The sequence below is a fragment of the Actinokineospora baliensis genome (genome assembly GCF_016907695.1).
In the GTDB taxonomy this organism is placed as follows: domain Bacteria; phylum Actinomycetota; class Actinomycetes; order Mycobacteriales; family Pseudonocardiaceae; genus Actinokineospora; species Actinokineospora baliensis.
Window position 1 is genome coordinate 6,727,602 of sequence record NZ_JAFBCK010000001.1, and the last position, 56,518, is coordinate 6,784,119.

A 56,518-nucleotide genomic window follows, 5' to 3' on the forward strand; every position below is an offset into this window, starting at 1 on the left:
CCCTTGTCGTACAAGGACTTGAAGGCCCACATGACCGACTCCATGTAGTCCAGGTCGAGGGTCTTGTAGTCGTTGTCGAAGTCCACCCAGCGGGCCTGCCGGGTCACGTAGTCGCGCCACTGGTCGGTGTAGCGCAGCACCGAGGTGCGGCACACCTCGTTGAACTTCTCGATGCCGAAGGACTCGATGTCGCTCTTGGACGAGAACCCGAGCTGCTTCTCCGCCTCCACCTCGGCGGGCAGGCCGTGGGTGTCCCAGCCGAACCGGCGCTCGACGTGGCGGCCGCGCATGGTCTGGTACCGCGGCACCAGGTCCTTGACGTACCCGGTCAGCAGGTGCCCGTAGTGCGGCAGGCCGTTGGCGAACGGCGGGCCGTCGTAGAAGACGAACTCGTTGCCGCCGTTGTCACCCGCGGGGCGGGCGTCCACAGAGGCCTGGAAGGTCCGGTCGGCGGACCAGTGGTCCAGGACGGCGGTTTCCAGGTTCGGGAAGGACGGCTGGGCGGGCACGGTCGGCTCGCCGGTGAAAGCCCTGGGGTAACCCATGGGTGGTACTCCTCGTACGGATCGGTCGGACCCACACGGGGACGACTCCCGGCGACTCCCTGCCGCCACGGCCGCGGTACCACCCCGCTTGCCACCTGGAGAGGTGACCACTCGTTCGGTCGGCTGTGACGGGCCACCCGTCCGGTTCTACTGGGGCTCGCGCCCGTTCTTCCGGAGGCTCCCCGGTGATGGCCGGATCCGCGCCTGTGCGACCGAGTCTAGCCCCGGCTCGCCACCCGGTTGGCCGCCACCCGGATGAGCAGGTAGAGCACCACCGCGTTGAGCACGTGCCAGGCGAAGTGCGTCCCCAGCGGGAAGCCGCCGCACACCGACGGGTCGACCGTGCGCAACGCGAGCGATACCCCGAAGACGGCGGCGATACCGGCGAACCACAGTGCGTAGTCGCGCTCGCCCCGCACTGCCGTGATCACCGCAAGGGCCACCATCCCGAGCAACGCGGGCAGGTAGGCGCCACCGTTGACGACCAAGTTGACCAGGACGGCGAACGCGATGAACACCGGAGCACCCAGCCACGCCCAACGCCACCGCAGCCCTAAGAACAGCTTGGGGAACATGATGACGTAGGTGAGCATGAACGCCACGATCGGAGCGACGTCCAACGACGCGGCCCACCTCGTGGCCACAGTGTGGAAGGTGAAGCTACCGAGGCCGATCGCCACGAGGATCACTACGAGCGCGGTGACGCACCAAGGCATGCCCTTGCCGCGGATGTGCCTATAGGCGAAGAAGGCGGCGATCAGGAACGCCACGTTGGTCCAGGCGTTGACCGGCTCCGACCAGAACTCCGGCCCGGTGCGCTCGCAGTACCCGTCGACCGGCATCTTCGACCTCCGTCACGGCGCTGGCACGGCGAAAGCGGCGGGCCGGAACCCGCGCCAGACTACGGCGGTCAACACCACCATGGCCACGCCCGCCGCCCAGAACGGCGCGGTGATCCCGAACCCGCGCGCGATGAACCCGCCGACCAGCGAGCCGACCGCCGACCCGCCGATGATCAGCAGCGAGTACACCCCGCCGACCCGGCCGCGCAGGTGCTCGGGCACCGCCCGCTGCCGCACCGAGGTCAGCACCACCCCGAACACCGCGCCGTGCACGCCGAACAGGACGTTGATCGCCCCGGCCACCCAGGCGTCGGTGGTCAGCGCCAGCCCGAAGTGGGTCGCGGTCTCGATGAGCAACCCGATCCGCACCAGCGCGCTGTCGCCCACCCGCCGCTGCAGCCAGGGGGCGACCGCCGACCCGAGCAACCCGCCCGCGGCCAACGCGGCGAACAGCAGGCCGAACCCGACCTCGCCGAGGCCCAGCCGCTGCTCGGCGTAGAGCACGAGGATCGCGACCGTGGCCATCAGCGCGATGTTCATCAGGCACAGCGCCACCGCCATCGCCCGCAGCAGCGTGTGCGACCAGGCCCACCGCAGCCCCTCGGCGATCTCCTCACGCATCCGCGCCCGCTGAGCGACCGGGCGCGGCGGAGGGCGGAACCGCACGGTCGCCGCCACCACGGCACCGACGAGGAACAGCGCGGACTCCAAGCCGAACGGCAGGACCGCCGACACGACGAACAGGGCAGCGCCCAACGGCGGCGCGACGAACATGTTGCCGACGATGGCCACCGCCTGCTGGCGGGCGTTGGCCGTGGGCAGCGCGGTGACGGCGACGATGTCGGGCACGAGCGCGCTGGCGGCGGTGTCGACGAGGGTCTCACCGACCCCGATCAGGAAGAACGCGAGGTAGACCAACCAGACCGAGACGACGTCGGCCCACACGGCCGTCGCGAGGGCCCCCACCACGACCGCGCGGTAGAGGTTCACCGCGACGACCACCCGGCGGCGATCCCACCGGTCCACCAGGGCGCCGCTGACCAGTGAGAACAGCAGCCACGGCAGCTGGGCGACGAAGGCGACCGCGCCGATGGCCACCGGGTCGTCGGTCAACCGCGCGACCAGCAGCGGCCCGGCCGCGATCATGATCCCGTCGGCGACGTTGGTGGCCGCCGAAGTCGCCCACAAGCGGGTGAAATCGGGCCCGAGCCCCGGTGTGGTGGTGGTCACCACAACAGCGTGCCGAGGAGCACACCCGCGCAGGGGCGAACCACCGGTGACGACCGTCACTCGGAAGTCGGGGCACCCTCGCCGGGTCGGAGCCGACCCTCTCGGTACTGGGCCGCCAGCACGGCGTCCGGCGTGCAGTGCGCGCAGGGGGTGAACCCGAGCTGCCTGGCCTCGGCGACCGGCAGCGGGATCGACGACCGCGCGCCCAGCCAGCCGCAGCGGGCCAGGTGGTAGCGCGGGCGTTCGTCGAGCACCCGCACGTCGGCCCGCAGGTCCGAGACCACGAGCAGGTCCGCGGCGTCGGTCGACTCCTCGTCCGGCTCCCGGTCCTGGTCCACCTCGACCTGGCCGACGGCGCCCCCGACCGCCTGATCGGCGCTGGGGTACAGGTCGGCGGGCTCAGGTGGGGCCGAGTACGGCTCGAACCGGGCTTGCCCGGTGTCCAGCGGCTCGACCGGCGGTGCCGGGTCGATCCGCTCGATGTCAGGGGCTCCGATGGGCCCCGGTGGCGCGGTGTCCGCGGGAACGCGGCGCCTGCGGGCGCCGAGCCAGTCGACCAGCAGGATCGCGGCCGCCACCACGGAGATGACGACCGAGATCCACGCCCACACGGTGTTGGCCGTGGTGAGCGCGGCGACCAGCAGCCCGAAGGCACCGAGCACCAGCGCTAAGACGATGAACAGCACGATGAGCGTCCAGCCCGGCGGCGGCGGGCCTCAGGCCCGCCGCCTACCCGGATCTGGTCAGCCGGCCTCGGCGCGCGGGCCGAAGGAGTAGCCGCTCTGCTGTCCCGCGCCGCGCGCCTCCGTGGTCGGCGCCGCGGAACCGCGGTCGCCGAGCTCGCGCAGGCTGGACTCCAGGAACGTCTTGAGCCGGGTCCGGTACTCGCGCTCAAAGGTGCGCAGCTCGTCGATCTTCTTCTCCAGCGTGGTCCGCTCGGCCTGCACGGCACCGATGATCTCGGTGTGCTGGCGCTGGGCGTCGCGCTCGAGCGTGGTGGCCTTCTCACGGGCCTGCCGCTCCAGCGTCTCGGCCCGCGTCCGCGCGTCGTTGAGCATGGTCTCGGCCCGGGTGCGGGCCTCGTTGACCATGGTGTCGGACTTCGCCCTGGCCTCCGAGAGCAGCTGCTCGGACTTGGTGCGCGCCTCGGCGAGCATCCCGTCCGCCTCGGCCTTGGCCTCACCGGTGAGCCGGTCGGCCATCTCCTGCGCCAGGCCGAGCACCTTGGCCGCCTGCACGTGGTGATCGCCACCACCGCCGGGGCTGGTCTGCTCCAGCGAGCTCGGCGGCGGCACCGGCTGCAGCCGCCTGGGCTCCTCCACGGCGCGGACCGGGGCGACGGTGGCCCCGGCGGTGCGGGCGTCCTCCAGGTCGGCGCGGGTGGACTCCAGCTGCGCGTCGAGCTGCTCGACCTGCGCGCGCAGGTCGTTGTTCTCCTCGATCAGGCGGGACAGCTCCACCTCGACCAGGTCGAGGAACGCGTCCACCTCGTCCTCGTTGTAGCCCCGCTTGCCGATGGGAGGCTTGCTGAACGCGACGTTGTGCACGTCAGCGGGGGTCAACGACATCTGATCACCTCACGCACTCCAGGGCTGCGGCCATCCGAGGTGTCCCCGTCATCCCGGATACGCCAGTCGCATCAGAATGAATACGACCAACAGCAGCACCATAATCGATAGGTCCAGGCCCACGCCTCCGATCCGGATCGTCGGGATGAGCCGACGGACCAGACGTACCGGAGGATCGGTCACTGTGTAGATGGTCTCCAGCGTTACCGCAACCCCACCCGCGGGCCGCCAGTCCCTGGCGAACGTGCGGACGAGCTCCACCACGACTCGCGCGGTGAGCAGCAGCCAGAAGGCGAACAACACCCAGAAGGCGGCGAGCAGCAGTGGTTCCACGGGTCAACTGTGCCATCACTCAGGTTCGGGTGGCGAACCCACCCTCGGCCAACCGCCGCTTGTCCTCAGCGGTGGGGTCGGCGTTGGGTGGTGAGATCAAGAACACCTTGTTGGTGACCTTGTCCATCGAGCCGCGCATGGCGAACGCGAGGCCCGCCGCGAAGTCCACCAGGCGCTTGGCGTCCGCGTCGTCCATCTCGGTGAGGTTCATGATCACCGGTCGGCCGTCGCGGTAGTGCTCGCCGATCGTGCGCGCCTCGATGTAGCTGCGCGGGTGCAGCGTGATCACCCGACCGAGTGGATATCCGGCCGGTTCCGGCTGGCGCGGCCTGCTCGGCTGCTCGCGGCGCGGTTCCACCGCGAGCGCGCCGTGCGTCTGCGGGTCCGGCACGGTCGCGGGGGTCCACGCCGGGCGCGGCCGCCCCCGCTCCGCGGGCTCGTAGTCGTCCTCGACCTCGTCGCGGTAGCCACCGCGCTGGCCGCCGAACCACCGGCGCCGACCACCCGGGTAGTCCTCGAACTCGTCCTCGGCGTAGTCCGGGCGGTAGCCGCGCCGGTCGTACTCCTCGGCCTCGTAGTCGTCGAGCTCGTCCGCCGGGACCATGCCGAAGTAGGCCTTCAGCTTCTGCAGCGTGCTCATGCCGTTCCTCCGGTTCCCCGAGCGTGGTCGTGCGTGTGCTTGTCCGACTACCACGTCCCCGCAAGCCTCAACCCCGGGTGTGGCGATCTTGCCCGCCGGGGTCCGTTCTTGCTATGGGGAGGCTAGCCCGCGTCCCCCCAGCAGCGCGGTTCCGACACGCACGCACGTCGACCCGTAGTCGATCGCCCGCTCCAGGTCGTTACTCATGCCGCAGGACAGTTCCACGGCCGAGGGGAACTCGGCGCGCAGGCTGCCTGCCACACCCGCAAGACGTTCGAAGGCCGCCGAAGGTTCCATGCCCAACGGCGCCACGGCCATGATCCCGCGGAGGCGGAGATCACTCGATCGAATTACCCGCTCGGCCAACGCGGGCAAGCCGTCGAGGGGGCAGCCGCCGCGCTCGGGGTCGCCGTCGATGCTCGCCTGCAGCAGCACCTCCAGCGGCGCCGTGCGCTCCCCCTCGGCGAGCGCTGCGGTGGTGGCCTTGCCGAGCGCCTCGACGAGCCGCTCGGAGTCCGCGGACTGCACCTGGGCGGCCCACCGGACCACGGACCTGGCCTTGTTGCGCTGCAGCCTGCCCACCATGTGCCAGCGGGGCGCGGCGTCGGGGCGCAGCGCGGACATCGCCTCGGCCTTGGGACCCGCCTCCTGCTCCCGGTTCTCGGCCAGGTCGAGCACGCCGAGGTCGACCAGGACCGCAGCGTCCTCGACCGGGAAGGTCTTGGTGACCGCCAGCAGCCGCACCTCGGCGGGGTCGCGCCCGGCCGCGGCGCAGGCGGCGGCGATGCGGGCCCGGACCTCGGCCAGGTTCGCGGCGATCTCGGCGGCCCGGTCGGTCACGGCTGCACCCAGGTGACCGCGGCCAATCGCCCAGTGGTGCCTTCCCTGCGGTGACTGAACAGCGAGCGGTCCTCTGTGGTGCACCTCGGGTCGATGCCGATGCGGGCCACGCCCGCGTCCGCGAGCTGCCGCCACAGGCCTGCCCGCAGGTCGAGCCCCGGCGTGCCCTTGCGGGTGCGGCAGGCGCTGCCCGGCAGGTGCTTCTCCACGTCGGTCTGCATGTCCTGCGGGACCTCGTAGCACTCACCGCAGATGGACGGGCCGAGCAGGACCTCCACGCGGCGAACGTCGGCTCCGGCACCAGCCATGGCCTCGAGCGCGGCCGGGACAACGCCGACCCGCGCGCCTACGCGCCCGGCGTGCACCGCGCCGACGACCCCGGCCTCGGGGTCCGCCAGCAGCACGGGGACGCAGTCGGCGACGAGCACCACGAGGGCGAGCCCGGCCTCTGCGGTCACGACTGCGTCGGTCGCTTCGAGCTTGTCCTCGACCGGCCCGGAGACGACGCCCACGGTGCGGCCGTGCACCTGCTCCATCCACACCAGGCGGTCGGCGGGCAGACCCAGCTCGGCCGCCAACCGGTCGCGGTTGGCGGCCACCGCGGCCGGGGCGTCGCCGACGTGGTCGCCCAGGTTGAACGTGTCGTAGGGCGCCGTGGACGCCCCACCTTCGCGTGTTGTGACCACGCGTCGAATCCGCACACCGCACCCCACACCCGCTAGGAGTCCTTACCCGCCAAACCTAGCGTCCCCGGGGTGGCGGGTGGAGCTACCGCCGCATGAACGGCGGCACGTCCACCTCGTCGTCGGGGTCCTCGGTGACCGGGACGGCCCGGCCTGCCACGCCGCCCTGGCTGGCCCGCACACTGGGCATGGGCTGGGCGGCCACGCTGCCCTGGGTGTAGTCCTGCCGGTAGGTCGGCGCCTGCTGGTGCACGGGCTGCTGCTGGGCGGGCTGCTGGTGCACCGCCTGCTGGTGGACCGGCTGCTGGTGCACGGGCTGCTGGTGCTGGACCTGCTGCTGGTAACCCTGCTCCGGCAACGCCACCGGCGCCGGGGTCGGCTCGGGCTGCGGGACCGGCTGGTGCTGCTGGGTGGCGACCTGCCCGGACTGCGCGGACACCGTGTTCTGGGCGCTGCCCTTGGTGCCGAACGCCGTCGGGTCCAGCTTCTTGTGCGTCGGGCCGCCGCTGTCGAAGCCCGCAGCGATGACGGTCACCCTGACCTCGTCGCCGAGCGAGTCGTCGATCACCGTGCCGAAGATGATGTTGGCCTCCGGGTGGGCGGCCTCCTGCACCAGCGACGCGGACTCGTTGATCTCGAACAGGCCCAGGTCGGAGCCGCCCGCGATGGCCAGCAGCACGCCGTGCGCGCCGTCCATGGACGCCTCGAGCAGCGGCGAGTTGATCGCCTTCTCCGCCGCGGTCACCGCCCGGCCCTCGCCGCGCGCCGAGCCGATGCCCATCAGCGCGCTGCCCGCGCCGGACATGACGCTCTTGACGTCGGCGAAGTCCAGGTTGATCAGACCGGGGGTGGTGATCAGGTCGGTGATGCCCTGGACACCGGAGAGCAGCACCTCGTCCGCGGAGCGGAAGGCGTCCATCAGGCTCACGCCGACGTCGCCGAGCTGCAGCAGCCGGTCGTTGGGGATCACGATGAGCGTGTCGCACTCGTTGCGCAGCTCGGTGATGCCGTCCTCGGCCTGCCTGGCCCGCCGCTTGCCCTCGAAGGAGAACGGGCGGGTGACCACGCCGATGGTGAGCGCGCCGAGCTTGCGGGCGATCGAGGCCACGACGGGGGCGCCGCCGGTGCCGGTGCCGCCGCCCTCACCCGCGGTCACGAAGACCATGTCGGCCCCCTTGAGGACCTCCTCGATCTCCTCGCGGTGGTCCTCGGCGGCCTTGTGCCCGACCTCGGGGTTGGCGCCCGCGCCGAGGCCCCTGGTCAGTTCCCGGCCGATGTCGAGCTTGACGTCGGCGTCGGACATCAGCAGCGCCTGCGCGTCGGTGTTCACCGCGATGAACTCGACACCCTTGAGACCGACCTCGATCATCCGGTTGACGGCGTTCACGCCGCCGCCACCGATGCCGACGACCTTTATCACGGCGAGGTAGTTGTGCGGGGGCGTCATCGAAGCCGCCTTCCTTGTCGTCTTCAGCTGGTCGTCTTCACGGGTCGAGATCAGTGCGGGTGCCCGGCCCGGGAACCCTCGACCTCAACCAGAGAGTGAGAGTGATGTCAACCCCGGACCTGGCAAGGAAGGTAGGCATAGGACTGGCCGCGATCCAGCCGCCACGCCGTGCGGGCTCCCGGTTGTTGGTCACCGACCGTGCGGGCACCCGGTTCACTCGCCGGTGGCACCGTCGAGGAATTCGCGGATCACGTCGAGGTGGCCCGCGTGCCGACCGGTCTCCTCGATCATGTGGATGAGCACCCAGCGCAGGCTGAGCTGCTTGCCGTCGCGGAACGCCACCGTGTCGTCGAGCGCCAGGCCCGCGGTGACTTCCCGACTGCGTTCGCACTGCTGGGCGTAGTCGGCGAGCAACTCGGCCGTCGTGAGGTTCGCGGCGATCTCGAACTCCCCGTCGGGGCGCTCGGCGCTATAGGGCGCCCTGTTGGGTTGGCCGCTGAGAGCCACCTCGAACCAGTAGGCCTCCACCCAGCGGAGGTGAGAGAGGAGACCCGCGACAGTCATCAGCGGTGATGGCAGCACCGAGCGGTGAGTGTCCGCTTCGGACAATCCCTCGGACTTGAACGCGATCGTGGCGCGCAGGTAGTCCAAGAACGCGGACAACAGTTCACGTTCGTCGCCCTGGTACGGGGGCTCGACCCGGGGGTCGTTGACTGGGGTGTCGGTCATGTGCGCAGTGTGGTGGACCGCGGCACGCGCGCGCACGGCATTTGCGTCCCCTGTGGACAACTCAGGAGATTGTGGGGAAGTCCGGGGCGGCCACGTCGAAGGTCTTGCCCTTCTGGGTCAGCAGCGCGCCGAGCACGGCCGCTTTGTGCCCGACGTTGCCCGAGTCGCCCCACTTGACGACGCGCTGGTCGGCGAGGGTGAGCCGGACGTCGGTGGGGGTGCGGGCGGTGACCGACACCACCATCTCGCTCAGCTGCTTCGGGATCGCCGCGAGCACCGTGGTGGCCGCCTTGGTGGCGAACTCGCCGCTCGCGTCGAGGGTGGGCAGGCCGGGCGGGGCCGCCTTGATCGTCCCGTAGTCGACGCCGCTCGCGTCGAGCAGGTGCGCGCCATCGTCGCGGACGACCACCGCCACCGGCGTGCGCTCGGTGATAACGAGTTCGACGGTGGCCGGGAAGGACCGGCGCACGTCGACGGCTCCCACCCTGGGCAGCTGGCGAACCCGTTCGGCGATCCCGTCGGAGTCCAGGCGGGCCAGGGGGGTGCCGGGTTCGATGGCGGCGGCGGCGCGCACCTCGTCGGCTGTGAGGTCCTTGATGCCGGTGACCTCGACGCTGTTGGCGCCGAGCACCGGGGTGAAGAAGACGAGCACCACCAACCCGGTGATCCCGAGCATCGAGCCGAGCACCGTCCACCGGCGGACGAGGAAGCGGCGGTCCACGCGCCTGCGCGCGGGCCGCTTGGCACCCCTGGGCCTGCGCCTGGGGCGTCCGCCGGGGACGGTGCGGGTCATGACAGGCGCTCCAAGGCGACGAGCACCTCTGGTCCGAGCATGGTCACGTCGCCCGCGCCCATGGTCAGCACCAGGTCGCCCGCCTTGACCAGGCTCGCGACCAGATCCGGGACGCGGTCGAACGCGGGCTCGTAGTGCACCCGCTCCGGGGGAAGCGGGATCGCGTCCGCGACGAGGTGACCGCTGACGCCGGGCTTGGGCTCTTCGCGGGCGCCGAACACGTCGAGCACCACGACCTCGTCAGCCAGGCCAAGGGCCGCGCCGAACTCAGTCGCGAAGGTCTCGGTCCGCGAGTACATGTGTGGCTGGAACACCACCACTACCCGGCCGCCAGCCGCGGCGGGACGCACCGCTCGCAGCTGCGCGTCGACCTCGGTGGGGTGGTGGGCGTAGTCGTCATAGACGCGCACGCCCGCAGCGGTGCCCTTGTACTCGAAGCGCCTACGCACCCCACCGAAGGCGGCGATACCTTCGCCCAACTCCGCCAGCGGCGCACCCAGCTCTAGACCTGCTAGCAGGGCCGCGATGGCGTTACCGGCCATGTGCTCGCCAGGCACCGCGACCCCGAGCTGGATCTCTTGCCCGCCCAGGGTGAGGCTGGCGTGACCGCCACCGTCCGCTGGGCGGTAGTCGACGAGGGTGGCGTCCTCGGGCGCGGTCGCCAGTCGGCCGTATCGCCTTACGCGGATCCCCTTGGCCTGAGCGCGCTCGGCGAGCGCTGCGGCACCGGGGTCGTCCGCGCAGGCGATGAGCACGCCACCAGGGGTGATCCGGTCCAGGAAGGCGTCGAAGACCGCCACATAGGCCTCGACGGTTCCGTGGTGGTCCAGGTGGTCGGCCTCCACGTTGGTCACCACGGCCACCGACGGGGAGAAGACCAGGAACGACCCGTCGCTCTCGTCCGCCTCGGCGACGAAGCTGCCGCCGGTGCCGTGGTGGGCGTTGGCACCGGACTCATTGAGGTCGCCGCCGATGGCGAACGACGGGTCGAGCCTGCAGTGCTGCAGCGCCACGGTGAGCATCGACGTGGTCGAGGTCTTGCCGTGGGTTCCCGCGACGCACGCGACGCGGTGGCCCACCATCAGCTCCGCCAGGGCCTGCGAGCGGTGCAGCACGGTCAGCCCGCGCCGCCGGGCCTCGACCAACTCGGGGTTGGTGTCCTTGATCGCCGTGGACACGACGACCGCGGTGGGCCCACCGGGGAGCAGGTCGAGGTTCTCCGCGACCTGCCCCACCGCGATCCGCGCACCCTGGGCGCGCAAGGTCAGGAACGTGCGGGTCTCCTTGGCGTCGGATCCCGACACCGCGGCGCCCCTGGCCAGCAGGATGCGGGCGATCCCGCTCATCCCGGCCCCACCGATCCCGATCAGGTGCGCGCGTTCGAGCGGACCCGTCACGGAGCCGCTCACGACACGCCCTTGTGCGCCGCGTCGAGGACCATGCGGGCGAGCACGTCCGCGGCCTCGCGGTGCCCGGTGCCCTGGGCCGCCGTGCTCATGGAGGCCAGGCGGCGCGGGTCGGTCAGCATCGGGATGACCAGTTCCGCGACCTTGGCCGGGGTGAGGTCGGCGTCGTCGACGAGGAAGGCGCCCCCGTTGTTGACCACCGGGCGCGCGTTAAGAGCCTGCTCGCCGTTGCCGATGGGCAGCGGCACGTAAACGGCAGGAAGGCCTACTGCGGACACCTCGGCCACGGTCATGGCACCGCAACGGCACAGCGCCGCGTCGGCGGCCGCGTAGGCGAGGTCCATCCGCTCTAGGTACGGCACGGCGACGTAGGGCGGTGCTCCCGGCACCGACTGCACAGCGAGGGTGTTCTTGGGGCCGTGCGCGTGCAGGACCCCGATGCCCGCGTCGGCCAACTGCCTCGCGGCGCCGGACACGGCGTTGTTGATCGAGCGGGCGCCTTGAGAGCCACCGAACACAAGCAGGGTCGGGGCGTGCGGGTCGAGGCCGAAGAACTCGCGCGCCTTGGCCCGCAACGCGGCCCGGTCGAGGTTGATGATCGACTCGCGCAGCGGGATCCCGATGATCTCGGCGCTGGGCAGGCCGGAGTCGTCCACAGCGACCGCGACCCGCTCGGCGAAGCGCGCGCCGACCTTGTTGGCCAGGCCGACCTTGGCGTTGGAGTCGTGCACCACGATCGGCACGCGGCCGCGCGCGGCGAGGTACGCCGGGAGGGCGACATAGCCGCCGAAGCCGACGACCACATCTGCGCCCACCCGCTCGAGGACCTCGCGGGTGGTCTTGACCGCAGAGCGCACCTTGAGCGGCAGCTTCAGCAGGTCGACGTTGGGCTTACGGGGCATGGGGACCGGCGGGATCATCTCCAGCGGGTACCCGCGCGCGGGGACGATGGTCTTCTCCAAGCCGCGCTCGGTCCCCAGGGCGACGACACGGGCGTCCGGGCGCAGCCGCATGACCGCGTCGGCCAGCGCCAGCGCGGGCTCGATGTGCCCGGCAGTGCCACCCCCCGCGATCACCACGCACGGACCCGTGCGGGTGGGCTGACTGGCACCGGTGGGACCAACGGTCAACGACGTCCTCCTTTAGCGTTCCGCGGCGTACCGCGGCTTGTCTTCTGCCGGGCAAGGGCCGCACCGCCCGCCCGTGGGTATCCCTGTCGCTCCGGCGCGCGCTTACGCGGTTCCGCCTGCGGTACGCCCCGCCGCTGCGAGGTGCCTCTAGGCGGCGTGGTGGGCCGAGCGGGCTTGCGCTTCTTGGGCGGCTTGTACGGCTCGGGCGCGGTCAGCTTCATCAGCTTGCCGAACCTGCCGGGGCCCTGTGAGCGTAGTGCCGACACGGCTTCCGGCTCGTGGCGCGCGCAGTTGGCGAGGATGCCGAACACCAGCATGGTGACCACGACCGAGGTGCCACCCGAGGAGATCAGCGGCAACGTGATGCCGGTGACCGGGAGGATCCCGACGACGTAGCCGATGTTGATCGCTGCCTGGGCGACCAGCCACACGGTGAGCGTGGCGGCGACCATCCGGACCCAGGGGTCGATGTTGCGGGTCGCGATCCGCATGCCCACTACCGCGAGCATCGCGAAAAGGCCCAGCACCAGACCGCAGCCCAGGAAACCGAGCTCGTCGCCTATGAGCGCGAAGATGAAGTCGTTGTGCACGTTGGGCAGGTAGCTGTACTTGGACGACCCTTGGCCCAAGCCCCTGCCGAAGAACCCACCGTCAGCGAGCGCGAGCTTGGCCTGCAACGCCTGGTAGCTGGTGCCCTTGATGTCCTCTTCGGGGCTTAGGAAGCTCAGCACGCGCACAAGGCGGTAGTTGGTGCCCACTGCCAGGAGGGCAACACCAGCAAGGCCACCGAGGGCTAGGGCGCCGAAGAGCCGCATAGGTGCCCCGGCGAACCAGAGCAGCGCGATGAGGACTACGCCCAGGGTGATCGTGCCGCCCAGGTCGGGCTGCAGCATGACCAGCGCGAACATCAGCAACGCGACAGGTACGACAGGCACCAGCAAGTGGCGGTACCTGTGGAGAACCGCTCTCTTGAGGACCAGTACGTGCGCGCCCCACAGCGCCAACGCGACCTTGCACACCTCGACGGGCTGGAACGAGAAGGGGCCGAACTTGAACCAGCTCTGCGTGCCGTTGAGCGTGCTGCCCAACGGCGTAAGAACCGCGATCAGCAGCAAGATGCTGATCGCGAGCGCGGTGGGGCTGAGGGCCCGGATGCGCTCAAGGGGAACGCGTAGCCCTATCCAGAACAGCACCGCGCCGATGAGGACATAGAGCAGCTGCTTCTTGAAAACCGTGTAGAGCCCGGATCCGGGGGTGTTGAGCGAGACCACGGACGACGCCGACAGGACCATCACCAGGCCGAGCACCGTGAGCAGGCTGAACACGGCCAGCACGAGGTGGAACGACGCCAGCGGGCGGCCCAGCCACGCGGTGAGCGCGGACCGGACGGCGTGGACCCGCCCGGGGGCCCGTCGCGGCCGGGCGGCCGGACTGACGGCGGTGGTCGTCCCGGGGGCGGCCATCACCGCACCCCGGTAGCGCCGTCGTCCTCGCCGACCTGGGCGACCGCCGCCGCGAAGGCGTCGCCGCGGTGGGCGTAGTCGCGGAACATGTCCATGGAGGCGGCAGCGGGCGCGAGCAGCACGACGTCACCCGAACGTGCCATTGCACCCGCCGCGCGGACCGCTGCGATCATGGGCTCATGGTCTCCCGGGGCCACCCGCCGGACGGGGACATCCGGGGCGTGTCGCGCCAGCGAGGCCGCGAACACCTCGGCTTCGGCACCCAGCAGCACGACGCCGCGCAGCCGCCCGACAGCCGTCTCGACCAGCTGATCCACGGTCGCGCCTTTGAGCAGACCACCGGCGATCCACACCACGGACTCGAACGAGAGCAGTGAGCCCGCGGCCGCGTGTGGGTTCGTGGCCTTGGAGTCGTTGATGTAGGAGACGCCGTTGAACTCACCGAGGTGAACGGCTCTATGTGCACCCGGTTGGAACGCGCGTAGGCCAGCGCGAACGGCGTCAGGTGACACGCCGTGAGCGCGGGCGAGCGCGGCGGCCGCCAGGGCATTGGAGACGTTGTGCGAACCGAGCACGTTGAGGTCCGCGAGCTCAGCCAGTTCCTCCGCCTGAGCGGCCGGGTCCGCCACGAACGCCCGGTCCACCAAGAGGTCTTCGACCAAGCCAAGTTCACCTGGACGAGGCACGCCTAGGCCGAACCCGACCTGGGTGCCCCCGTGCTCGGCCGCCAACGCCGTCGACCACTCGTCGGCGACGTTGCGGACCACGACCTTGGCTCCCGTGTAGGCCCGGCCCTTGGCCTTGGCGTACTCCTCCATAGAGCCGTGCCAGTCGAGGTGGTCCTCTGCGAGGTTGAGCACGGCAGCGGCGTGCGCGCGCATAGAGCTCTGCCAGTGCAACTGGAAGCTTGAGAGCTCTACAGCGAGCACGGTGTGCCCAGCTCGGATGGCATCGATCACGGTAAGACCCACGTTGCCGCAGGCGATCGCGTTGTGCCCATCGGCGCGCAAGATCTCCGCGAGCATGCCCACGGTGGTGGTCTTGCCGTTGGTGCCGGTCACCACGAGCCACGTGGGCGGGTCCGGCAACCGCTCGGACATCCACCACGCCAGCTCGACCTCGCCGACGACGTCGATTCCCGCGGCCACCGCAGCCGCCAACAGCGGGCTCGTGGGCTTCCACCCAGGGCTGGTCACCACGAGGGAGGTCCCCTCAGGTGGCTCCACCAGCCCGGGCACCAGCGTGGCACCTGTGTCGGCCAGTTCGGCCAACCGTTCGGCGTTGCCGTCGGTGACCGTGACCTCCGCGCCCATCGCCACCAGCGCGCTCGCGACCGACCGCCCGGTGACCCCGGCGCCCGCCACCAGCACGCGGCCGGTGACCAGGCCCGCGAAGGTCCCGGTCACACCCCGCCACCGAGCGCGAGCCAGTCGGCGTAGAACAGGCCGAGGCCGAACATCGCGCACACCCCCGCGAGCAGCCAGAACCGGATGATGACCGTGGTCTCCGCCCAGCCAGCCAACTCGAAGTGGTGGTGGAAGGGCGCCATCCGGAACAACCGCCGCCTGGTCGTGCGGAAGATCGCGATCTGCAGCACCACCGAGACCATCTCGACCACGAACAGGCCGGAGATCACGATCATCAGCAACTCGGTGCGGGTGGCCATGGACAGGCCCGCGACCAGGCCGCCGAGCGCCAGCGAGCCGGTGTCGCCCATGAAGATCTTCGCCGGTGCGGCGTTCCACCACAGGAAGCCGATGCAGGCGCCCATCGCCGCCGCGGCCACGATCGCCAGGTCGAGCGGGTCGCGCACGTCGAAGCAGGCGGGCTCGGCGACCCGCGAGCAGTCGTGGCTGAACTGCCAGAACGAGATCACCACGTAGGTGCCCATGACCATCGCCGAGGACCCACCGGCGAGGCCGTCGAGGCCGTCGGTGAAGTTCACCGCGTTCGACCAGGCCGACACCGCCAGGTAGCAGAAGACGATGAAGCCGATCCCGCCGAAGGACACGATGGTGATGTCGCGGACGAACGAGAGGTTGTCCGAGGCCGGGGTCAGCTGCCGCTCGTCGGGGAAGCGCAGCGCCAGGATCGCGAACGCGATGGCCACGACCAACTGGCCGACCAGCTTGGCGGTCTTGTTCAGGCCGAGGTTGCGCTGCTTGCGGATCTTGATGAAGTCGTCGAGGAAGCCGACCAGGCCGAGCCCGGTGGCCAGCATCAGCACCAGCAGGCCGGAGGCGGTGGGCGAATCACCGCGCCCGGACCAGGCGTTGACGATGTGCGAGGTGCCGTACCCGGCCCACATGGCGATGATGATCGCCACGCCGCCCATGGTGGGCGTGCCGCGCTTGCTCTTGTGGCCCTCGGGGCCCTCTTCGCGGATCTCCTGCCCGAAGCCCTGCCGGGAGAAGACCCGGATCAGGTACGGGGTCAGCAGGATCGAGATGACCATGGCGATCGCCGCGGCGATCAGGATGCTCTTCACCGGGCGTCCTCCGCCAGCAGCGCCTCGGCCACCCGCCACAGGGCGGCCGCCTTCGACGCCTTCACGAGCACCACGTCACCGGGAGCCAGTTCGGCGCGCAAGAGCGCCACCGCGGCATCGACGTCCGGCACCAGCACCGACTCCTCTCCCCACGAGCCCTCCAGGCTCGCCCCCTGGTGCATCGCGCGAGCCTGCTCGCCGATGACCACCAAGCGGTTGATGTCCAGTCGAACGGCGAGCCTGCCGATCTCGTCGTGCGCCCGCACGGACTCGTCGCCAAGCTCACCCATCACCCCGAGGACGGCCCAGGACCGGCGGCGGTTGCCTGCCCTGGCCATCGTGGCCAACGTCTTGAGCGCGGCGCGCATCGACTCGGGGTTGGCGTTGAAGGCGTCGTTCACGACGGTGACGCCGTCAGGTCGGGTCGTGACCTCCATCCGGCGCGCGGAAACCCGCTGCGCGTCGGTGAGGCTGTCCGCCACCTCTTGGACCGTCGAGCCCATCTCAAGAGCGACAGCGGCGGCGGTAAGAGCGTTGCCCACGTGGTGCGGCCCGTGCAGGCCTAGAGACACTCGCGCCTCGCCCTGGGCGGTGCGCAGCACGAAGCTGGCGCGCGCCTGATCGTCGAGGTCGATGTCGACGGCACGCACGTGCGCGGACTCCGTCTCGCCTACGAACACCACTCGCGCCTTGGTGCGAGAAGCCATCGCAGCCACGAGCGGATCGTCTGCGTTCAGGATCGCGACGCCGTCTTCGGGCAGCTTCTCCACCAGCTCGCCCTTAGTGCGTACGATGTCTTCGCGGCTGCCGAACTCGCCTAGGTGCGCGGTCCCGACGTTGAGCACAGCACCGATGCGTGGCGGAGCGGTGTCGCACAGGGCCGCGATGTGGCCCGGCCCGCGCGCGGACAACTCCAACACGAGGTGCTTGGTCTGCTCGTCGGCGCGCAGCACGGTCCAGGGGTGGCCGAGTTCGTTGTTGAACGACCCTGGAGGAGCGACTGTGGGGCCGAGTGGCGCCAGCACCTGGGCGATGAGGTCCTTGGTCGAGGTCTTACCCGAAGAACCCGTGACGCCGACGATCGTCAGCCCGGTCGCAGCGAGCTTGTCGGCGACATAGCGGGCAAGACGGGCAAGAGCCGCGAGGACCGCGGCACCGGAACCGTCCTTGTCGCCGGTGAGCGCTACCGACCGCGTGTGGGCCTCGGACACCGGGGGCACGATCACCGAAGGCGCGTCGATCTCCCGCGCGGCGAGAACGGCGACCGCGCCGGAGTCGATCGCCCTAGCGGCGAAGTCGTGACCGTCGACCTTGTCGCCGGGCAAGGCGATGAACAGCCCACCCGGGGTGACCTCGCGGGAGTCGAACTCGACGGTCCCGGTGACCGTCGCCTCCGGGTCGGCCTGGTGCAGCGTGCCGCCGACGGCGTCAGCGATCTCCCGCAGGGTCAATGTGATCATTCAGCCACCGTGCCCAGTCGCTCGCGGATGGCCGCGGCGAGCTCGTCGCGGTCGGAGAAGGGGTGAACCACGCCCGCCACCTCTTGGCCGGTCTCGTGGCCCTTACCCGCGATCACCACTACGTCCCCAGACCGCGCGTTGGCCACGGCGGTGGCGATCGCACGCCTGCGGTCACCGATGTCCACCACCTCGCCGCGCTCGGCGGCCGGTACCCCGGTAGCGCCCGCGAGCATCGCCGCGCGGATGGTCGCGGGGTCCTCGCTTCGGGGGTTGTCGTCGGTCACGACCAAGAGATCGCTGCGTCGCGCGGCGGCTTCGCCCATAAGCGGGCGCTTGGCGGTGTCACGGTCGCCACCGCAACCGAGCACTACGATCACGCGGCCCTCCGTACGCGCCCGCATCGCGTCCAAGGCGAGCGCGACGGCCTCGGGCTTGTGCGAGTAGTCGACCACCGCGGTGAAGTCCTGCCCCAACGCCACCCGCTCCATGCGGCCGGGAACCCGAACCGTGGCGAACCCCTCGACGATGGCCTCGATCGGGATACCCGCCTTGTCCAGGATGGCAGCGGCGACGAGCGCGTTGGCGACGTTGAAGGTGCCCGGCATCGGCAGGGTCGCCTCGACCCGGGCGCCTACGGGGGCGTGGATGACGAAAGTCTGCTCGCCGCTGAGGGAGACCCGCACGTTCGACGCGGTCCAATCGGCTTCGCCGGTGGTCGACACGGTCACGGTGCTCCCGGTGACCAACCGGCGCCCCCAGTCCTGGTCGACGCACACCACCTCGGCCGTCGAACGACCGTCGAACAGCAGGGCCTTCGCCTGGAAGTAGTCCTCCATGTCGGGGTGGAAGTCCAGGTGGTCCTGCGAGAGGTTGGTGAAGGCGCCCACCGCGAAGCGCGTGCCCGCCACCCGGCCCAGGCTCAGCGCGTGGCTGGAGACCTCCATCGGCACGTGGGTGACCCCGCGCTCGACCATGACCGCCAGCAGGGCCTGCAGGTCCGGCGCCTCCGGCGTGGTGAACGCGCTGGCGAGCCGGTTGCCCGCGATGCGGGTCTCGACGGTGCCGATCAACCCGGTGGTCAAGCCCGCGGCGGCCAGCCCCGACTCGACGAGGTGGCTGGTGGTGGTCTTCCCCGAGGTCCCCGTCACGCCGAGCACGCTCAGCGCCAACGACGGCTCCCCGTAGATCCACGCGGCCAGGGGCCCGAGCGCGGCGCGGGGGTCCGGGTGCACGAGCACCGGTACGCCGGAATCGCGCACGGCGGGTCGTTGCGCGCCCACGGCATCGGTCAGGACCGCGACGGCCCCGGCGGCGATCGCCTGGGCGGCGAAGTCGGCGCCGTGCGCGCGGGCGCCGGGCAGCGCGGCGAACAGGTCTCCGGGAAGGACGTGCTGTGCGCGCAGCGTCGCGCCCGTGACGACCACATCGGACACCGCGTCCGAAGTGGTGTCCCCAGCCGACAGCCGCACATCTCCGCGCGCGACCAACGTGGCGAGCGGAACGGGCTGGATCCGGGTGGGGCGAGGCGGCGCTGTGACAGCCTTGCCTTCGAGCTTGGCGGGCACGTCGCGGAAGGCTACCTGCGCACGCAGGGCGACCACGCGGCCCCTCGATCGCGGGACCCGGGCGGGATGCGGTAGATGAGCGCACCGTGATCGCGCCACCCCGGTCCAGCGCCCGTCATCACACGATCAGGTGGTCATTATTTTCCCAGGTCACAAGCCCTCGAACCGGCGTACAGTCGAACATGTGTTCATCTCGCATCAGCGCGCTTGGCGCGCCTTCGACGTCCTGTCCAGCGGCGGGTCCCGGCGGTGGCCGGGCCCGCTCACGCGCACCGTCCTCAGCGGACGCCGGGCCCGGTCACGGCTCGACCAGCGGCACCACCGGAGCGGGCTCCGGCGACAGCGGGATCGAGTACCGCTGGGTCAGGAACGAGGCCACGTCGTGGAAGAACGGGGCGGCCGAGTGACCGTCCGGAGTGGAATAGGCGGGCGTGTCGTAGACCATGCCCACCACGAACCGGGGCGAGTCAGCGGGCAGGATCCCGGCGAAGGTGATCCAGTACTTGGAGTCGCTGTAGCGGCCAGCCGCCTGGTCGTACTGCTGCGCGGTGCCCGTCTTGCCGGAGATCTGGTAACCGGTCAGCGCCGCGGCGGGCGCGGTGCCGCTGTTGCCGTTGCTGCCCTTCTGCACCACGGCGCGCAGCATGTCGCGCGTCGTGCGGGCGGTCTCCGGGCTCACCACGCGCACCGGATCCGGTCGCGGCTCCTCCACCCGCGTCCCGTCCGGGGCGATCTTCGCCCGCACGACCCTGGGCGGCACCCGGACCCCGTCGTTGGCGATGGCCTGGTACATCCCGGCCATCTGCAGCACCGTCATCGACAGGCCCTGACCGATGGGCAGGTTGCCGAAGGTGCTGCCCGACCACTGGTTGCGCGGCAGCACCTTGCCGGGGCTCTCCCCCGGCAGGCCGACGCCGGTGCGCTTGCCGATGCCGAGCTTGTCCAGCAGCGCGGCGTAGCGGTCCTGGCCCACCTCGTCGGCCAGCATCAACGTGCCCACGTTGGAGGACTTGGCGAAGATGCCGGTGGTCGTCATCGAGATCCGGCCGTGCGGCCAGGCGTCGTCGACCCTGCGGTCGGCGACCTGGATCCACCCCGGCACCGAGTGCACGGCCTCCGGGGTGGTGATCCCGTACTCGATGGCCGCCATCGCGGTGACGATCTTGTTGACCGACCCCGGCTCGTAGGGCGTGGTCACCGAGCGGTCGTTGAGCAGCTTGGGGTCCAGCCCGCCCGGCGCGTTCGGGTCGAAGGTCTTGTCGTTGGCCAAGGCGTAGATCTCGCCGGTCTTGGCGTCCATCACCACGACGCTGACGCTCTTGGCCTGGCTGCGCTTGCCGTACTCGGCCGCCTTCTGCTGCACGAAGTACTGCAGGTCGGCGTCGATGGTCAACTCGACGTCGGTGCCGTCCACCGCGGGCTGCAGGTTGGTGCCGGACCCCGCGATCACCACATCGGTGCCGCTGGCGGTCTCGACCTTCTGGCTGCCCGCCTTGCCCGCGAGCTCGTAGTCGCGCAGGCCCTCCAAGCCGAACAGCCCGTGCAGGCTGTGCCTCTTGGGGTCCGGGTCGTCGGTGCGCCAGTTCGCGAAACCGAGCACGTTGGCCGCCAGCGAACCCCCGGGGTACTCGCGCTTGGCCCGGTCCTCCACGTTGAGCGAGGGGTGCAGCTTCACCAGTTCCCTGGCCTTGGCGGGCTCCACCTCGTCGTCGAGGTAGACGAACTTGTCCTCGGAGCGCAGCTTGGCCAGCAGGGTCGCCTCGGACACCCGGGTACCCAGGATCCTGGCCATGTCCGAGGCGATCGAGGCGGTCTCCTCGTCGAAGGTCACCACGTTCTTCGCCTGCGACTTGGCCGCCTCGTCGGCGAGCAGCTTGCGCTGCGCGGCGGGCCGGTAGGCCAGCGCCTTCACCTCGACGCTGAACGCCAGCTCAACCCCGTTGCGGTCCACAATGGACCCCCGCGTGGCCGGGATCGGCAGCGTCTCCCGGCGCTGCTTCTCCGCCCGCGCCGCCAACGCCTCGGCCTCGAACCCCTGCACCTGGACGAGCTTGAGCCCAGCCGCCACCAGCGAGGCGATCAGCACGAACCGCACCACCACCACCCGCACCCGGTGGTCGGTCCCCGCCGCCCGCTTGGTCACCCGCCGCATCCGCCCCGGCGAGATCCCCTCCCGCCACGGCCCCTTCGGCCTCCCCGCGGCCTTGCCCTTTCCTCCCCCCGACGTGCTCCCCCCCGAACCATGCGCCCCCGACGCACGCCCACCCCCGCGCTGCCCCCCACCGGTCACCGGCCGACCGCCACCCCCGCCGCCGTTGCCCCCGCCTCGGCGCACATTCCCCACACCAGAACTGGACACCCGACGCCGATGCTCCCCACCAGCCCCACCACGCCCCTGAGGGGCGTGCCCATACCCCCCACCCGCCCGTCCCCGCCCGTCGCTCACAGTCCCCTGCCCGCCATTCCCACTAGTCCCACCGGAGCCACCAGCCCGCCCCGCCCTCCCCCACAACTCCTCACCCGGTCGCCGCGCATGGGGACTCCCCGAGCAAGGCCAGTGCTTCCCAAGGTTCCCCACACGGCCCTGTTCGCGCGCTCTCGTCCTCCCCCGGCGTGGCCCACACAAGCTGGGCCGTCAGCCACAACCAGCCGGAAGACGCGGCGCCCAGCGGCCTCTCGCCCCACGCCGCCCCCACACCTGTCTGCCGCACACCGATTGAGTCCCCACACGGCCCCGACCGCGCGCTCAAGCCCACCCCGGGCTGGCCCGTCCGCCACGACCAACCGGTAACCGCGGCGCTCAACAGCCTCTCGCCCAATGCCGCCCCCGCCGTCCCGCACTCCCACCACGCACCAACCGTTCTCCGACTCGGGGCCCGCGCCCGCAGCGATTCCCCACACTGCCCCGCCGCGGCCTGCGCGAGCTGGGCCATCAGCCACAACCATCCGGTAGTCGCGGCGGTTGACGGCCTCTCGGCCAGCACAGGCTGGGCAGCTGACGGGGGGCGGGGTCGGGCTGGTTCGGCGATCGGGCGGGTACGCAGAGTCAGGTCGCCGGGCCCGACGGCACCGGGGTCGGGGGGATCCCGGACCCTGGGTCGCCGAGCGGCGGGCGAGCATCAGCCACCGCCACCTGCGGGGTGGGCGGTGGCCGGGTCGGCGCCTTCGGCGGTCTGGCCGCCGCCGGTGTCGATGCGGGGTTGGTTGGGGCCTGGCTGTTGGGGAGTGGCCGCTTGGCCCGCCGCCGGGGGGACCGTTGCCTGCTGGCCCGCGTCGGCTTGACCGGTCTGGCCCGTCGTGGGTTGGCCCGTCTGACCACCCGTTGTCTGGCCCGCGGTGGCCGGGTCGGCCGCTGGGGGCGCTGCCGGGTCGGCGGTGGGCGGGGCTGGCGCGGGGGCCACAGCGGGCTTGGGGGTGCCGACGAGTTCCACGGTGCCGTCGGGCTTGAGGCGCAGCCAGGCGGCGTCGCCCGCGGGCACCATGCCGAGGGCGCGGGCGCGCTCAGCTAGGGCGGGTGCGGCCTCCTGGTGCGTGACGTCCTGCTGGAGTTGGGCGGCTTCCTCCGCGAGGCGGGCGGTCTCCCGCTTGGCGATCTCCAGCTGGAACGAGTCGGCGACGGCCTGGGTGGTCAGCCACAGGGTGGCGGCCACGCCGACGGCCAACAGGGCGATGATCAGGACCACAAACGACGCACGACCGGAGGCGGCCGCTTCGGTGGGTGCGGCCGCGGAGGAGGTGTGGGGGCGAACGCCATCGCGCTGGGCGCGCCGAGCGTAGGCGCGTTCAGCGGCGGGAGTGCGCGGGCGCTGCGCGGCACCGCGACGCGGCTTGGTGGGGGTTTCGAGGAGGTCGGTCTCGCCGACCGGGGTAGCGGTCGCCATCCCGGCCCGGGCGGACTTGCTGGTCGCCGTCGCCTTGCCGGAGGCCGTCGGCCGCCCGGTCGCGGTGGCCCTGCCACCTGCCGCGGGCGTGCCGGAGGCAGTGGGGCCACTGGACCTGCTGGGCCTGCCCGTGACCGTGGCCCGGCCGGAGGCCGTCGGCCGCCCAGACGCCGTGCCCTTGGCAGGAACCGCGGACCGGCTGGCAGTCGCCGCCGCGTCGGCGGCACCGGTCGACCGCCGCCGAGACTCGGCAACACGCTCGTCACCCGCCCGCCGAGCGGCCCGGCGAGCCCGGTTCTCCGTACCCTCCGCACCATCACCACCAGCCCGCCGCCGAGGACGACGCCCAGACTCCGGCGCGGCCGTGTCGCCAACCTCGCTGTGCCCGGCGGCCCGACGGCGTGCTGTCTCTGGCGCGGCGGTGTCGCCAGCCAGGCCTGCGCCGGTCCCAGCGGTGAGGCGCTCCCCCGTGCGACGCCGTGGGCGACGTGCGGTGGAAGGCACCGCGGTGCCGCCAACCAGGCCGGCGTCCGGCGCTGCGGTGTCGCCGACCGGGTCGGTGTCGGTGGGGCTGTGGCCCTCGGGGCGGCGGGACTGGGTGGGCAGGCGGCCGGTACTGCTCGGTGGGGCGGTCATGGGGCCTCCCGGACGCGTTCGGCTGCGCGGAGTCGGACCGACTGCGCGCGGGGGTTGGCGGCGACCTCGGTCTCGTCGGCCACCTCGGCGCCGCGGGTGAGCAGGCGCAGCTGGGGTGCGTGTTCGGGCAGCTCCACCGGGAGGCCGTGCGGCGCGGTCGACCTCGCCAGGTCGGTGATGGCGCGCTTGACGATCCGGTCCTCGAGCGACTGGTAGGCCTCGACGACGATCCGGCCGCCGACGGCCAGCGCCGCCAAGGCGGCGGGCACGGCGCGGCGCAGGACGTCCAGTTCAGCGTTGACCTCGATGCGCAGCGCCTGGAAGGTGCGCTTGGCCGGGTGGCCACCGGTGCGCCTGCTCGCGGCGGGCACCGCGTCGTAGAGCAGCTCCACGAGGCGGGCACTGGTGGTGAACGGTTCGCGGTCGCGCTCGGCGACCACGGCCCTGGCGATGCGGCCCGCGAAGCGCTCCTCGCCGTACTCGCGCAGCACCCTGGCCAGGTCGGCGGTGGAGTACCCGTTGAGCACGTCGGCGGCGGTCGGACCGGTGGTCTGGTCCATGCGCATGTCCAGCGGCGCGTCCTTGGCGTAGGCGAAGCCGCGCTCGGCGACGTCGAGCTGCATGGAGGACACGCCGAGGTCGAACAGCACGCCATCCACACGCGACAGTCCCAGGTCGACCAGGGCGTCGGGGAGTCCGTCGTAGACGGTGTGCACGAGGTGCACGCGATCGCCGTGGCGGGCCAGCCGCTCACCGGCGAGGGCGAGCGCGTTGGGGTCGCGGTCGAGGCCGACCAGGGTGAGCTGGGGGTGCGCCGACAGCAGCGCGTCGGAATGGCCACCGAGGCCGAGGGTGGCGTCGACCAGGACAGCCGGGCGGTCGGCCAGCGCGGGGTGCAGCAACTCCAGCACCCGCTCCAGCAGCACGGGGTCGTGGCGGGGGCGGTCGGTCACCAGCTCACCCCTGCTTCACACACACGGGCCACACACCGGCGACCAGAGCTCCGCACGCGACCAGACCCACCGGACGCGCGCCGCGCCGCCATGGCAACCCACCCCTCTCCGCACCACCCGTCCCGGGGCACACACGCCCCGGAACGCGACCGGGTGCCGCCAGGTCCCCGCCCGCTCGTCGGACCTGGCACCGGGGAAGGTGTGTCAGGGCCGAAGGCGAGCGGACCGAGGCCTCACGGCACCCGCGTTCCACGTCCCACGTCAGAACACGCCGGGCAGGACCTCCTCCCTGGCCTGGGAGTAGCTGTCCTCGTGTTCGTCCAGGTAGGTCTGCCACGCCTGGGCGTCCCAGATCTCCAGCCTGGTGATCGCGCCGATGACCACGCAGTCCTTGGTGAGTCCCGCGTACTTGCGCAACTCCGGCGCGACCGCGATCCGCCCCTGCCCGTCGGGTCGCTGCTCGTCGGTTCCGGCGAACAGGTACCGCTGGTAGGCGCGAACCGCCTCGTTCGTCAGGGGGGCCGCGGCGACCTTGCGTGCCATCTCCTCGAACTCCGCGCGTGGGAACACGTAGAGGCAGTGATCCTGACCCTTCGTGACCATCAACCCACCCGCGAGCGCTTCCCGGAACTTGGCGGGCAGTGTGAGCCGCCCTTTGTCGTCGAGCCTCGGGGTGTGCGTGCCGAGGAACATCCGACACCCACCTCCCCACCGAACCGATCGGATCGGCCATGGAGCCCCCGTCTGCCCCACTTGGCGCCACAGTACCCCACTTTTCACCACAGTCAACGCGAATCGCGCGGGATTCAGACCGGGGCAATCCGCGTTTCCGCAGCTAGAGCCGCTGGGGCCACCGTGGGGGGTGGTGGGGGGCCACTGCGGCCCGCCGAGCGCGAAACCGACCGAGAAAGGGACAAATCGGCCACCGATTGCGGCCCGAACCGCATGTCAACGCCATATGTGGGGTGCGGTGGGGGACTCAGGGGCGCACCGGTGGGGCCTGGTGGGGGCACGCCGAGGACTCACCCATTCGGGTAACGCTCGGGCCGTCGCCGGTCGATCACCCAGCGTCAACGCCGGGGCGGGCGGTGGGTCCACCCGGCGGATCGGCACCGCCCGGCCCGCCCACGCGCACCGGCCCGTGACAAGATCCACATCGGCGGGCGCGGCCGCGCGGAACGCCGGTCACCACCGGCCGCGGCGGCCTATCCTTGGCCCAGATCGGGCGTGGCCACGTGCACCGGTCGGGTTGGCCAGGTCGAACCGTTGGGTACTTCGCCCTCGTTTGACACACTCCATGGCAGGCTGTCGCGGCCACGTCGGCGTGGCGGGCGGGCACGTGGGGGCGGGCCGCCGCGCGCCGTCCCGACCGCGCCGGGCTCCGGCGGCGGCGGGAGCGGACTGCCGCCGAGGAACACCAGGAGGTCGCGTGACGTCGAGCACCCCGCATGCCGCACTGCCGGGCAACCCGTACGGAGCACCGGGCGGCGAGCCGTTCGCGGGGCAGAACGGGGCGTACCCGGCCCAGCCGGGCGCCCCCGCCAACCACGGGCCCCAGGTCGGGCAGAGCTCGCAGGTCGGTCCCGGTCCGCAGCACGAGCAGGGCCACCCCGGTCAGCAGCAGCGCCAACCCGGCCGCTTCGACGACCTGCACGCCACCGCGCAGCGCATCGCGCAGAACGTGGAGCGGGTGCTGGTCGGCAAGCCGGAGGTGGTGCGCATCGCGCTGGTCACCCTGCTCGCCGAGGGGCACCTGCTGGTCGAGGACGTGCCGGGGGTCGGCAAGACCTCGCTGGCCAAGGCGCTGGCGCGCTCGATCGACTGCTCGGTCAGCCGCATCCAGTTCACCCCGGACCTGCTGCCCAGCGATGTGACCGGCGTCTCCATCTTCAACCGGCAGACCAACGAGTTCGAGTTCCGGCCCGGCCCGGTCTTCGCCAACATCGTGGTCGGCGACGAGATCAACCGCGCCTCGCCGAAGACCCAGTCCTCACTGCTGGAGTGCATGGAGGAGCACCAGGTCACCGTCGACGGCAACACCTACCGGCTGGACTCGCCGTTCATGGTGATCGCCACGCAGAACCCGATCGAGATGGAGGGCACTTACGCCCTGCCCGAGGCCCAGCGCGACCGGTTCACCGCGCGGGTGTCGATCGGCTACCCGGACCCGCAGGCCGAGCTGGCCATGGTCGACGAGCACGCGGGCCACGACGTGTGGGCCACGCTGCGCCCGGTGTCCGACGCCGACCAGGTGCGCGGGTTGATCGAGTCGGTGCGCTCGGTGCAGATCGCCCAGGAGGTCCGCCGGTACGCGGTGGAGCTGGTCTCGGCGACCCGGCGGCTCTCGGAGATCCGCATCGGCGCCTCGCCGCGCTCCACGCTGCACCTGGTGCGGGCCGCCCGGGCCCAGGCCGCGCTCTCCGGCCGCGACTTCGTCGTGCCCGACGACCTGCACGTGGTGGCCGTCCCGGTGCTGGCGCACCGGCTGGTGCTGACCCCCGAGGCGCAGGCCTCGCGCCGCTCCCCCGCTGAGCTGATCCGCGGCCTGCTGCAGCGGGTACCGGTGCCGCAGGCGACCCCGGACGTGGGTGGCGCGCAGTGGACCGGGAACCGCGGGCGCTAGGGGTCATCGGATGCGCGGAGCCCTGTCGGGTCTGACCACCCGAGGACGGTGCCTGATCGCGGCCGGGCTCGCCGCCGCGTTGTGCTCGATCGTGCTCAACGAGCGCGACCTGATGCGCGTGTCGGTGTTCGTGGTGGCACTGCCGCTGCTGGTGTGCGTGCTGACCGCGGTGTCGCGGGTCGGCCTGCACGCCCAGCGGCACATATTTCCTGTGCGGGTCCCGGTGGGGGGTCGCACCGAGGTGGCGCTGACCGTCCGCAGCACGGGCAGGCTGCCCACGGTCGGGCTGCTCGTCTCCGACGGCGTGCCCTACGCGCTCGGCGGCAAGCCGAGGTTCCTCATCGAACACCTGCCCCGCCACACCGGGACGCAACTGCGCTACACGCTGCAGCCGATGCTGCGCGGCATCCAGCAGATCGGCCCGCTGAAGGCGACCATCACCGACCCGTTCGGCCTGGCCGAGTTCGAGCGCGAACTGGCGGGCTCGTCGCGGCTGGTCGTGGTGCCCAGGGTGGTGCGGCTGGCCGGGGTGCCCGGCGGGTCCGGCCTGGGCTCCGGCGACGACGGGTCGGTGCGGCTCAACGCGGGCCAGGGCGAGGACGACGCCGTGGTGCGGCCGTACCGGCAGGGCGACGACCTGCGGAAGGTGCACTGGCGCTCGACGGCCAAGCGCGACGAGATGATGGTGCGGGTCGAGGAGAGCCCCTGGCGGGGCGGCACGACCGTGCTGCTGGACCGCCGGGTCAGCGGGCACCGCGGCACCGGCGCCGGGTCGAGCCTGGAGTGGGCGGTGTCGTTCGCGGCCAGCGTCTGCGTGCACCTGCACCGCCACGGCCACCAGATCCGGCTGGTCACCGAGACCGGCGGCATCCTGGTCAGCGACGCGGGCGACGGCGCGCACAGCGACGACGCGGTGCTCGACGCGCTGGCCGCGCTGCAGCCGGTGCACCAGCGCGACATCTCCTGCCCGGCCGACCCCGGTCACGGCCAGGAGCTGATCGCGGTCCTCGGCGCGGCGACACCGGAGTCGGTCAGCAGGCTGATCCGCTACCGCACCCGGGGCACGCGCAGCCTCGCGGTGCTGCTCGACACCGCGGCCTGGGGCTCGGGCGAGGGCCCGGACGTGGACCCGACGGCCGCGGCGACCCTGCTCAGCGGCGCCGGGTGGGGCGTGACGATCGCCCGGCCGGACGCGCCGATGACCCAGGTGTGGGCGGGCGTCTGCCGGACGGGGAACCGGCGCGGGGACACGATGATCGCGGGAGCCGGGACATGAGCGAGCAGCCACCGCAGACACCGCAGGCGCAGTGGTCGACCACGGTCACCCCGGTGGTCGCGGCGATCACCACGTTGTGCGCCTCGACCGCGCTGTCCGGGGTGATCTCCGGGGCCCGCTGGCTCGGGCACGCGGGTGTCGCGGTGATCGTGGTGACCGCGGTGGGCCTCGGGCTGCGGGCGATGCGCGCGCCGACGCTGGTGGTGGGGCTCGCGCAGCTGTTCTCGCTGCTGATGCTGCTGGTCGCGCTGTTCACCGACAGCGGGGTCCTGGGGATCTTCCCCGGCCCGGAGGCGTTGGGCGACCTGGGCGCGGTGCTGGGCGACTCGGTGGAGGCGGTGCGCACGGGTGTGCCGCCGGTGGCCGAGACGAGACCGGTGCTGTGCCTGGTCGTGATCGCGATCGGGCTGGTGGCGGTGCTGGTGGACACCCTGGCGGTGGCCGCGGGTGCCCCGGCGGCGTGCGGGCTGGTGCTGCTGTGCGTGTACGCGGTGCCCGCCTCGCTGGCCGACGAACTGCTGCCCTGGTGGTCGTTCGTGCTCGGCGCGAGTTCGTTCGCGGTGCTGCTGGCCGTGGACGGGACGCACCGGCACCGGCTGTGGCGCAACCGGCCCGCGCTGCCCAGCACGGGCACCGGGTTCGGGTCGCCGGTCGCGATGGTGTCCTCGGCGCTGGTGCTTGGCCTGCTCGCGGGCGTGCTGATCACCGGCATCGGCACGGTCGGCAGCCTGCCCGGCGGCGGCAACGGCGGCGGCAGCGGCGGTGGTCTGGCCCTGAAGCCGTTCACGAAGCTGCGCGGGATGCTCGACCAGGGCAACAACACCGAATTGCTGCGGGTGCGCGGCCTGGGCAACGAGAGCCGCTACCTGCGGGCGATCACCCTGCCCCGCTACGACCGCAACGGCGGCTGGGTCGCCGCCGACGCGCTGCCCAGCGACGTCCCGGCCGGTCTTGGCATGCCCCCGGCGCCCGGTGACCGCGGCGGCGGCCAGGAGACCCGGATCGAGATCGAGCCGATCAACTACCAGGACCTGTGGGCGCCGATCTACGGCACGCCCCGCAACCTGCGCGACCTGCCGGACGGCATGTTCTACGACCAGGCGGGCGGCATGGTGTTCTCGCACACCATGCGCAAGCTGGACCGCTACGTCGAGGACGCCGACCTGAGCGAGCCCACCGCCGACGCGCTGCGGCAGGCGGGCGAGGACTACGACGAGATCGATCCGGGGTACCTGACCGCCGAGGGCATCGACCCGGAGGTGGTGACCCTGGCCAAGCTGATCACCAACGGCCAGGCGTCGCCGTTCGACAAGGCGATGGCCCTCAAGAAGCACTTCGACACGTCCAACGGGTTCCAGTACAAGACCCAGACGGCGCTCACCAGCGACGAGGACGCCCTCAAGGAGTTCCTGTTCAACTCCAAGACCGGCTTCTGCGAGCAGTACGCCTCCGCCATGGCCATCCTCGCCAGGGCCGCTGGCCTGCCGTCGCGGGTGGCCATCGGCTACACGGCGGGCTTCCTGTCGGGTGACTACCGCTCCATCACCACCCAGGACGCCCACGCCTGGGTCGAGGTCTTCTTCCCCGGCCAGGGCTGGGTCACCTTCGACCCCACCCCCCTGGCCGACGGCCGCACCTACGACCCCCCGTACGTCAGCGCCGACACCAGCACCAGCCCGTCCACCAGCAACACCCGCGAAACGGTCCCGAGCGGCACGGCCTCCACCACGGCCGCCCCCCGCAGCGACCGCCCCGACCCGGACCAGCAGGCGGGCAACCTCGGCCAGCAGAACCAGGGCGACCAGGCGTGGCCGTGGCAGGCGTGGGCCGGGATCGGCCTGGCCCTCGTCGCGATCCTCCTGGCAGGCCTGATGATCGCCCGCCGGGTTTCGTCGGCGCGCACCTTCGCCCTCGTGGCGGGTTTGCTGGCTGGCGTGTTCTTGCTGTCGCTGATTTCTTGGTGGCTCAGCGCGCTCCTGGTGGTCCTGGCCCTATCCGCTGTTCCCGCCGCGGTGCGAGACCTGCACCGCCGCCAACGACGATCCGCCATAACCGAAACCGACGACGGCGCAACGGCGGCGTGGACGGAGCTGATGGCGGAATCGTGGGATCGAGGCGCGGAAACGTCGGACACGGACACGGTTCGGACTGCTGCTCGGCGCTTGGCGAAAGAGCACTCCCTTGATGAGGGGAGCAAGCAGGCGCTGCGGACGGTGGTGAACTCGGTGGAGCGGTCTTGGTACGGAGGGCGCTCGGAACGGGACCCGGAGCTGTCGCGGGCGTTCGATGAGGTGGTGGCGGGGATGCGGAAGTCGTCGCCACTGGATTGGCGGGGACGACTGCTACCGCGATCGGTGGTGGCACCGCGGCGGAAGCGGCGGGAGGAGTAGGCGCTCGCGGTGACTTGTCGCTTGTTGGCTTGTCGCTTGCGGTGAGTTGTCCACAATGGTCTGGGTTGTGCACAGGCTCTCGTTGTGGCGCCTGGGTTGTCGGTGTGCCTCGGTAGGATGTGAATCGGGGGCGCTTGAATTGGGTGATCTTGGTTGAACGGCTCGCCTTCGGCATTGCGCTGGACCCGGGGTGGTCCGGTGTGCTCGATGAGGCGGACGGCTTCCTGGGAGCGGTGGTCGGGCCAGCGGAGCTGACTCGGTGGGCTGGGTTGGCACCGGCGGCTTCCAGCGTCGGCTCGCCTGCGGCATTGCGCTGGATCCGTGGTGGTGCGGTGTGCTCGATGGGGCGAACTTGTTTTGCGCGGGGCCCCTGCACCAGCCGTGGCAGGACCGCAAAAGCCGGGGCCGAAAAGCATGGCCCTGCAGCGCACAACGCTACGGGCACCGCCACCCCACACAAACCAAGTCCGCCCCATCGAGCAGTTGGCACCGGAGGCTCCGAGTGTCCAGTGGCTGGCAATGCTGTCGGAGTCGACTCTCGGCTTCAGCCGGTCAGGCCAGCCCTTAGGTCGGCCCGGCATCTGGGCCCAGCAGGGTGCTCAGGCCTCTGTGGTGACCGGAGACCGGCGGTGGGTGGCGGCGGTGAACTCGCGGAGGCCGTGCAGGAGGGCGGCTCGGGAGTGCGGGGGCATGGCGGCGAGGACTTGGGCCAGGTCGGCTCGGCGGGCGGCTCGGAGGCGGTCCAGGAGGTCTCGGCCGGGGAGGGTGAGGACTATCTCGACTTCGCGGCGGTCGGTGGTGGCGGGGCGGCGGTCGAGCAGGCCCGCGGATTGGAGGCGGTCGCAGAGGCGGCTGGTGGAGGAGGGGATGGTGCCCAACTCTTCAGTCAGCCGGGTCAGGTTGACCGGTTCGAGGGTCTCCACGAAGTGCAGTGCGCGCAGCTGCATCGGCGGCACCTTCGGGTAGACGTCCGTGTTCGCCCTGGTGAGGACCAGGCCGAGGGCTCGGGCGGCCACCTCGGTTTCGGCTACCTCGTCCACCTGCCGCAGCGCCATGGGTCAACTTTCGCACACGGGGCGGGTGGGGTGGCCCCTTCCCCGGTTGCCGGTTTACCGCGCGGCGAGCAGCTCGGCGGCCGTCCGGGTGTTGATGACGCGGTCCGGGCCGATGCCGCACTCTTCCGCGCGTTCGCAGCCGTAGGGCAGCCAGTCGAGTTGGCCGGGGGCGTGGGCGTCGGTGTTGACCGCGAAGTGGCAGCCGAGGTCGGCGGCTTCGCGCAGGAGCCGTCGGGGCGGGTCGAGGCGCTCGGGGCGGGAGTTGATCTCGACGGCGACGCCGTGGGCGGCGCAGGCGGCGAAGACGGCTCTGGCGTCGAACTCGGATTCTGGGCGGCCCTTGCCTACCACGAGCCTGCCGGTGCAGTGGCCGAGGATGTCCACGTGCGGGTTGGCCACGGCGGTGAGCATCCGCTCGGTCATCTCCGCCTTGGGCATCCGCAGTTTGGAGTGCACGCTGGCGACCACCACGTCCAGTTCGGCGAGCAGCTCCTCCTCCTGGTCGAGCGACCCGTCGAGCAGGATGTCGACCTCGATGCCGGTGAGGATCAGGAACGGCGCCAGCTCCACGTTCAGGTCCGCGACCAGTTCCAGCTGGCGGCGCAGCCGGTCGGCGCTGAGCCCGTTGGCCACGCGCAGGCGCGGCGAGTGGTCGGTCAGCGCGATCCACTCGTGGCCCAGCGCGATCGCCGCCTCCGCCATCTCGCGGATGGGGCTGCCGCCGTCGGACCAGTCGGAGTGCGTGTGGCAGTCGCCGCGCAGGGCCGCCCGCAGCGCGCCGCCGCCCGCGACGGGGGCGGTCTGGGTGCCCGCGAGCTTGGTCAGGTAGCTGGGTTCGCCGCCCATCACCGACTCGGCGACCACCAGGGCGGTGGTGTTGCCGATGCCGGGCAGGTCGGTGAGGGTCCCGGCGGTGGCCCTGGCGCGCAGTTCGTCCGGGTCGATCTCGGCGACCTTGGCCGCGGCCCGGCGGAACGCGCGCACCTTCTGGGTCGCCTCGCCCGCGCGCTCCAGGTAGAGCGCGATCTGCTTCAACGCGGCGACGGGATCCATGCGCCATAGGTATCGCACCCGGCGCTGCCGCGCACGACCGGCGGGCCACCGACCACCGCACTAGCGTCGAGGCACCCCACCGCTGGAGGAGGACCGCATGCCCATCCCGGCCACCCCGCCCGTCGCACCGGCCGCGCTGACCGACCTGCTCGACGGCCGCTGGGGCCACATCCGCCGCGAGGCCCGCACCAGGATGGCCGCGCTGCCCTCCCCCGCCACCTACGACCTGACCACCGAGCAGCACCGCGCCCAGGTGTTCGCCGAGCTGCACGAGCTGGCCAAGTCCGGCTACCCCCGGGTCGGTTTCCCCACCAGCCACGGCGGCGAGGGCGACCTCGGCGGGTCGCTCACGTCGTTCGAAATGCTCGGCTTCGGCGACCTGTCGCTGATGGTCAAGGCCGGGGTGCAGTGGGGCCTGTTCGGCGGGGCCGTCGAAGCCCTGGGCACCGAGCACCACCACGACCAGTACCTGCGCGACATCATCGACCTGCGGCTGCCCGGGTGCTTCGCGATGACCGAGACCGGCCACGGCTCCGACGTCCAGCACCTGCGGACCACGGCGACCTACGACCCGGCGACCGGCGAGTTCGTCGTGCACACCCCGCACGAGGCGGCCCGCAAGGAGTACATCGGCAACGCGGCCCGCGACGGGCGGATCGCGGTGGTGTTCGCGCAGTTGATCGCCGGTGGGCAAGGGCGCGGGGTGCACGCCCTGCTGGTGCCGCTGCGCGACGAGGCGGGACAACCGCTGCCCGGCGTCACCATCGAGGACTGCGGGCGCAAGGCCGGCCTCAACGGCGTCGACAACGGGCGGATCTGGTTCGACCAGGTCCGCGTGCCCCGGGACGCCCTGCTCAACCGGTACGGCGGCGTCGCGGCGGACGGGACGTACACCAGCTCGATCGAGAGCGACTCGCGGCGGTTCTTCACCATGCTCGGCACGCTCATCCGCGGGCGGATCAGCGTGGCGGGTGCCGCGGGCAGCGCCACCAAGAGCGCCCTGACCATCGCGACCCTCTACGCGCTTGAGCGCCGCCAGTTCACCAAACCCGACAGCGACGACGAGGTGCTGCTGCTCGATTACCTCGCGCACCAACGCAAACTCCTCCCCGCGCTGGCGACCACCTACGCGCTGCACTTCGCCCAAGAAGAACTGGTCACCACGCTGCACGAGCTGACCACCGACGAGCACCGCCGCCGCGAGCTGGAGTCGCGGGCGGCTGGTCTCAAAGCGGCCACGACCTGGCACGCGACCCGCACCATCCAGACCTGCCGGGAGGCGTGCGGCGGTGCCGGGTACCTCGCCGAGAACCGGTTGCCGCAGCTCAAGGCCGACACGGACGTGTTCACCACGTTCGAGGGCGACAACACCGTGCTGTACCAACTGGTCGCCAAGGGCCTGCTCACCGGCTACCAGCAGGACCTGCACGAGCTCGGCAGCGTCGGCATGGCCAGGTTCATCGCCGACCAGTTCGTCGGCACGGTGATCGAGCGGACCGCGGCCCGATCGCTGATCGACCGGCTCGTGGGTGCGGTCACCGCTCGGGACGAGGACGCCGACCTGCTCGACCGCGGCTGGCACCTGCGCCTGTTCGAGGACCGCGAGAAGCACGTGCTCGACACGCTGGCCCGCAGGCTGCGGCGCGCGGGCGAGCCGGGCGTGGACGCGTTCGAGGTGTTCAACGCCGCGCAGGACCACGTGCTGCGCGCGGCCAGGGTGCACGTCGAGCGGATCGTGCTGGAGGCGTTCGTCGCCGCGATCGACCGGTGCGCCGACCCGGAAGCGGCCGCGCTGCTGGGCCGCGTGTGCGATCTCCACGTGCTCAGCACGATCGAAGTGGACCTGGACTGGTTCCTCGGGCACGGCAGGCTGGGCGCCGCGAGGGCCAAGGCCGTCACCGGGGCGGTCAACGACCTGTGCGGGCACCTGCGCCCGCACGCCGAAGCGCTGGTCGAGGCGTTCGCCATCCCGTCGTCGCTGCTGGCGGCGCCGATCGCCTCGGGTGCCGAGCGTGATCGGCAGGACGCGCAGCGCGGTCACGACCACGATCCACTACCCCGGAAGGAGGACTCCGGGAGAGCGACCGCGTCGTGATCCGGGATCGGGTAGTCGCCGGGGGAAACGCCCCGTATCCTGGAGGCGACACCTCCACCGAGGGGTGCCCGCCGGGTCCGGCGGCAACCGTGATCGCCCGGCGCCCGCGACCGCTGTGCCGGAGGAGGAACGCATGCCACTCTCCGAGCACGAGCAGCGACTGCTCGACCAGATCGAGCGCGCGCTCTACGCCGAGGATCCCAAGTTCGCCTCCACCGTCCGAGGAGCCCGCCTGCGCAAGCCGTCCCGACGGCGCAGGCTGCAAGGCATCGCCCTGTTCGTGCTGGGTGTGGCCCTCCTCGTGCTCGGTGTGATGCTGCCGTTCAAACCGGCTGGTATCCCCGTGGTGAGCCTGCTCGGCTTCCTGGTGATGTTCGTCGGTGCTCTGCTGACGCTGACGGCCCTGCGCCAGGGCGGCTCCGAACCGGAGTCAGGTCAAGAGTCCCCCAGCGGAGGCGGCGGCGCGACCGCCCACCACCGCAGGAGCTCGTTCTCCCAACGGATGGAGGAGCGCTTCAAGAAGCGCTTCGACGAAGAGCGTTAACGCACGTCAGCAGGTCCCCACACCCAGGCCGCGCGCCGACCCCAGCACCTTGGAGTCGGCGCTGAGCCGTTTCTGGGGGCCTTTTCGCCGTGGGGCGTCAGTTCTTCTCCGCCGCGCCCAGGACCGGGATGATCTCGTCGAGGCCGGTGATGGCGAGGATGCGGGACAGGAACGCGGGGACCTGGTCGAGCAGGACTCGCTTGTCGCGGGACAGGGTTCGCTTGTGGGCGGCGATGAACACGCTCAGGCCGCTGCTGTCGATGAAGGTCAGGCCGCTCAGGTCGACCACGACTTCGGTGTTGGCCGCCACCAGGTCGAGCAGGGCCTGCTTGAAGGCGATCGAGGTGTGCGTGTCCAGCTCCCCCGTGACGCTGATGATCGCCTGGGTGGGGGTGGTCGTGGTGGTGTGGGAGAACTCGGTCATCGGGGTCCAGTCGCGGGCCAGTTGTGGTGTACGAGGGACTTGGCGAGGGGGTAGTCGCGCAGGTCGCGGGTGAGGAGGCTGCCCAGTTCGGCGACCAGGGTGGGGTCGACGGCTCTGGCGGCGAGCAGGTCGGCGACCCAGGCGGCGGTGTCGGCGACGGCGCGGGGGTCGTCGGTGAGCAGGGCGGCCCAGACGGCGTGCAGGGACTGGTTGACGACGTCGGCGGCCACCGAGTGGAGGCTGTCGAGCGGGTGGCGGTCGGTGGTGACGATCCGCGCGGCCAGCGACCAGCGTTCGTGCAGGCCGGTGACCAGCCTGTGGTGGGCCAGTTCCAGCGCTGCCTGCTCCGCGGCGGCCGCGCCGTTGAGCGGCGGGGCGGCGGGGACGACGGTCGGCAGGGAGCGGACCGCGTCGACGGCTTCGCGGGCGCCCGCGGCCCATGCGGTGGCGCCCAAGGCGGCGGCCCGGCGGTCGTCGGGGCCGAACGCGGACCCGCCGATCACCACCGGGATCCCCGCGGTGGTGCTGGCCTCGATGAACCGGCGGGTGGTGGGCAGCGCGCCGAGGACGGAGCAGCTGACCGCGGTGGCGTCGGGGCCGAGGTCGTGCAGGTACTGGCTCAGCCGGACCGGCGGGGTGGAGGCGCCGAGCAGGGTGATCTCCCAGCCGCTGGCCCGCAGGGCGGTGCCGACGATCATCGCGGGGAGGGCGTGCCACTCGCGTTCCGCGCAGGCCACGACCACCCGGCCGCGGGTGGCGGGGGCGCGGCGCACGTGCCTGGCGACGGCCTCGGTGGCCGAGACCGACACCGCGGTGGCGGCGTGTTCCTCGGCGACGGTCCACTCGCCGCGCTGCCAGCGGTCGCCGACGGTGCGCTGGGCGGAGGCGATGACGTCCACCAGCACGGTGACCGGGTCGACGCCGTCGTCGAGCAGGCCTCCACCAGGTCGACGGCCGTGTCGGCGTCGACCGAGGCGAGGGCGCCGTCGAAGCGGGCCAGGGCGTCGAGGACTGGGTCGAGCACTGTCACCGGTGCGCTACCTCCCGCAGGCCACCGCGAGCAGGGCCATGTCGTCGTGCGCCCGACCGCCGAGGTACTCGACCACGTCCTGCTCGAGCGCCTCGCACACCGCCTCCGGCCCGGCACCCGCGTACGCGGGCAGCAGGCCGACCAGCCGGTCGAGCCCGTAGAAGCCTTCGGTGCCGCGGGCCTCGTAGATGCCGTCGGTGAACATCAACATGGTGTCACCGGGCCCGAGCGCGACCGAGGTCTGCTCGTAGCCGACCTCGGCCAGCACGCCCGCGACGGTCCCGGTGACCTCGACCTGCTCGACGGTGCCGTCGGCGCGCAGCACCAGCGGCGCCGGGTGGCCCGCCGCGGCCAGGTCGACCTCGGCGGACCGGCCGCCCTCGGCGGACCGGCCGCCCTCGGCGGGGCGGACCCTGGCGCACACGGCGGTGACGAACTTGTCGGATTCCTCGTCGTAGAGCACGGCGTTGAGCGCGGCCAGCACCCCGCGCGGGCTGCGGTCGAAGTGCGCGGCGATGCGGATGCTCTGCCGGGCGCGGCCGGTGAGCACGGCGGCCTCGACGCCCTTGCCGCAGACGTCGCCGATGGCCAGCAGCAGGTCGCGCTCGCTGCCGTGCACGTCGTAGAAGTCGCCGCCGATGTCGAGGTGCTCGGCCGCGGCGCGGAACCGGGCGGCGAGCCGCAGCCCGGGCACCCTGGGCAGCGCGGGCGGGCGCAGGCTGGCCTGCAGCACCGACGCGACCCGGGTGCGGTCTTCGTAGAGCCGGGCGGAGTCCAGCGCCATCGCGGCCCGGGCGGCGATCTGCTCGGCGAGCGCGACGTCGTCCTCGGGGAACCCGCGGCCCGCGCCGCGGACCAGCACGAGCACTCCGACCGTCGTACCGCGCGCGGTGAGCGCCAACCCCAGCACGTCGGCGGGGCGCAGCGCCGTGGCCTCGGCCCGCAGCGCGTCGTGCGGGATCATGCTGTCGAGGCCGTCGGCGGTCGGCACCTCCCCCTCGGGGGCGAGCGCGACGTGCAGCAGTTCGCTCTGCCCGGAGCGCAGCACCCGACCGACGCCGAGGTCTTCGGTGCGGTCCCGGTCGACCGTCGTGACGAAGGCGTGGTCGTGGCCGCCGTGCAGGGCGATCCGACCCGTCCGGTGGTCGACCATGGCCAGCATCGCCCAGTCGGCCAGGTCCGGGGTGATCAGCGCGAACAGCCGCAGTACGGTGCGGCGCAGGTTCAGCGATCCGGCCAGGTGGACGCTGATCTCCCCGGCGAGCGCGGCGCGCTGCCTGGCCTGCCCGAGCAGCTGCAGCTCGGTGGGCGCGCCCAGGCTGTGCGCGCCCAGCGGCGGTGGGCCCACCACAGCGGTCCCCGCGGTCGAGTTCGGCCCGGACATGGTCACGCCACGCTTCCCGGTCGGCTTGTGCTGACGTGACCCACGGTACTAGTTGTCCCCGGACAAGGACCCGGCCGACTCGCGCACGTACCCGCGCGCCTGGTCACCGACCTCGGCCCCCACCTGCGCGAACTCCGCCCACACCCACTTGCCGTCGCCATCGGGCTCGTGCCCCCACGCCACGCTCATCGCGGCCACGATGGTCAACCCCCTGCTGCGCTCCGACAACAGGCTCGGCGCCTTGCGCACCGGTCCCGCCTCGGCGTCGTCGCCCACCCGCAGCAGCACCCGGCCGCCGGTCAGCGACAGTTCGACGCGGATGTCGCCCGTGCTGTGCTCGATGGCGTTGGTGACCAGCTCCGAGGTCGCCAACACGACGTCGCACACCAACTCCTCGGCCACCGACCACGACCGCAAGGCCGTGCCGACGAACTCCCGCGCCTCCCCCGCCGAGGTGGTGGCCGGTGGCAATCGGGTGCTCAGCTTGAGCACCCTCCCAGTAGCCGCCGCCTCGCTCACGTCACCTGCCACCACCCCTCGGGCGCGGTTCGCGCGCCATCGATGCCGCCCGGTCGGACCGCGGGTGCCCCCGCACACCGACCCGATCCCGCCTCCCGCGCCCAGCACGGGCTGCCCCTGGGAAGCGGGTGCCGCGGTCTCGACCACTGTGTTCACGCCCGGTGAGGTACCCAGGGGGCGGCCGGGTGAATCAGCGGCCGATCAGGGGGTGCCCTGACCGGGGGACCCGGCGAGGCCGAACACCTCGGCCAGGCCGGTGATCTCGATGATCCGGCGCACCCGCTCGTGCGGGGCGTCGAGCACCAGGGCCCGGCCGCTGTCCTCGGCCTTGCGCAGCGCGGCGACGAGCACCCGCAACCCCGCCGAGTCCATGAACTCCACCGCCGAGAGGTCCACCCGCACGCCGGTGCCGCCCGGCAGGCCGAGCGCGTCGTCGAGGGCGCGCTCCAACTGGGGCGCGGTGGCCAGGTCCACCTCACCGGTGACCGAGACGACGACCGGGTCGGTGCCCTCGCTGTTGATCTCCACTATCGGTCCTTCCTCACCGCGGCGGGTCCCCCGGTCTCGTTGGTCGCCTGGTCTCGTTGTCGCCAGGTCACAGTAGTGGCCGCCCCGGCGGACGCGCCGTCCGCCGGGTGCTCGCTTGGGCCGGATGGCCGGTGTTCCCCTGGGCCGTTTCGGCCGTAGGACCCGGGGGTAGTTCCCGGACGAACCCGCTGTGCGGAGCGGGCACCGAGGAGGGAAGCGCCATGGCTGAGATCACCCGTCTGCCCAAGCCCGTCTCCGACGAGTGGGCCTGGCAGCTCAACGGCTCCTGCCGCGGAGCCGACAGCATGATGTTCTTCCACCCCGACGCCGAGCGCGGCCCCGCCAGGCACGCGCGCGAAGAGCGGGCCAAGTCCGTGTGCCGGGCCTGCCCGGTGCTGCAGCAGTGCCGCGAGCACGCGCTGGCCGTGCAGGAGCCCTACGGCATCTGGGGCGCCATGGGCGAGGGCGAGCGGCGCACGCTGATCGCCCAGCGCAGGCGCTCGCTGCGCGTCTCCTGACGCGTTGTTCGAGGAGGGGACATCTCCCGGGTGGGAGGTGTCCTGGTAGGCGACGAGCACGTGGCGCACCTCAGCCCGCCAGCGTGTCCTCGCCGAGCGCGGCGCGCAGCCGCTCCAGCGTCTTGGCCAGCAGTCGGGACACCTGCATCTGCGAGACCCCGACCCGGCGCGCGATGTCGGCCTGCGACATGCCGCGGAAGAACCGCAGCACGATGATCTTCTGCTCCCGCTCCGGCAGCTCCGCGATCAGCGGACCGAGCGCCCGGCGGTTGTCGACCTCCACCAGCCGGTCGTCCTCGTAGCCGAAGCGGTCGCCCGCGGGCTCGGCCAGCCGCGCGTCCAGCGACGTGCCCTGCTTGGCCGCGCTGGCCACCAGAGCCTCGTACACCTGTTCCTTGGTCAGCCCTAAGTGCTCGGCCAGTTCACTGGGCTTGGGTGCCCTGCCCAGCTTCTGACTCAGCTCGTTGCGGCCCGCGGCCACCGTGACGTGCAACTCCTTGAGCTGCCGGGGGACCCGCACGGCCCAGCCGGTGTCGCGGAAGTGCCTGCGCAGCTCACCCATGATGGTGGGGATGGCGAAGGCGTAGAAGTTGCCCCGATCCGCTTCGAACCGGTCCACGGCCTTGATCAGGCCGATGGTGGCGACCTGGACCAGGTCCTCGAGCTGGTCGCCGCGCCGGTCGAACTTGCGGGCGAGGTTGCGCGCCAGGTCCATGTGGTCGGCGACGAGGTCGCCGCGCAGCGCCGCGCGCTTGGGGTCGTCGACCTCGAGCGCGGCCAGTTCGCGGAACCGGTCGGCGTGGCCGTCGGCGCCCTTGTCGGCCGGGCTGTCCGGATCGGGTGTCTGGTTCACCGGGGCACGACCTCGGCGGGGCCCGGGACGGCGAACAGCTCGACGCTGATGCGGTAGCCGCCGTCGATGGCCTCCACGGACTCGGTGACGGTGGCGGCGAGCGCGGTCAGGATCTGCCAGCCCATCGGGTCGCCGGAGGGCGCGGCGCCGTGCTCGGCGTCGACCCGCACGCGCACCCGGATGCCCAGCTCCTCCGGCTCGAACCAGCACAGCAGCGCGCTGTCGGGGGCGGCTGCCCGCACCAGCAGCGAGCAGGCCTCGTCCACGGCCATCCGCAGGTCCTCGATGGCGTCGAGGTCGAAGTCCATCCGCATGGCGATGTCCGCGGCGAACGACCGCAGCAGCGGCACCTGCTCGGCGTCGGCCCACACGCGGACCTCGACGTCGCGCACCCCGTGGGTGCGGGTCACCGGACTGGTTTCGACCTCAGACACGCTTCCTCCTGCCGTCCTGATACTCGCGGTGGACCGTACCGCGACACGAGAAAATGTGGAGCGGGGTGGGATTCGCACTGGTCGTGCCTTCGCCACCCCGCCCCACAGCGAGAAGATCGCGGGGCAGGACCCTGGTGCTTGTTACCCGCTCCCGCCGGGCCTCAAACCCCCCTAGCGGTATGAATTCCTGGTGTACGCCGTGGCGAAGGTGCCTTCGCCGTTGAAGTACTGCGCGACCAGGTACGCGGGGTCGGTCGCGAGGAAGCCGCGGGGGATGTCGCCACCGTCGTTGCCGTCGTCCCAGCCCCACGGCGCGTTGGCGGCGTTGTCCTTGCCGTTGTCGCCGCGGAAGGTGCCGTAAGAGGCGAAGGTCTCCGCGTTCGCCCGACGGGCCCAGAGGCCGCCACCGGCGAAGACGTCGACAAGGCTGTAGCCGACGAAGCTGTCCGTGCCGCTGGCCGGTACCTCAGCCGTGCCGCTCGGGTAGTAGACGACGCCGTCGCTGTCGGGGGTGTGATCAGCGTTCTTCGCGTAGATGCCGTGTCCCTTGGCTTCCTGGAACGTGGTGGGGTGCGCGGCACCGTTGTAGGTCTGCAGCTGCAGGGGGCCGTCGACGTTCTCGCGCCCGCTGACGTAGGGGCTGCCCGCGGGGACGTACGAGTAGAAGTCGGTGTGCGCCACGGTGACCATGGCTTCGAGCGCGCCGTAGGTGGAGCCGTCCTTGCGGACGGTCAGCAGTACGCCCTCCATGTCGTTCTCGTGCGTGTACAGGCTCAGCGGGTCGGGGAAGTCTTCCCAATCGCGCGGGTGGTAGAAGGAGTACGTCACGAACCAGTGCGTGCCGGTCTCGACCACCGAGAAGTACACCGAGCCGGTGAGCCTGGCGACCGAGTCGTCCTGGGCCTCCCAGTTGTTGAGGGTGTTCCACTCCCCGTCGAAGTCGACCTTGGACAGGTAGTCGGCGTCGTAGTCGCTGGAGTCGGTGTCCTGGTAGTGGATCGGCGCCCACCGGGTGGCCAGTGCCAGGTCGGTGACCGCGGTGGGCGCGGCCTGGGCGGCGGGGGCGAGCGGGACGAGGGCGAGGCACGCCAGCGCGGCGCTGGTGGCGAGTGCGGCCATGGTGCGGGTTCGGCTCATCGGCGGGCTACCTCCGGTGATCGACAACTCGGTCTCGAGTTGGACTACCGGAGCGGGTCGACCCAGAGGTGGCCGTGGCACGAACCGGACGCGGCCGGTGGGCGAGTGATCACCCTCCGCTGTCCGCACGGGACAGCAGGGGTTAGGGGTCAGCGCTCGGGGCGGGGTTCGGTGCTGCCGACCCGGTTGGGCCGCTCCCCCAGCAGCGCCGCCGGTCGGATCGCCGTGGCGCCGAAGCGGGTGCGGGCCTTGTCGGCGGCCTGATCTGCCTCGCGCCACCCCTGGGCGGGCGCGTCGATCAGCAACTGCTCGGCCCCGTCGGTGCCCAACTGCTCGACCCGGACCCCGATCAACCGCACCGCGCCTGCCGGGGTCTGCTCGGTGAGCAACTGCGCCGCGGTGCGGTAGATCTCCTGCGTGACGTCGGTCGCCACCGCCAGCGTCTTGGACCGGCTGATGGTGGTGAAGTCGGCGAACCGCACCTTGATCGAGATCGTCCGGCCGCGCAGGCCCCGCTCGCGCAGGGTGGCCGCGGTGCGCTCGGCCAGCCGCAGCAGTTCCCGGCGCAGCAGGTCGCGGTCGAAGTGGTCGACCTCGAAGGTCTCCTCGGCGCCGATGGACTTCTCCGCGGTGTCCGGCACGACCGCGCGGTTGTCGTGGCCCAGGGCCAGGGCGTGCAGGTGCTCGGCCATCGCCGTCCCGAGCAGTCTGCGCAACCGGGGAAGCGGCGCGGCGGCCACATCCGCCACCCGCTCCAGGCCGACGTCGGCGAGCCGCTCCGCCGTGCGCTTGCCCACACCCCACAACGCCGACACCGGCAACGGGTGCAGGAACGCGGTGATCTCCCCGCGCGGCACGACGAGCATGCCGTCCGGTTTCGCCAGCCCGGAGGCGAGCTTGGCGACGAACTTGGTCGGCCCGACCCCCACCGAGCACACCAACCCCTGGTCGGCGCGCACCCGGCGGCGGATCTCGGCGCCGACGCCCGCGGGGGTGCTGCGCAGCCGCCGCAGCGCCCCGGACACGTCGAGGAAGGCCTCGTCCAGGCTCAACGGCTCCACCAGCGGCGTGATCTCCCGGAAGAGCGCCTGCACGGCGGCGGACACCTCTTGGTAGAGGCCGAACGTCGGCGGCAGGTACACCGCCTGCGGGCACAGCCTGCGCGCGTGGCTGGTCGGCATGGCCGAGCGCACACCGAACCCGCGGGCCAGGTAGTTCGCCGACGACACCACCCCGCGCGGGCCGACACCGCCCACCACGACCGGCCGGTCGACCAGCTCGGGCCGCTCCCGGATCTCGACCGAGGCGTAGAAGGCGTCCATGTCCACGTGCAGCACCGAGCACCCGGTGTCATCCGGCCAGCCGTCCGGTCCGGCCTTGTACCGCTCGACGAGCCCCCTGGGCAGGTCGCCGCTGCGCCCCATGCGCCTAGCGAACCACAGCGGACCGACAGTCCGCGCTCACCCGCGGCCGACCGCGTGCAGCCTGGTGGCGATGTCGCGCAGCGGTGGGGTGAGCGCGGCGAGCGACTCCAGCTCGGCCAGCGCCTCGACCGCGGCCGGGCTGCTCTCCAGGACCGACCCGCCGACCAGGTCCGACACCACGGACTGGCCCTGCAGCAGCTCCACCGTGAGCCCGGCCGCGCTCAGCAGCTCCCGCAACCCCTCGGTGTCGAACCGGCGCAGCAGCGCCTCACCGGACAGGCCAAGCGCCCCGGTCTCGTGGTCGAACAGCCGCCTGGCGTCGAGCAGCCTGCCGGACAGGACCCGTTGCAGCACCGCGGCGTAGCGGTTGGCGACCAGCACCGACAGCGCCCCGCCGGGGGCCACCGCGCCCACCATGGCCGACACCGTGGTGGCCGGGTCGTCGACGAACTCCAGCAGCCCGTGCGCCAGCACGAGGTCGGCCGACGCGGGCTTGACCAGCTCACCGAGGGCGTCGCTGTCGCCCTGCACCGCGGTGATCCGGTCGGACACACCGGCCTCCTGGGCGCGCCGGTGCAGCGTGGCCAGCGCGTTGGGACTGGGGTCGACCACGGTGACCGCGCAGCCGTTTACGGCGAACGGGACGGCCAGCACACCGCTGCCGCCCCCGACGTCGAGGACGCGCGGCGCCTCCCCGCCTCGGCGCTCACGCGCGGCGATCAGCTCGGCGTCGAGCACACGGCGGACAGCATCGGGTCGCATGGACACGAACTGTAGAGACTCTAAGGTCTAGGTCGTGCAAACGGTGGCAGTGCTCAGCCTCAAGGGTGGCGTCGGGAAGACCACGGTGGCGCTCGGCCTGGCCTCGGCCGCCCTGCGCCGCGGCGCGCGCACGCTGGTGGTCGACCTCGACCCGCAGTGCAACGCCACCGCGACCCTGGACCCGGCCGAGACCGAGGCCACCCTCGCCGACGTGCTGGAGACCCCGCGCCCCGCGGTGCTGCGGGCCGCGATCGCCCCCAGCGCGTGGGGCGAGGAGGTCGACGTGATGGTCGGCTCGGAGGAGCTGGAGTCGCTCAACGACCCCGACCCCGGGATGCGCAGGCTGGAGAAGCTGGGTCGCGCGCTGGCCGAACTGGGGTCGCTGCTGGCCGAGGGCGAGCTCCCCTACCAGCTGGTGGTGCTGGACTGCCCGCCCTCGCTCGGCCGCTTGACCCGCTCCGCGCTGGTGGCCGCGCACGGCGCTCTGCTGGTGACCGAGCCCACGATGTACGCGGTGTCGGGCGCGCAGCGGGCGTTCGAGGCGGTCGAGGACACCCGGCGCGAGCAGAACCCGAACCTCGTGCCGCTGGGGGTGGTGGTCAACAAGGTGCGCACGCACTCCTACGAGCACCAGTTCCGCATCGCCGAGCTGCGGGAGAGCTTCGGGTCGCTGGTGATGCCGGTCGCGCTGCCCGACCGGCTCGCGGTGCAGCAGGCGCAGGGCGCGTGCCAGCCGATCCACCACTGGCACACCCCGGGCGCGCGCGAAGTGGCGCTGGCGTTCAACCTGCTGCTGGCGCGGGTGCTGCGCACCGGGGGCCGGGGCCGCCACCAGGCGATCGCCTGGCCGGACGACGAGGCCCCGGACGACGCCTCGGAGAACCAGAGCGCGGGCGACTGAGCGGATGCCCGAGGGCGACACCGTCTACCGCACAGCCGCGATGCTGTCCGCGGCGCTGGTGCCCCGGGTGCTGACCGGCGGCGAGCTGCGCCACCCCCGCCTGTCCACTGTGGAGCTTCGTGGCCGGGCGGTGCTGGGCACCCGGACGGCGGGAAAGCACCTGTTCCTGCGGTTCTCCGAGAACCTGAGCTTCCGCAGCCACCTCGCCATGGACGGCGTCTGGCAGGTCGCCGCGCCCCGCGCCCGCTGGCGGCGGCCCGCCCACCAGGCCCGCGCGGTGCTGGTCACCGAGGACGTCCAGGCCATCGGGTTCCTGCTGCAGGAGATGGACCTGGTCGCGACGACCGACGAAGACCGCCTGATCGCGCACCTGGGCCCAGACCTGCTGGACCCGCACTGGGGCCCGGAACACGCCGCCGAGGCGGTGGCGCGGCTGACCGGGGACCCGACGCGCGAGATCGGGGTGGCGCTGCTCGACCAGCGCGTGATGGCCGGGGTCGGCAACGTGTACAAGGCCGAGGTCTGCTTCGTGCTCGGCGTGTCCCCGTGGACCTTGGTGTCCGATGTAGACGTCGAGCGCGCGGTGGCGGTGAGCCGGGACCTGTTGGACCGCAACAAGATGAGCGCGGACCGGGTGACAACCGGCGACATGCGGCGGGGCAGGCAGCTGTGGGTGTACGGCCGCAGGACCACGCCGTGCCTGGTGTGCGGCGGGAAAGTCGTCGCGGGGACGCAGGGGCTCGACGCCCGCGTCGCGTACTTCTGCCCGGTGTGCCAGCCGGGACCGGTGGGCTAGCAGAAGATCAAGCCGCACGGTTCGCGCGTCGTCGTGCGGGTGGGGCGCCTGGTCGTGGTCGTCGTCGTGGTGGTGGTCGTGGTCGTCGGACTGGCCGCGGTGGTGGTCTGCGCCGTCGTCGTGGTCGTTTGCGCGGTGGTGGTCTCGCTGCTCGACGAAGTCGGCGACGTGCTCGAAGTCAGGACTGTCGTCAGGGATAAGGACGTCGACTGGACGGTTGTCACAGCCGCGGGCCCCCGCGTCGGCTCCGACGTGACCGACCCCGACGCCGGTAACGGCTCCGGAACCGACTCCGCCGCGGGCTTGGGCAACCCCGGCGGCGCCGCGGCGATCCCCTCGTAGAACAACGCGGCGGCGGTGGCCCCCACCAACACCCCCACGGCGATGCGGCCGGGATGGTCCCCACGAGCGCGCACCAAGTGCCCCCTTCACCGACGGTGAGTGATATTCACACACTGCGTCTTTGTGGTGGACCACCCTAGCATCACCCGGACGGGGGAGGTCGAAAACCGATTGAACGGGGAACGCGGCGGCGCATAGGTTGTCCGCACACGAGAGAGGAGGTGGTCCACCGGTGTATTCCAGTAGGACTCGTGAGGTGGTTGCCCGCTAGGGCCACCCATCCGTAAGCGATGGAGCCGGTCAGGCACCCCGCACCGGCGGGGTGGTCCGGCGAATACCAGGCAGTCACCCAGCCCTCGGGCACCCGGGACCCAGTCCGCCCCGGGCCCCCCGCATGCCTTGTCGGGGGGAGCGCGCCCGGGGGCTGTGCCCTGTCCAGACCCGGTTGCTCGGACCCGGACTACTCGGCTTCCACCTGCTGGAGCCCCGCGGAGCCGCGCGCGCCGCCACATGCGCTCGCGGCGGGCATCCCGTTGCCCGCTGAAGCCTCCGCCTCGCCCGCGAAGCCGACGGCTCCGCCAACCCGCACCTCCGCAGTGACAGCGGCCTCGGCGTAGTCCGCTACCCGACCCGGCTGCTCAACCTCCACCTGCCAGAGCGTGTGCCACGCCTGCTGGCCAGCCCTCTCCGCACGTTGCGCTCCCACGCCGCATGCCCCATCAGGGCCCTTGGCGGCCTGCCCGGTTACTCCGCTTCCACCTGCTGCAGCCGCCGCCAGGCTGGCGAAGCGGCCGCTCCGCCGACTTCGCCTCGCGGCGCACGCCGCCGGCAACGCCCGGCAGGCATCGAACTCGGCACGGTCAGCCACATCCGGTTCGAGGTCGAGCTCCTCAGTTGCAACCCGCCTACGGGCAGCCCTCTCCACGTTGCGCGCCCACGCCGCATGCCCATCAAGGCCCCTGGCGGCCCACCCGAACTACTCGGCTTCCACCTGCTGCAACCGCCGCCAGGCCTGCGACGCAGACCTCTCCGCCGACTTCGCCTCGCGGCGCGCCGCCTGCAGTGCGCGGCGGGCATCAAGCTCCGCGTGCTCGGCGGCATCCAGTTCGACGTTGAGTTCTCGTACTCGTTCTTCGGCGGCTGTGACCGTTTCCTCCGCGGCGGCCACTGCCCGGTCGGCTTCGGCGCGCTGGGATTCGGCGTCCTTGACGGCTGCTTTGGCCTCTGCCAGGGCCTCTCGCGAGCGGGTCTTGGCCGGGCGGCGCTGGGCGGCGGGCGTGGCGGTGGGGCCGGGGGCCAAGGTCAGGCCGGGCCAGGTTTGCTCGACCCGCAGGTCGCGGGCCGAGCCGAGTCTGCCCGCGCGCAGGGTGGCCGCCGCGGTGTCGTCGGCGATGGCGGTGGTGAACATCTCCTCCAGCTCGCGGGTGATCGACTCGCTGAGCCCGCTGCCCGCGCGGGCGACCAGGTCCGCAACCAGCTCCGTGCGCCGCTTGGCGAGCTCGCGCAGGCGTGCGCCGTCGGCCTCGGCGTGGGCGGCGCGCAGGGCGGCACCCAGCTCGACCAGGTCGTCGACCCCGGTGGGTTCGGCGCGGACCAGGCGGTTGACCAGCCACGCCGAGGTCGTCGGTTTGGGCAGCTTCTCCACCCGCGCCGCGGCGTCGCGGTCACCCGCCGCGCGCAGGCGTTTAGCCAGGTCGCGGCGGGCCGGGACGAACTCCTCCCTGGGCAGGCCGTACAGCTCGTCCACGTCGCTCACCCCGCCATCATGGTCCACTGCGCCCGCTCCCGGGCGGTCGAGCCCGCAATGACACGATGGGGGCCGTGGCCTACAAGCAGCTCGTCCGACGTGCCCTCTTCGCCCTCGGCGGCGGCGACCCGGAGATCGCGCACGAGCGCACCATGGCGGCGCTGACCAGGCTCGGCCGGGTCCGGCCCGCGGTGTCCGGGCTGCGCGCGCTGTTCGGGTCCCGGGTCGAGCGGACCGTGTTCGGCGTGCGCTTCCCCGGCGCTGTGGGCCTGGCCGCGGGCATGGACAAGGACGGCAGGGCGCTGCGGGCCTGGCCGGGGATGGGCTTCGGGCACGTGGAGGTCGGCACGGTCACCCGGCACGCGCAACCAGGCAACCCGGCGCCGCGGCTGTTCCGGTTGCGCGAGAGCGAAGCGATCATCAACCGGATGGGGTTCAACAACGCCGGGGCCGACGCGCTCGCCGCCCGGCTGGCGGCGCTGGGGCCGGTCGGGATCCCGTTGGGCATCAGCATCGGCAAGTCGAAAATCACCCCGGTGGAGGAGGCCGTCGAGGACTACCGGCACTCGTTGCGGGCCCTCTACCGCCACGGCGACTACTTCGCGATCAACGTCAGCTCCCCCAACACCCCCGGCCTGCGCGGACTGCAGGACCGGGCGGCGCTCGACGCGCTCGTCGGCGAGCTGCGCCGGGAAGCCGATGGGCTCGCGGGCGGCGCGCCGGTCAAGCCGCTGCTGGTCAAGATCGCGCCCGACCTCACCGACCAGGCCATCGGCGAGGTGCTGCAGGTCTGCGCCGACCACCGGGTGTCCGGGGTGATCGCGACCAACACGACCCTGGGGCGCGCGGGCCTGACCGCAGCCGAGGCGCCGACCGGCGAGGAGGCCGGCGGGCTGAGCGGACGGCCGCTGGCGCAGCGGTCCCGGGAGGTCGTGGCCTTCGTGGCGCGGGAGACCGGCGGCTCGCTGCCGATCATCGGGGTCGGCGGGGTGTTCGACGTGGACGGGGCGCTGCGGATGCTCGACGCGGGCGCGAGCCTGGTGCAGCTTTACACGGGGTTCGTCTTCGAGGGGCCCGCGCTGGTGCGGCGGATCAACCGCGCGGTCGACGCCCGTTGACCTCGCGGCCGCCGCGGTTGGCCAGCCAGCGCAGCAGCGGGTAGCCGCAGACGACCGCGACCGCGCCCCAGGTGATGCCGCTGAAGACCGCGTCACCGATCTGGACGGTGAGGTCGCCCGCCCCGGCGACCACGGCGACCGCGACCACGGTCAGGTTCACCGGATCGGCGAAGTCGACCCGGTCGGCGAGCCAGATCCGCACGCCGACCAGCGCGATCATGCCGTAGAGCAGGATCGTGGCGCCGCCGAGCACGCCCGCCGGGATGGTGTTGACCAGGGCGCCGAACTTCGGGCTCATCGACAGCAGGACGGCGTTCAAGCCTGCGACCCCGTACGCGGCGGTCGAGTAGACCCGGGTCGCGGCCATGACGCCGATGTTCTCCGCGTAGGTGGTGGTGCCCGACCCGCCGCCGGACCCGGCCAGCGCGGTGGCCAGCCCGTCGGCGATCAGCGAGTCGCCCACCGACCCGTCGAGGTCGCGCCCGGTGACCGCGGCGACCGCCTTGACGTGCCCGACGTTCTCCGCGACCAGCACGATCACCACCGGGATGACCAGCAGGATCACCGACGGCTGGATCTGCGGGGCGGTGAACTGCGGCGGCCCGAACCAGGCGGCGTGCGCGAGCGCGTCGAGCCTGGCGCCGTCGAGGTTGCCCGACACCCAGGCCGCCGCCCACCCGACCAGCACGCCGACCAGCACCGAAAGCCGCGACAGCAGCCCCCTGGCCACCGCGGTGCAGCCCAGGATGACGGCCAGGGTGATCACCGCGATGACCGGTTGGGCGCCGAAGGCCTTGGTGGCCGTGGGCGCCAGGTTCAGCCCGACCAGCACGATCACCGCACCGGTCACCACCGGCGGCATGATCGACTCGAGCAGCCGGACACCGAGCGCCTTGACCGCGACCCCGACGCCGACCAGCAGCAGGCCCGCCACCAGCACCCCGCCCAACTGGGCGGCCATGCCGTGGTGCTGGGCGGCGCTGAGCGGGCCGAGGAAGGCGAACGAGGAACCGAGGTAGGCCGGGACCCGGTTGCGGGTGATGACCAGGAAGAGCAGTGTGCCCACCCCGGAGAACAGCAGCGTGGTGGTCACCGGGAACCCCGTGATCGCCGGGACCAGCACGGTGGCGCTGAACATCGCCGCGACGTGCTGCACGCCGAACCCGACGGTCAGCGGCCAGCTCAGCCGCTCGTCCGGTGCCACGACGGCGCCGTCGCGGACCCGGCGGCCGTCACCGTGCACCGACCACAACGCCAAGGCCGCCTCCACCCCCGCCCCGCCGATTCACTGCCGTGCATGGTGCCACAGCACGTAGTCGGCGAGTCGATACGACACCGTGATATTCACACTGATGACCTAGTCAGTGGTGGGCGGCTGGGAATTCGGTGACCGAAGGTCAGCGCGGCATCCAGGACAGCACGAGCGCGTACGGGTCGCTGGTGGCCCCGCGCCCGGCACCGATCCAGTCCACCGCCGCGTCCAGCATCCGCCCGGCCCGCCCCCGATCAACCCCCATGCCGTCGACGATGGCCCAGAACCCGGTCTCGTAGTCCGCCATCCTGGTGACCTCGGCGGCCACGGCCCAGCGCATCCCGGTGATGTCCATCGACTTCCCCTCCCTGCGGCCTTCCACGGACGACAGGGGTGACACGCACCAACCCGATGGCCATGATGCGTCCGAACAGGTGAGAACGATCACGCATCTGATCACGGACCGTGGCCTCCACCCCCGCGGGCGCGGCAGGCACGGCAGGCACGCGCCACTCCCCCGAACTGTCCACAACCCCGAGCCCCATCCACAGGTCCCGCCCGCGCCACCACCAGCCCCGCTGCCTCCCCCTAGCCTCGATTCGGGGGCTGCTCAGCACGGTTCGATCTTGAACGGCGCTCAGCCGCGCGACAGATCGCGCAAACGCCGAAGCCTGGGCTGCGAGGCGGCCCGTGGCGCCGCTGGGTCGCGCCGGGGGCGGCAAGTAGAACGGCAGCCCGTGCCCAGGCAACCCCGACGCAGCTCGCGCAGCGAACGTTCGCCGCGCAGCCGCGATGCCGGTCACGCGAAGGCCGCAGCGTTCGCCGCGCGATGCCGAAACCTAGGCCGCCGGGCGTCCGTGGCTCGGCGAGGTCATACCAAGGGGCGGCAGTGGAACAGCAGCTTGCGGCCAAGCAGTCTGTGGCCTCGGCGAGGTCGTGTCGGGGGCTATGGGACGGCCGTCAGAGCTCGGGCGGCGGCGATGCAGGGCGCGCGGGGGCGCAGCGCAAATGCCGAACCAAGGCCGCCAGGGCAGCGGGTGGAACGGCAGCCCGCGCCCAGGCAGCCTCAGGGCCGCCTCGGGCACTCAGCCGCGTGACAGGTCCCGCAGGGCCGAGGCCAGGGCCGCCAGGCGGTCGGTGGCGTCGGTCAGGTCGTGGCGGGGGGTGGCCATGGAACTGGCCGCCAGGGCTCGGGCGGCGGCGGCGACCAAGCCGCCGTAGCCGTCCATGCCGTGGTCGAGTTGGACGCGGAGGGCGCGGACGCTCTCGGTGAGGTGGCCGCGTTCCGCGGGTGGGGCGTGTTCGCGGGCTCGCTCGACCACCTGGACCTTCGCGGCGACGGCGCGCAAAGCCGCGGCGGCTTCGGCGCCGGTGTCGCGGGCTTCGGTGACCGCGTCCGGCGGGACCAGGGCGCCCCTGGACAGCTGGGCGAGCAGTTCGCGGAGGGTGTCCTCGGCCTCGCCGAGGCGGGCCATGGGTTCGCGGGCCTGGGAGCCGCGGCCCGGTAGGACGACCGGGGGCGGCGGGGCCTCGGGCAGCGGCTGCTTGTGCAGCCGCCACGAGCGGACCCCGGTGGAGATCGCCGCGACCCCGGAGACCACCGCCGCGCCGATGAGGGCGGGGACGGCGATGCCGGGGGCCGCGGCCGAGGACTCGACGACGACCGCGGCGGTGCCGGTGGTGACGCCGGTCGCGGTCCACAGCCGGGCCCGGCGCAGCGCCCTGCGGCGCTGGCGCAGGGCCTTGGCCCTGGGGTCGCGCCAGCCGGTGATGGCCTCGCGGACCTGCTGGACGTACGGGCCGCGCAGTTGCTCGACCAGCTCACCGCCCATCTTGATCAGCTCGTGACGGCGCGGCCCCATGGTGGCTCGCTCAGGAACCGGCCTGCGGGTTGGCCTTCTGCTCCTGGGCCACCCGCTGCTGGATCTCGGCCTGGATGTTGGCCGCGGCCGCCTGGTTGGCGGTCGGGCCGCTGGTGACCTGGCCGACCGCGCCGCCGCCCATGGAGGCGCGGATCTGCTCCAACCGGGACTGGCCAGCGAGCTCGGTGGTGGAGATCTGGACCTCCATCATCCGGCCCTGCACCGAGTTCTGCGCCAGCTCCGCGGAGCCGAGGGCGGTGGTGTACCGCTTCTCGATCTTGTCGCGGACCTCCTCGAGGGAGGGGGTGTTGCCCGGCGCGGCCAGCTCGCTCATCTGGTTGAGCGAGCGCGACACCTGCTCCTGCATCTTGGCCTGCTCGAGCTGGCTGAGCAGCTTGGTGCGCTCGGCCAGCTTGTTCTGCAGCACCATCGCGTTGCGCTCGACGGCCTGCTTGGCCTGGCCCGCGGCCTGCAGCGCCTGGTCGTGCAGCGTCTTGAGGTCCTCGATGCCCTGCTCGGCGGTGACGAGCTGGGTGGCGAAGCCCTGCGCGGCGTTCTCGAACTGCTGCGCCTTCTGCTCGTCGCCCTTGGCCCGCGCCTCGTCGGCGAGCACCAGCGCCTGGCGCGCCGAGGCCTGCAGCTTCTCCACGTCGCCGAGCTGGCGGTTGAGCTTCATCTCCAGCTGGCGCTGGTTGCCGATCACCGCGGCGGCCTGCTGGGAGAGCGCCTGGTGCTGCCGCTGCGCCTCCTCGATGGCCTGCTGGATCTGCACCTTCGGGTCGGCGTGCTCATCGATCTTCGACGAGAACGACGCCATGAGGTACTTCCAGAACTTCACGAACGGGTTGGCCATCGTCGTCCTCCGCCTGCTTCATCCCTCTGCCGGTACCCCTGCTCACCCCGCGTGCCGACAACACGGCAACGGACCGGCACCTATGTTGGTTCCACCCCCGCCCGGCGGAGGGGGTCCCATCTGTGGGTTCCATCGTGTCAGGTGCGTGCGGGCGGTTCCACCGGACCCAGCAGAAATCAGGGATCACCTCATGGATCTCCCCTGAGGAAGCGGACCGGTCTCCGGGGTATCCCCGGACCCCGGTCCCGCGGACGGGTCCCCCCACAGCGGCGAGCCCCCGCGGCGACCGGCGGTTGCGGTCGCCCCGGGGGCTCGTGGACGCGTGGTCAGGCGGCGAAAACGGCGCCCGCGCGGGCCTTGGGCATCGGCGGGTCGATGCGGTGGCTGAGCACCGGTTGGATCCGCAGGTCGGCCAGGTTCTCGCCGATCACCGCGGGCAACAGGCGCCCGCCCTCGACCGCGACGGCCTGGCCGGTGTCGGCACCGATGGCGTCGATGGCCTCGATCCCCTCCACCTGCTCGGCGCCGACCCGGTCGGGGACGCCGTGCTCGACGGAGGTGAGCGCGCCCATGTCCGAGGCGACCTTGTGCAGCAGTTCCGACAGCGGCAGCTCCAGCGCGTCGCAGATGGCGGCCAGCAGCTCGCTGGAGGCCTCCTTGCGGCCGCGTTCGACCTCGGAGAGGTAGCCGAGGCTGACCCGCGCGGAGCGGGACACCTCGCGCAGCGTGCGCCGCTGGTTGGTGCGGGCGTGTCGGAGCCGATCACCGATCGCCTCGCGCAACAGCACGGTCATCGCGCACCTCCCTTCCTCGACTGGCCCGGGTCCGCGCCCCGCACCCGCCCTGGAGCAGGTGCCCGAGCGGGACGGCGCGCGGCCGTCACACCGACCACGTTACCCACGGGGACTGACCGCGCGCAGCGACTTCCCGGGTAGTCCGCCAAGAGCGAACGACCTGGGCGGGCACGCAGGGACGACCCCGGGTTCACTCCGAAAGGGTACCGAGGTCCACGCCGATGAGCGCGAGGACGCCCGCGACGGCCGCCGAGCGGACCTCCTCGCGGCCGCCGACGACCTCGATCAACTCCCGGCGCTCGCCGCGCGCGCTGACCAGGGCGATGTGCACGGTCCCCGGCGCGACCCCGTCCTGCGGGTCCGGACCGGCGACCCCGGTGAGGCCGACGCCGATGTCGGCCCCGCAGCGGGCGCGGGCACCGGCGGCGAGCTGGGCGGCGACTTCGGCGTTCACCGCGCCGTGCGCGGCCAGCAGCGCGGGGTCGACCCCGGCGAGAGATGCCTTCAGGTCTGTGGCGTACACCACGAGCCCACCGCGCACGACCGCGCTGGCGCCTGGGACCTCCGTGAGGGTCGCCGTGACCAGCCCCGCGGTGAGCGACTCGGCCGTGGCGACGGTCTCCCCCGCCGCCTTGAGGGCGGCGACGACCTGGGCCGGGGTCACTTGCCGATGGCGCGCAGGCCGCGGGCCCGCAGCCGGACGGCGCGGATGACGTAGTCGACGCCGGTGACCACGGTCAGCACGACGGCCAGGCCCATGGACAGCCACGCGACCGGGGTCAGCCAGTCCGGCAGCGGCAGCAGGAAGGCGCCGATCGCGAAGACCTGGGTGAGCGTCTTGACCTTGCCGCCGCGGCTGGCCGGGATGACGCCGTGCCGGATCACCCAGAAGCGCAGCAGGGTGACCCCCACCTCGCGGACGGCGATCACCAGGGTGATCCACCAGGGCAGCTCGCCGAGTGCGCTGAGGCCGAACAGCGCGGCCCCGGTGAGCGCCTTGTCCGCGATCGGGTCGACGATCTTGCCGAAGTCGGTGATCAGGCCGTGCTTGCGGGCGAGCTTGCCGTCGACGTGGTCGGTGATGGAGGCCAGCGCGAACACCGCGAACGCCACCAGCCGCCAGGTGCTGTCGGTGCCGTCCTCGGTGAACAGGGCCAGCAGGAACACCGGGACCAGCACGAGCCGGGTCATGGTGAGCAGGTTTGCCACGTTGAGCAGCGGCACCTGGGTGGGCTCCGGCAGCTCCGGTGCGGTCGTGGCGCTGACCGCGACGACCGGTGGGACGGTGCTCAGGTCGACGGGGTCGGCGACGGTCGGGGTCATCACCTCGGCGCGGTCGTCGCCGCCCACGGTGTCGCCGCCGGTCGCCGCGGAGCTCATTGCGGCCCCGGGTTCGCGCGCGGGATGACCTCGAGCACCTCGACCACCAGGTCGACGCCCTCGGTGTCGACCACGCGGGCGCGCAGCAGGTCGCCCGCGGCGTACTTCTCGCCGTCGAGCACCACGCACTCGCCGTCGACCTCGGGCGCCTGGTGCGCGGCGCGGCCGACGCAGTCCTCGTCGTCGGTCTCCTCGCGCTCGACGAGGACCACGACCTCGGTGCCGATCCGGTCCTCGGCGCGCTGGGCGGTCAGCTCCTCGGCCAGCGCGGAGATCCGCGCGACCCGCGCGGCGATGGTGTCCGCGTCGAGCTTGCCGTCGAGGTTCTCCGCCTCGGTGCCGTCCTCGTCGGAGTAGCCGAACACGCCGACCGCGTCCAGCCTGGCCCCGGTGAGGAACCGGACCAGCTCGTCGACGTCGGCCTCGGTCTCCCCGGGGAACCCGACGATGACGTTGCTGCGGATGCCCGCCTCGGGGGCCAGGGCGCGGATCTGCTCGACCAGGCCGAGGAAGGACTCGGTGTTGCCGAAGCGGCGCATGCGGCGCAGGACGGGCTCGCTGGAGTGCTGGAAGGACATGTCGAAGTAGTCCGCGACGCCGTGTGTGGTGGCTATCGCGCGCAAGAGGTTCGGCCTGGTCTCGGCGGGCTGCAGGTACGACACGCGCACCCGGTCGATCCCGGGGATCGCGGCGAGGCGCGTCAAGACGGCCTCCAGCGCGCCTTGGCCCGCGTGCTCACGACCGAGGTCCTTGCCGTAAGAGGTGGAGTTCTCGCTGACCAGCACGATCTCG

Annotated in this window: 55 protein-coding genes (2 of these 55 only partly in view); 10 read left to right on the forward strand and 45 right to left on the reverse strand. The window is 72.1% G+C overall.

From position 1 onward, the window contains the following. The 23 genes from ileS to mraZ all read right to left on the reverse strand — a co-directional run. A protein-coding gene (gene ileS / locus JOD54_RS29790) for an isoleucine--tRNA ligase (protein ID WP_204455273.1) crosses the window boundary here: on the reverse strand, window positions 1-545 show its beginning. Its footprint begins 2,593 nt before the window's first position; only the first 545 of its 3,138 coding nucleotides appear in the window; it begins with the start codon at window positions 543-545; the stop codon falls past the left edge of the window. A gap of 218 nt (window positions 546-763) precedes the next feature. Beyond that, window positions 764-1,387 (reverse strand): hypothetical protein, encoded by a 624-nt coding sequence (locus JOD54_RS29795; protein WP_204455274.1) that lies wholly within the window; start codon window positions 1,385-1,387, stop codon window positions 764-766. Between the two features lie 12 nt (window positions 1,388-1,399). Next, entirely contained in the window at window positions 1,400-2,617 is a 1,218-nt protein-coding gene (locus JOD54_RS29800) for an MFS transporter (protein WP_307860394.1), read from the reverse strand. A gap of 56 nt (window positions 2,618-2,673) precedes the next feature. Next, window positions 2,674-3,303, reverse strand: a complete 630-nt coding sequence (locus JOD54_RS29805; protein ID WP_204455276.1) for a hypothetical protein — start codon at window positions 3,301-3,303, stop codon at window positions 2,674-2,676. Window positions 3,304-3,360: 57 nt separating this feature from the next. Next, window positions 3,361-4,185 (reverse strand): DivIVA-like cell division protein Wag31, encoded by an 825-nt coding sequence (wag31, locus tag JOD54_RS29810; RefSeq protein WP_204455277.1) that lies wholly within the window; start codon window positions 4,183-4,185, stop codon window positions 3,361-3,363. 48 nt (window positions 4,186-4,233) lie between these two features. After that, window positions 4,234-4,518, reverse strand: coding sequence for a YggT family protein (locus JOD54_RS29815; RefSeq protein ID WP_372440361.1), 285 nt, complete (start codon window positions 4,516-4,518; stop codon window positions 4,234-4,236). A gap of 19 nt (window positions 4,519-4,537) precedes the next feature. Then, the gene (locus JOD54_RS29820; protein ID WP_204455278.1) at window positions 4,538-5,158 is read right to left on the reverse strand and encodes a cell division protein SepF; all 621 of its coding nucleotides are present in this window, start codon (window positions 5,156-5,158) and stop codon (window positions 4,538-4,540) included. Window positions 5,159-5,269: 111 nt separating this feature from the next. After that, window positions 5,270-5,998 carry a YggS family pyridoxal phosphate-dependent enzyme gene (locus JOD54_RS29825; RefSeq protein ID WP_204455279.1) on the reverse strand — a complete coding sequence of 243 codons (729 nt, stop codon included), beginning with the start codon at window positions 5,996-5,998 and terminating at the stop codon, window positions 5,270-5,272. Further along, a complete protein-coding gene (gene pgeF / locus JOD54_RS29830) occupies window positions 5,995-6,699 on the reverse strand; it encodes a peptidoglycan editing factor PgeF (protein WP_204455280.1) in 705 nt (234 codons plus the stop codon). Before pgeF ends, JOD54_RS29825 begins: the two co-directional genes overlap by 4 nt. A gap of 67 nt (window positions 6,700-6,766) precedes the next feature. After that, on the reverse strand, window positions 6,767-8,128 hold the full coding sequence (gene ftsZ, locus JOD54_RS29835; RefSeq protein ID WP_204455281.1) for a cell division protein FtsZ: 1,362 nt from the start codon (window positions 8,126-8,128) through the stop codon (window positions 6,767-6,769). Between the two features lie 213 nt (window positions 8,129-8,341). Further along, window positions 8,342-8,857 (reverse strand): DinB family protein, encoded by a 516-nt coding sequence (locus JOD54_RS29840; protein ID WP_204455282.1) that lies wholly within the window; start codon window positions 8,855-8,857, stop codon window positions 8,342-8,344. Window positions 8,858-8,918: 61 nt separating this feature from the next. Beyond that, window positions 8,919-9,650 carry a cell division protein FtsQ/DivIB gene (locus JOD54_RS29845; protein WP_204455283.1) on the reverse strand — a complete coding sequence of 244 codons (732 nt, stop codon included), beginning with the start codon at window positions 9,648-9,650 and terminating at the stop codon, window positions 8,919-8,921. Continuing rightward, window positions 9,647-10,996 (reverse strand): UDP-N-acetylmuramate--L-alanine ligase, encoded by a 1,350-nt coding sequence (gene murC / locus JOD54_RS29850; protein ID WP_239575747.1) that lies wholly within the window; start codon window positions 10,994-10,996, stop codon window positions 9,647-9,649. Before murC ends, JOD54_RS29845 begins: the two co-directional genes overlap by 4 nt. A 59-nt stretch (window positions 10,997-11,055) precedes the next feature. Then, the gene (gene murG / locus JOD54_RS29855) at window positions 11,056-12,186 is read right to left on the reverse strand and encodes an undecaprenyldiphospho-muramoylpentapeptide beta-N-acetylglucosaminyltransferase (RefSeq protein ID WP_239573552.1); all 1,131 of its coding nucleotides are present in this window, start codon (window positions 12,184-12,186) and stop codon (window positions 11,056-11,058) included. Beyond that, window positions 12,183-13,649 carry a putative lipid II flippase FtsW gene (gene ftsW / locus JOD54_RS29860; RefSeq protein ID WP_204455284.1) on the reverse strand — a complete coding sequence of 489 codons (1,467 nt, stop codon included), beginning with the start codon at window positions 13,647-13,649 and terminating at the stop codon, window positions 12,183-12,185. The genes murG and ftsW overlap by 4 nt, the downstream gene beginning before the upstream one ends. Then, a complete protein-coding gene (gene murD / locus JOD54_RS29865) occupies window positions 13,649-15,055 on the reverse strand; it encodes a UDP-N-acetylmuramoyl-L-alanine--D-glutamate ligase (RefSeq protein ID WP_204455285.1) in 1,407 nt (468 codons plus the stop codon). The genes ftsW and murD overlap by 1 nt, the downstream gene beginning before the upstream one ends. Next, window positions 15,052-16,137 carry a phospho-N-acetylmuramoyl-pentapeptide-transferase gene (gene mraY / locus JOD54_RS29870; protein WP_204455286.1) on the reverse strand — a complete coding sequence of 362 codons (1,086 nt, stop codon included), beginning with the start codon at window positions 16,135-16,137 and terminating at the stop codon, window positions 15,052-15,054. Before mraY ends, murD begins: the two co-directional genes overlap by 4 nt. Then, a complete protein-coding gene (locus JOD54_RS29875) occupies window positions 16,134-17,597 on the reverse strand; it encodes a UDP-N-acetylmuramoyl-tripeptide--D-alanyl-D-alanine ligase (RefSeq protein WP_204455287.1) in 1,464 nt (487 codons plus the stop codon). The genes mraY and JOD54_RS29875 overlap by 4 nt, the downstream gene beginning before the upstream one ends. Further along, window positions 17,594-19,189, reverse strand: a complete 1,596-nt coding sequence (locus JOD54_RS29880; protein ID WP_239575758.1) for a UDP-N-acetylmuramoyl-L-alanyl-D-glutamate--2,6-diaminopimelate ligase — start codon at window positions 19,187-19,189, stop codon at window positions 17,594-17,596. Before JOD54_RS29880 ends, JOD54_RS29875 begins: the two co-directional genes overlap by 4 nt. 271 nt (window positions 19,190-19,460) lie before the next feature. Beyond that, window positions 19,461-21,314, reverse strand: coding sequence for a peptidoglycan D,D-transpeptidase FtsI family protein (locus tag JOD54_RS29885; protein WP_204455288.1), 1,854 nt, complete (start codon window positions 21,312-21,314; stop codon window positions 19,461-19,463). 967 nt (window positions 21,315-22,281) lie between these two features. Beyond that, window positions 22,282-23,679: a cell division protein FtsL gene (ftsL, locus tag JOD54_RS29890; protein WP_204455289.1), complete on the reverse strand. Its 1,398-nt coding sequence runs from the start codon at window positions 23,677-23,679 to the stop codon at window positions 22,282-22,284. After that, window positions 23,676-24,632, reverse strand: coding sequence for a 16S rRNA (cytosine(1402)-N(4))-methyltransferase RsmH (rsmH, locus tag JOD54_RS29895; protein ID WP_204455290.1), 957 nt, complete (start codon window positions 24,630-24,632; stop codon window positions 23,676-23,678). Before rsmH ends, ftsL begins: the two co-directional genes overlap by 4 nt. Window positions 24,633-24,893: 261 nt before the next feature. Then, window positions 24,894-25,325 carry a division/cell wall cluster transcriptional repressor MraZ gene (gene mraZ / locus JOD54_RS29900; RefSeq protein ID WP_204455291.1) on the reverse strand — a complete coding sequence of 144 codons (432 nt, stop codon included), beginning with the start codon at window positions 25,323-25,325 and terminating at the stop codon, window positions 24,894-24,896. Between the two features lie 955 nt (window positions 25,326-26,280). Here mraZ and JOD54_RS29905 point away from each other — a divergent pair. From JOD54_RS29905 to JOD54_RS29915, 3 genes are read left to right on the forward strand one after another with little or no spacing between them, the layout of a single operon-like run. Further along, complete coding sequence (locus tag JOD54_RS29905) at window positions 26,281-27,255, forward strand: AAA family ATPase (protein ID WP_204456821.1); 975 nt, start codon at window positions 26,281-26,283, stop codon at window positions 27,253-27,255. Window positions 27,256-27,265: 10 nt separating this feature from the next. Next, a complete protein-coding gene (locus JOD54_RS29910) occupies window positions 27,266-28,531 on the forward strand; it encodes a DUF58 domain-containing protein (protein WP_204455292.1) in 1,266 nt (421 codons plus the stop codon). Next, window positions 28,528-30,921: a transglutaminase TgpA family protein gene (locus JOD54_RS29915; protein WP_204455293.1), complete on the forward strand. Its 2,394-nt coding sequence runs from the start codon at window positions 28,528-28,530 to the stop codon at window positions 30,919-30,921. The genes JOD54_RS29910 and JOD54_RS29915 overlap by 4 nt, the downstream gene beginning before the upstream one ends. A gap of 599 nt (window positions 30,922-31,520) precedes the next feature. Here JOD54_RS29915 and JOD54_RS29920 read toward each other — a convergent pair. Both JOD54_RS29920 and JOD54_RS29925 read right to left on the reverse strand, forming a co-directional pair. Continuing rightward, complete coding sequence (locus JOD54_RS29920) at window positions 31,521-31,976, reverse strand: MarR family winged helix-turn-helix transcriptional regulator (protein ID WP_204455294.1); 456 nt, start codon at window positions 31,974-31,976, stop codon at window positions 31,521-31,523. 54 nt (window positions 31,977-32,030) lie between these two features. Beyond that, entirely contained in the window at window positions 32,031-33,029 is a 999-nt protein-coding gene (locus JOD54_RS29925; RefSeq protein ID WP_204455295.1) for a PHP domain-containing protein, read from the reverse strand. A gap of 97 nt (window positions 33,030-33,126) precedes the next feature. On the opposite strand from JOD54_RS29925, the gene JOD54_RS29930 reads away from it, so the two are divergent. Both JOD54_RS29930 and JOD54_RS29935 read left to right on the forward strand, forming a co-directional pair. Further along, the gene (locus tag JOD54_RS29930; protein WP_204455296.1) at window positions 33,127-35,124 is read left to right on the forward strand and encodes an acyl-CoA dehydrogenase family protein; all 1,998 of its coding nucleotides are present in this window, start codon (window positions 33,127-33,129) and stop codon (window positions 35,122-35,124) included. A gap of 133 nt (window positions 35,125-35,257) precedes the next feature. Next, window positions 35,258-35,668: an SCO2097 family morphological protein gene (locus tag JOD54_RS29935; protein ID WP_204455297.1), complete on the forward strand. Its 411-nt coding sequence runs from the start codon at window positions 35,258-35,260 to the stop codon at window positions 35,666-35,668. A 97-nt stretch (window positions 35,669-35,765) separates the two neighbouring features. On the opposite strand, the gene JOD54_RS29940 is transcribed toward JOD54_RS29935, so the two are convergent. The 5 genes from JOD54_RS29940 to JOD54_RS29960 all read right to left on the reverse strand — a co-directional run bounded on the left by JOD54_RS29940 (window position 35,766) and on the right by JOD54_RS29960 (window position 39,553). Next, a complete protein-coding gene (locus tag JOD54_RS29940; RefSeq protein ID WP_204455298.1) occupies window positions 35,766-36,092 on the reverse strand; it encodes an STAS domain-containing protein in 327 nt (108 codons plus the stop codon). Beyond that, window positions 36,089-36,997, reverse strand: coding sequence for a cobalamin B12-binding domain-containing protein (locus JOD54_RS29945; protein ID WP_307860401.1), 909 nt, complete (start codon window positions 36,995-36,997; stop codon window positions 36,089-36,091). The genes JOD54_RS29940 and JOD54_RS29945 overlap by 4 nt, the downstream gene beginning before the upstream one ends. A gap of 132 nt (window positions 36,998-37,129) precedes the next feature. Next, a complete protein-coding gene (locus tag JOD54_RS29950) occupies window positions 37,130-38,506 on the reverse strand; it encodes a PP2C family protein-serine/threonine phosphatase (RefSeq protein ID WP_204456824.1) in 1,377 nt (458 codons plus the stop codon). A gap of 48 nt (window positions 38,507-38,554) precedes the next feature. Then, window positions 38,555-39,037, reverse strand: coding sequence for an ATP-binding protein (locus JOD54_RS29955; RefSeq protein WP_204455299.1), 483 nt, complete (start codon window positions 39,035-39,037; stop codon window positions 38,555-38,557). Window positions 39,038-39,226: 189 nt separating this feature from the next. Next, window positions 39,227-39,553: an STAS domain-containing protein gene (locus tag JOD54_RS29960; protein WP_204455300.1), complete on the reverse strand. Its 327-nt coding sequence runs from the start codon at window positions 39,551-39,553 to the stop codon at window positions 39,227-39,229. 221 nt (window positions 39,554-39,774) lie between these two features. On the opposite strand from JOD54_RS29960, the gene JOD54_RS29965 reads away from it, so the two are divergent. Next, window positions 39,775-40,071, forward strand: a complete 297-nt coding sequence (locus JOD54_RS29965; RefSeq protein ID WP_204455301.1) for a WhiB family transcriptional regulator — start codon at window positions 39,775-39,777, stop codon at window positions 40,069-40,071. A 70-nt stretch (window positions 40,072-40,141) separates the two neighbouring features. Here JOD54_RS29965 and JOD54_RS29970 read toward each other — a convergent pair whose 3' ends face one another. From JOD54_RS29970 to JOD54_RS29990, 5 genes are all read right to left on the reverse strand, one after another. Beyond that, the gene (locus JOD54_RS29970) at window positions 40,142-40,924 is read right to left on the reverse strand and encodes a SigB/SigF/SigG family RNA polymerase sigma factor (protein WP_307860402.1); all 783 of its coding nucleotides are present in this window, start codon (window positions 40,922-40,924) and stop codon (window positions 40,142-40,144) included. Beyond that, window positions 40,921-41,358, reverse strand: a complete 438-nt coding sequence (locus tag JOD54_RS35370) for an ATP-binding protein (RefSeq protein ID WP_307860403.1) — start codon at window positions 41,356-41,358, stop codon at window positions 40,921-40,923. The genes JOD54_RS29970 and JOD54_RS35370 overlap by 4 nt, the downstream gene beginning before the upstream one ends. 171 nt (window positions 41,359-41,529) lie before the next feature. Next, on the reverse strand, window positions 41,530-42,495 hold the full coding sequence (locus JOD54_RS29980) for a hypothetical protein (RefSeq protein ID WP_204455302.1): 966 nt from the start codon (window positions 42,493-42,495) through the stop codon (window positions 41,530-41,532). A gap of 149 nt (window positions 42,496-42,644) precedes the next feature. Further along, on the reverse strand, window positions 42,645-43,919 hold the full coding sequence (locus tag JOD54_RS29985) for a DNA polymerase IV (RefSeq protein WP_204455303.1): 1,275 nt from the start codon (window positions 43,917-43,919) through the stop codon (window positions 42,645-42,647). Window positions 43,920-43,955: 36 nt separating this feature from the next. Then, window positions 43,956-44,681, reverse strand: coding sequence for a class I SAM-dependent methyltransferase (locus JOD54_RS29990; protein WP_204455304.1), 726 nt, complete (start codon window positions 44,679-44,681; stop codon window positions 43,956-43,958). A 34-nt stretch (window positions 44,682-44,715) separates the two neighbouring features. Between JOD54_RS29990 and JOD54_RS29995 the strand changes: the two genes are divergently transcribed. The 3 genes from JOD54_RS29995 to JOD54_RS30005 are packed head-to-tail and all read left to right on the forward strand — an operon-like array spanning window position 44,716 to window position 46,720. Further along, window positions 44,716-45,582, forward strand: a complete 867-nt coding sequence (locus JOD54_RS29995) for a ParA family protein (protein ID WP_204455305.1) — start codon at window positions 44,716-44,718, stop codon at window positions 45,580-45,582. Between the two features lie 4 nt (window positions 45,583-45,586). After that, window positions 45,587-46,378: a DNA-formamidopyrimidine glycosylase family protein gene (locus JOD54_RS30000; protein WP_204455306.1), complete on the forward strand. Its 792-nt coding sequence runs from the start codon at window positions 45,587-45,589 to the stop codon at window positions 46,376-46,378. A 33-nt stretch (window positions 46,379-46,411) separates the two neighbouring features. Next, window positions 46,412-46,720: a hypothetical protein gene (locus JOD54_RS30005; RefSeq protein ID WP_204455307.1), complete on the forward strand. Its 309-nt coding sequence runs from the start codon at window positions 46,412-46,414 to the stop codon at window positions 46,718-46,720. Window positions 46,721-47,180: 460 nt separating this feature from the next. On the opposite strand, the gene JOD54_RS30010 is transcribed toward JOD54_RS30005, so the two are convergent. Next, window positions 47,181-47,369, reverse strand: a complete 189-nt coding sequence (locus tag JOD54_RS30010) for a hypothetical protein (RefSeq protein WP_204455308.1) — start codon at window positions 47,367-47,369, stop codon at window positions 47,181-47,183. Between the two features lie 327 nt (window positions 47,370-47,696). Continuing rightward, complete coding sequence (locus tag JOD54_RS30015) at window positions 47,697-48,476, reverse strand: hypothetical protein (protein ID WP_204455309.1); 780 nt, start codon at window positions 48,474-48,476, stop codon at window positions 47,697-47,699. A 65-nt stretch (window positions 48,477-48,541) separates the two neighbouring features. Here JOD54_RS30015 and JOD54_RS30020 point away from each other — a divergent pair, with 65 nt between their 5' ends. Beyond that, entirely contained in the window at window positions 48,542-49,585 is a 1,044-nt protein-coding gene (locus tag JOD54_RS30020) for a quinone-dependent dihydroorotate dehydrogenase (RefSeq protein ID WP_204455310.1), read from the forward strand. Here JOD54_RS30020 and JOD54_RS30025 read toward each other — a convergent pair. The 8 genes from JOD54_RS30025 to rimO all read right to left on the reverse strand — a co-directional run. Further along, the gene (locus JOD54_RS30025; RefSeq protein ID WP_204455311.1) at window positions 49,560-50,843 is read right to left on the reverse strand and encodes a uracil-xanthine permease family protein; all 1,284 of its coding nucleotides are present in this window, start codon (window positions 50,841-50,843) and stop codon (window positions 49,560-49,562) included. The two genes, JOD54_RS30020 and JOD54_RS30025, sit on opposite strands and share 26 nt — an antisense overlap. Window positions 50,844-50,982: 139 nt before the next feature. Further along, window positions 50,983-51,192, reverse strand: a complete 210-nt coding sequence (locus JOD54_RS30030; protein ID WP_204455312.1) for a hypothetical protein — start codon at window positions 51,190-51,192, stop codon at window positions 50,983-50,985. A gap of 730 nt (window positions 51,193-51,922) precedes the next feature. After that, window positions 51,923-52,699 carry a phage shock envelope stress response protein PspM gene (gene pspM / locus JOD54_RS30035; protein WP_204455313.1) on the reverse strand — a complete coding sequence of 259 codons (777 nt, stop codon included), beginning with the start codon at window positions 52,697-52,699 and terminating at the stop codon, window positions 51,923-51,925. Window positions 52,700-52,709: 10 nt separating this feature from the next. Further along, window positions 52,710-53,552 (reverse strand): PspA/IM30 family protein, encoded by an 843-nt coding sequence (locus JOD54_RS30040; protein ID WP_204455314.1) that lies wholly within the window; start codon window positions 53,550-53,552, stop codon window positions 52,710-52,712. 326 nt (window positions 53,553-53,878) lie between these two features. Continuing rightward, window positions 53,879-54,346 carry a helix-turn-helix domain-containing protein gene (locus JOD54_RS30045; protein WP_204455315.1) on the reverse strand — a complete coding sequence of 156 codons (468 nt, stop codon included), beginning with the start codon at window positions 54,344-54,346 and terminating at the stop codon, window positions 53,879-53,881. 190 nt (window positions 54,347-54,536) lie between these two features. After that, window positions 54,537-55,010 (reverse strand): CinA family protein, encoded by a 474-nt coding sequence (locus JOD54_RS30050; RefSeq protein WP_204455316.1) that lies wholly within the window; start codon window positions 55,008-55,010, stop codon window positions 54,537-54,539. Next, window positions 55,007-55,537 carry a CDP-diacylglycerol--glycerol-3-phosphate 3-phosphatidyltransferase gene (pgsA, locus tag JOD54_RS30055; protein WP_372440420.1) on the reverse strand — a complete coding sequence of 177 codons (531 nt, stop codon included), beginning with the start codon at window positions 55,535-55,537 and terminating at the stop codon, window positions 55,007-55,009. Before pgsA ends, JOD54_RS30050 begins: the two co-directional genes overlap by 4 nt. Window positions 55,538-55,722: 185 nt before the next feature. Further along, window positions 55,723-56,518, reverse strand: the 3' portion of a protein-coding gene (gene rimO / locus JOD54_RS30060) for a 30S ribosomal protein S12 methylthiotransferase RimO (RefSeq protein ID WP_204456834.1). 608 nt of this gene lie beyond the right edge of the window; only the last 796 of its 1,404 coding nucleotides appear in the window; the start codon falls outside the window, past its right edge — the gene reads right to left on this strand; the stop codon is at window positions 55,723-55,725.

Excerpts from the sequence above, each read along its gene's own strand:
- JOD54_RS29795 (WP_204455274.1), bottom strand. The coding sequence starts at position 1,387 with ATGCCGGTCGACGGGTACTGCGAGCGCACCGGGCCGGAGTTCTGGTCG.
- wag31 (WP_204455277.1), bottom strand. The coding sequence starts at position 4,185 with ATGTCGTTGACCCCCGCTGACGTGCACAACGTCGCGTTCAGCAAGCCT.
- JOD54_RS29820 (WP_204455278.1), bottom strand. The coding sequence starts at position 5,158 with ATGAGCACGCTGCAGAAGCTGAAGGCCTACTTCGGCATGGTCCCGGCG.
- ftsZ (WP_204455281.1), bottom strand. The coding sequence starts at position 8,128 with ATGACGCCCCCGCACAACTACCTCGCCGTGATAAAGGTCGTCGGCATC.
- JOD54_RS29840 (WP_204455282.1), bottom strand. The coding sequence starts at position 8,857 with ATGACCGACACCCCAGTCAACGACCCCCGGGTCGAGCCCCCGTACCAG.
- JOD54_RS29845 (WP_204455283.1), bottom strand. The coding sequence starts at position 9,650 with ATGACCCGCACCGTCCCCGGCGGACGCCCCAGGCGCAGGCCCAGGGGT.
- murC (WP_239575747.1), bottom strand. The coding sequence starts at position 10,996 with ATGAGCGGGATCGCCCGCATCCTGCTGGCCAGGGGCGCCGCGGTGTCG.
- ftsW (WP_204455284.1), bottom strand. The coding sequence starts at position 13,649 with ATGGCCGCCCCCGGGACGACCACCGCCGTCAGTCCGGCCGCCCGGCCG.
- JOD54_RS29875 (WP_204455287.1), bottom strand. The coding sequence starts at position 17,597 with ATGATCACATTGACCCTGCGGGAGATCGCTGACGCCGTCGGCGGCACG.
- JOD54_RS29885 (WP_204455288.1), bottom strand. The coding sequence starts at position 21,314 with ATGCGGCGGGTGACCAAGCGGGCGGCGGGGACCGACCACCGGGTGCGG.
- ftsL (WP_204455289.1), bottom strand. The coding sequence starts at position 23,679 with ATGACCGCCCCACCGAGCAGTACCGGCCGCCTGCCCACCCAGTCCCGC.
- mraZ (WP_204455291.1), bottom strand. The coding sequence starts at position 25,325 with ATGTTCCTCGGCACGCACACCCCGAGGCTCGACGACAAAGGGCGGCTC.
- JOD54_RS29910 (WP_204455292.1), top strand. The coding sequence starts at position 27,266 with ATGCGCGGAGCCCTGTCGGGTCTGACCACCCGAGGACGGTGCCTGATC.
- JOD54_RS29915 (WP_204455293.1), top strand. The coding sequence starts at position 28,528 with ATGAGCGAGCAGCCACCGCAGACACCGCAGGCGCAGTGGTCGACCACG.
- JOD54_RS29920 (WP_204455294.1), bottom strand. The coding sequence starts at position 31,976 with ATGGCGCTGCGGCAGGTGGACGAGGTAGCCGAAACCGAGGTGGCCGCC.
- JOD54_RS29925 (WP_204455295.1), bottom strand. The coding sequence starts at position 33,029 with ATGGATCCCGTCGCCGCGTTGAAGCAGATCGCGCTCTACCTGGAGCGC.
- JOD54_RS29930 (WP_204455296.1), top strand. The coding sequence starts at position 33,127 with ATGCCCATCCCGGCCACCCCGCCCGTCGCACCGGCCGCGCTGACCGAC.
- JOD54_RS29935 (WP_204455297.1), top strand. The coding sequence starts at position 35,258 with ATGCCACTCTCCGAGCACGAGCAGCGACTGCTCGACCAGATCGAGCGC.
- JOD54_RS29940 (WP_204455298.1), bottom strand. The coding sequence starts at position 36,092 with ATGACCGAGTTCTCCCACACCACCACGACCACCCCCACCCAGGCGATC.
- JOD54_RS29950 (WP_204456824.1), bottom strand. The coding sequence starts at position 38,506 with ATGTCCGGGCCGAACTCGACCGCGGGGACCGCTGTGGTGGGCCCACCG.
- JOD54_RS29965 (WP_204455301.1), top strand. The coding sequence starts at position 39,775 with ATGGCTGAGATCACCCGTCTGCCCAAGCCCGTCTCCGACGAGTGGGCC.
- JOD54_RS29980 (WP_204455302.1), bottom strand. The coding sequence starts at position 42,495 with ATGAGCCGAACCCGCACCATGGCCGCACTCGCCACCAGCGCCGCGCTG.
- JOD54_RS29985 (WP_204455303.1), bottom strand. The coding sequence starts at position 43,919 with ATGGGGCGCAGCGGCGACCTGCCCAGGGGGCTCGTCGAGCGGTACAAG.
- JOD54_RS29990 (WP_204455304.1), bottom strand. The coding sequence starts at position 44,681 with ATGCGACCCGATGCTGTCCGCCGTGTGCTCGACGCCGAGCTGATCGCC.
- JOD54_RS30000 (WP_204455306.1), top strand. The coding sequence starts at position 45,587 with ATGCCCGAGGGCGACACCGTCTACCGCACAGCCGCGATGCTGTCCGCG.
- JOD54_RS30030 (WP_204455312.1), bottom strand. The coding sequence starts at position 51,192 with ATGGACATCACCGGGATGCGCTGGGCCGTGGCCGCCGAGGTCACCAGG.
- pspM (WP_204455313.1), bottom strand. The coding sequence starts at position 52,699 with ATGGGGCCGCGCCGTCACGAGCTGATCAAGATGGGCGGTGAGCTGGTC.
- JOD54_RS30040 (WP_204455314.1), bottom strand. The coding sequence starts at position 53,552 with ATGGCCAACCCGTTCGTGAAGTTCTGGAAGTACCTCATGGCGTCGTTC.
- JOD54_RS30045 (WP_204455315.1), bottom strand. The coding sequence starts at position 54,346 with ATGACCGTGCTGTTGCGCGAGGCGATCGGTGATCGGCTCCGACACGCC.
- pgsA (WP_372440420.1), bottom strand. The coding sequence starts at position 55,537 with ATGACCCGGCTCGTGCTGGTCCCGGTGTTCCTGCTGGCCCTGTTCACC.